This window comes from Vibrio sp. 10N.286.51.C3, from assembly GCF_003050065.1.
Classification (GTDB): domain Bacteria; phylum Pseudomonadota; class Gammaproteobacteria; order Enterobacterales; family Vibrionaceae; genus Vibrio; species Vibrio crassostreae.
Genome location: NZ_PIGC01000022.1, coordinates 1 through 54729 on the forward strand (window position 1 = coordinate 1; position 54729 = coordinate 54729).

Here is a 54729-nt window from a genome sequence, read left to right on the forward strand (position 1 = left end):
GTGGTACTAAGCGTGATGACGTTGAACGTGGTCAAGTACTTTCTGCGAAAGGTTCTATCAACCCACACACTAAGTTTGAGTCTGAAGTATACGTACTTTCTAAAGACGAAGGCGGCCGTCACACTCCTTTCTTCAAAGGTTACCGTCCACAGTTCTACTTCCGTACAACTGACGTAACAGGCGACATCACTCTACCAGAAGGCGTAGAAATGGTAATGCCAGGTGACAACGTTCAAATGACTGTTGAGCTAATCGCTCCAATCGCAATGGACGAAGGTCTACGTTTCGCAATCCGCGAAGGTGGCCGTACAGTTGGTGCTGGTGTTGTAGCTAAAATCTTCGCTTAATAGCATTTAGATTTTTGCACACTCTTCATTAGAAGAGCACGCATCTGAAAAAGGGGAGCTTCGGCTCCCTTTTGTTTTCTCTAAAGAAATATTACCTTCCATCTATCTTTTTCCCTCTTGATACAAAACCAACTTCCAATAAATTCCGATTATTTTTCCAACACTACTTGCATACTAAAGTGTGATCTGTATAATGCATCGCACTGGCTAACGCTGGTTGTGAACCAATGAGCACTGAGGAGTAGGTCTTACCTAGTAATGTATACTCAGCTTATGTTCGCGGTTAATAAAAATAGTAAACTTTTTGTTTGCTTCAAAAGTTAACTGACAATGCGTCCTAATTTTGGATGCTACGGTTTCACATAAATCAATCGGCATTCTCTCGTTTTATCGGGTTTGAGTGGCGATATTGTTTGTGTAATTTTTAATAATTGGAGCTCTGTCTCATGCAGAACCAACGTATTCGTATCCGCCTTAAAGCGTTTGATTACAAGCTAATCGATGCTTCAACTGCGGAAATCGTTGAAACAGCAAAACGTACTGGCGCACAGGTTCGTGGTCCTATTCCACTTCCTACTCGTAAAGAGCGTTTCACTGTTCTTACCTCTCCACACGTCAACAAAGATGCACGTGATCAGTACGAAATCCGTACTCACAAGCGTTTGATCGACATCGTTGAGCCAACAGATAAAACTGTTGATGCTCTAATGCGTCTTGATCTTGCAGCTGGCGTTGATGTTCAAATCAGCCTAGGTTAAGGGAGATAAGAATAATGATTGGTCTAGTCGGACGTAAAGTGGGTATGACCCGCGTATTTACTGAAGAAGGCGTTTCTATCCCAGTAACTGTTGTTGAGGTTGAAGCGAACCGTATTTCTCAAGTTAAAACTCTTGAGACAGACGGCTACGCAGCAATCCAAGTAACTACTGGTGCTAAGAAAGCTAACCGTGTAACTAAACCTGAAGCTGGTCACTTCGCGAAAGCGGGTGTAGAAGCAGGTCGCGGTCTTTGGGAATTCCGTTTAGAAAACGGCGAAGAGTTTGAAGTTGGCGCTGAGCTAAACGTAGAACTTTTCAACGAAATTAAAAAAGTAGACGTTACTGGTACATCTAAAGGTAAAGGCTTCCAAGGCGCTATCAAGCGTTGGAACTTCTCTACTCAAGATATGACTCACGGTAACTCTTTGTCTCACCGCGCACCGGGTTCAATTGGCCAATGTCAAACTCCAGGCCGCGTGTTTAAAGGCAAGAAAATGGCAGGTCACATGGGTGCTGAGCGTGTAACGACTCAAAACCTAGAGATCGTACGTGTTGACGCTGAGCGCAATCTACTCCTTATTAAAGGTGCAGTACCGGGCTCAACAGGCGGAAACGTGATCGTAAAACCTGCTGTTAAAGCATAACGTCTAGGAGTAAGTAATGGAATTGATGGTTAAAGGTGCTGATGCACTAACTGTTTCCGAGACTACTTTCGGACGTGACTTCAACGAAGCTCTTGTACACCAAGTAGTTGTTGCATATGCAGCAGGTGCTCGTCAAGGTACTCGTGCTCAAAAGACTCGTTCTGAAGTATCTGGCGGTGGCGCTAAGCCATGGCGTCAAAAAGGTACTGGCCGCGCACGTGCTGGTACAATTCGTAGCCCAATCTGGCGTACAGGTGGTGTTACTTTTGCTGCGAAACCACAAGATCACAGCCAAAAAGTAAACAAAAAAATGTACCGCGGTGCTATGAAGAGCATTCTTTCTGAGCTAGTTCGTCAAGAGCGTTTAATCGTTGTTGATAACTTCTCTGTAGAAGCACCAAAAACAAAAGAACTTGTAGCTAAGCTTAAAGAGCTTGAGCTAAGCGACGTTCTGATTGTGACTGGCGAAGTAGATGAAAATCTATTCTTAGCTGCTCGTAACCTATACAAAGTAGATGCACGTGATGTTGCTGGTGTTGATCCAGTATCACTAATCGCTTTCGACAAGGTTCTAATGACTGCTGACGCAGTTAAGCAAGTTGAGGAGATGCTAGCATGATCACTGAAGAGCGTATCTTAAAAGTTCTACGTGCTCCGCACATCTCTGAAAAAGCAACTATGGCAGCTGAGAAAGCGAACACTATCGTTTTCAAAGTAGCTAAAGATGCAACTAAGAAAGAGATCAAAGCAGCTGTAGAAAAGCTATTTGAAGTTGAAGTTAAGTCTGTAAATACTCTTGTATTAAAGGGTAAGACCAAACGTCAAGGTATGCGTGAAGGCCGTCGTTCAGACGTGAAAAAAGCCTACGTTACTTTGAAAGAAGGTCAAGATCTTGACTTCGTTGGCGGCGCGGAATAACAGGAGTAGTAAAAATGGCTATTGTTAAATGTAAGCCGACTTCCCCTGGTCGTCGTCACGTCGTTAAAGTTGTTAACGCTGACCTACACAAGGGTAAGCCATACGCACCACTTCTAGAGAAAAACTCTAAGAACGGTGGTCGTAACAACAACGGTCGTATTACAGTACGTCACATCGGTGGTGGTCATAAGCACCATTACCGTGTAATTGACTTCAAACGTACTAAAGATGGCATCCCAGCGAAAGTTGAGCGTCTAGAATACGATCCAAACCGTAGTGCTAACATCGCTCTAGTTCTGTACGCAGACGGTGAGCGTCGTTACATCATTGCACCTAAAGGTGTTAACGCAGGCGACCAGATTCAATCTGGCGTAGATGCTGCAATCAAAGCAGGTAACACTCTGCCGATGCGCAACATCCCAGTAGGTTCTACTGTACACTGTGTTGAACTTAAGCCTGGTAAAGGTGCTCAACTAGCTCGTTCGGCTGGTGCTTATGCTCAAATCATCGCTCGCGATGGTGCATACGTAACTATCCGTCTACGTTCTGGTGAGATGCGCAAAGTACTTTCTGAAGGTCGTGCAACGATCGGTGAAGTTGGTAACTCTGAGCATATGCTACGTGAACTTGGTAAAGCTGGTGCTTCACGCTGGCGCGGCGTACGTCCAACCGTACGTGGTGTAGTAATGAACCCGGTGGATCACCCACATGGTGGTGGTGAAGGCCGCACATCTGGTGGTCGTCACCCAGTTTCTCCTTGGGGCGTTCCTACTAAGGGCTTCAAGACTCGTAAGAACAAGCGCACTGACAAGTACATCGTACGTCGTCGCACTAAATAATTTATAAAGAGGAATCGCCATGCCACGTTCTCTCAAGAAAGGTCCTTTTATTGACCTACACTTGCTGAAGAAGGTAGAGAAAGCGGTGGAAAGCGGAGACAAAAAGCCTATTAAGACTTGGTCCCGTCGCTCAATGATCATCCCAACAATGATTGGTTTGACCATCGCTGTCCATAATGGTCGTCAGCACGTTCCAGTTTTCGTTACCGAAGAAATGATCGGTCACAAACTGGGCGAATTTGCACCAACTCGTACTTATCGCGGTCATGCTGCAGATAAGAAAGCTAAGAAGAAATAAGGAGTAGATGATGGAAGCTTTAGCTAAACATAACTTTGCTCGTATTTCTCCACAGAAAGCTCGCTTAGTTGCAGACCAAATTCGCGGTAAGTCGGTAGACCAAGCTCTAGAAATTCTAACTTTCAGCAACAAAAAAGCTGCTGTATTAGTTAAGAAGGTTCTTGAGTCAGCTATCGCTAACGCGGAACATAACGAAGGTGCAGATATCGACGATCTAAATGTCGCTAAAATCTTCGTAGATGAGGGCCCTATCATGAAGCGTATTATGCCTCGTGCTAAAGGTCGTGCGGATCGTATCTTGAAGCGTTCAAGCCACATCACTATTGTTGTAGCAGATCGCTAAAGACTAGGAGAGTAAGCAATGGGTCAGAAAGTACATCCTAATGGTATTCGTCTTGGCATCGTTAAGCCTTGGAATGCTACATGGTTTGCTAATACCAACGAATTCGCTGACAACCTAGACGGCGACTTCAAGGTACGTCAGTTCCTTACAAAGGAACTACAAAAAGCATCATTATCTCGTATCGTTATCGAGCGTCCAGCTAAGAGCATCCGTGTGACTATTCACACTGCTCGTCCTGGCGTTGTTATCGGTAAGAAAGGTGAAGACGTAGAGAAGCTACGCGCAGCTGTAGCTAAAATCGCAGGTGTACCAGCGCAAATTAACATCGCTGAAGTACGTAAGCCTGAGCTAGATGGTCAGCTTGTAGCTGATAGCATCGCGTCTCAACTAGAGCGTCGTGTTATGTTCCGTCGTGCAATGAAGCGTGCGGTACAAAATGCTATGCGTCTAGGCGCTAAAGGCATCAAAGTACAAGTAGGCGGCCGTCTTGGCGGTGCTGAAATCGCACGTTCTGAGTGGTACCGTGAAGGCCGTGTGCCTCTACACACTCTACGTGCAGACATTGATTACGCAACTTCTTCGGCTCACACTCAATACGGTGTGATCGGCATTAAAGTTTGGATCTTCAAAGGTGAGATTCTAGGCGGTATGCCAGCTGCTAACGCAGTAGAGCCAAAAGGCGATAAGCCTAAGAAGCAGCGTAAAGGCCGTAAGTAAGGAGTCGAACGATGCTACAACCAAAACGTACTAAGTTCCGCAAGGTTATGACTGGTCGTAACCGTGGTCTAGCTAAAGGTACTGAAGTAAGCTTCGGCGAATTCGGTCTTAAAGCTGTTGGCCGTGGTCGTCTGACTGCACGTCAAATCGAAGCGGCACGTCGTGCTATGACACGTCACATTAAGCGTCAAGGTCAAATCTGGATCCGTGTATTCCCAGACAAGCCGATTACTGAAAAGCCTCTTGAAGTTCGTCAAGGTAAAGGTAAAGGTTCAGTTGCGTACTGGGTTGCTCAAATCCAACCAGGCAAAGTTATGTACGAGATGAATGGCGTACCTGAAGAGTTGGCACGTGAAGCGTTCCGCCTAGCGGCACGTAAACTGCCTGTTAAAACTACTTTTGTAACTAAGCAGGTGATGTGATGAAAGCACAAGATCTACGCGAAAAGAACGTTGAAGAGCTTAACGCTGAGCTATTGAATTTGCTACGTGAACAGTTCAACTTGCGCATGCAAGCTGCAACTGGTCAACTACAGCAAACTCATACTCTAAAAGCTGTACGCCGTGACATCGCACGTGTGAAAACTGTTTTGACTGAAAAGGCAGGCGCATAATGAGCGAAACTAACCGCATCCAGCAAGGCCGTGTAGTAAGTGACAAGATGGACAAGTCTATCGTTGTTGCTATTGAACGCACTGTAAAACACCCAATTTACGGTAAGTTCATCAAACGCACGACTAAAGTACACGCACACGACGAAGACAACACTTGTGGCCTAGGCGACAAAGTTGAAATCGCTGAGTGTCGTCCTCTGTCTAAGACTAAGTCTTGGACATTGGTTAAAGTTCTAGAAAAAGCGAAGATTTAATCTTTGTAATTCTATAACTTATAAGCGGCTCCAAATAATTTTTTGGAGCCGCTTGTTTTTTGTCTACCCAATTTAAAAAAAGGGTGGTACAATTCGCGTCCCTTTTAAAGAGGCAGCCCGACCCGAGAGGGTCTAGTTTTAATATTTAGCGGAGCACTAACAATGATCCAGATGCAAAGTACACTTGACGCAGCAGATAACTCTGGCGCGCGCAAGGTAATGTGTATTAAGGTTCTGGGTGGCTCTCACCGCCGTTATGCACATATCGGTGACGTCATCAAGGTTACAGTGAAGGAAGCGATTCCTCGCGGTAAAGTAAAAAAAGGTGATGTTCTGAAGGCGGTAGTAGTGCGCACCCGTAAAGGCGTTCGTCGCCCAGACGGTTCTGTCATTCGCTTCGACAGTAATGCTTGTGTATTGTTAAATGACACTACTGAGCAACCAGTCGGCACACGTATCTTTGGTCCTGTGACTCGTGAACTTCGTAACGCGAAATTCATGAAGATTGTATCACTAGCACCTGAAGTTCTGTAAGGAGCGGCAATATGGCAGCTAAAATCCGTCGTAATGACGAAGTAATCATTCTTGCTGGTAAAGATAAAGGCAAGAAAGGTAAAGTAACTAAGGTTCTGACAACTGGTAAAGTTATCGTTGAAGGCATCAACCTTGTTAAGAAACACCAAAAGCCGGTTCCGGCTCTAGGTCAACAAGGTGGCATCGTTGAACAAGAAGCAGCTATTGATGCTTCTAACGTTGCTGTTTTTAACGCGGCTACTGGTAAAGCAGACCGTATCGGTTTCCGTATCGAAGATGGCAAGAAAGTTCGTTTCTTCAAATCTAACGGCGAAACTGTTTCTAACTAATTAGAAGTAATTTGGAGTTCTACTATGGCGAAACTGCATGATTACTACAAGTCGTCTGTAGTCGCTGAGCTTACCAAAGAGTTCAGCTACACAAGCGTCATGCAAGTCCCTAGGATTGAGAAAATCACCCTAAACATGGGCGTTGGTGAAGCAATCAACGATAAGAAACTGCTAGAAAACGCAGCAGCTGATATGGCAACGATCTCTGGTCAAAAGCCACTTATCACTAAAGCGCGTAAATCTGTAGCTGGTTTCAAAATTCGTGAAGGCTACCCAATTGGTTGTAAAGTAACCTTGCGTGGTGAGCGCATGTGGGAATTTTTAGAGCGTTTAATCTCTATCGCACTTCCACGTGTACGTGATTTCCGTGGTGTTAGCGCTAAGTCTTTTGACGGTCGCGGTAACTACAGCATGGGCGTTCGCGAGCAAATCATCTTTCCGGAAATCGACTACGATAAAGTCGATCGTGTCCGCGGTCTTGATATTACTATCACGACTTCTGCGGGTTCCGATGAGGAAGGCCGAGCTCTGCTGGCTGCCTTTAACTTCCCATTCCGTAAGTAAGGGTAGGGTTACTGTTATGGCTAAACAATCAATGAAAGCACGTGAAGCTAAACGTGCAAAACTAGTAGCTAAGTTCGCTGAAAAGCGTTCTGCGCTAAAAGTTATCATTAGCGATGTAAACGCATCTGAAGAAGATCGTTGGAATGCGGTTCTTAAACTGCAATCTCTTCCACGTGATTCAAGTGCATCACGTCAGCGCAACCGTTGCAACCAAACTGGTCGTCCACACGGTTACCTACGTAAATTCGGTCTAAGCCGCATTAAGGTTCGTGAAGCTTGCATGAAAGGCGAGATTCCGGGTCTTCGTAAGGCTAGCTGGTAATTGCCACTTAATCATTTGGAGTAAATCTTATGAGCATGCAAGATCCGATTTCGGATATGCTGACCCGAGTTCGTAACGGTCAGGCAGCAAACAAAGTTGCTGTAAAAATGCCTTCTTCAAAGCTTAAAGTTGCAATTGCTGCATTACTTAAAGCTGAAGGTTACATCGTAGACTTCGCTGTTAACAGCGAAGCAAAACCTGAGCTAGAAGTTACTCTTAAGTACTTCCAAGCTAAACCTGTAATCGAGCAAATCAAGCGTGTATCACGTCCTGGTCTAAGAGTTTATAAAAATAAAGACTCTTTACCTACAGTGATGGGTGGTCTTGGTATTGCAGTTGTTTCTACTTCCAAGGGTCTGATGTCTGACCGTGCTGCTCGTAAAGCAGGTCTTGGCGGTGAAATCATCTGTTACGTAGCTTAAGGAGTAGATTATGTCTCGTGTTGCTAAAGCACCTGTCGCTATTCCAGCTGGCGTAGAGGTGAAACTAAACGGCCAAGAAGTTACTGTAAAAGGTAGCAAAGGTGAGCTTACTCGCGTTCTTAACAGCGCCGTAGTTATTGCACAGGAAGAAACCAACCTAACTTTCGGTCCGAAAGAAGGTGTTACTAACGCATGGGCACAAGCTGGTACAGCTCGCGCTCTAGTTAATAACATGGTTATGGGTGTTACTGAGGGCTTCACTAAGAAGCTAACTCTTAAGGGTGTTGGTTACCGTGCTGCTATGAAAGGCAACTCTGTAGCTCTAACTCTTGGTTTTTCTCACCCAGTAGAGCACGCTCTACCTGAAGGTATTAAAGCTGAGTGCCCTAGCCAAACTGAGATCATCATTACTGGTTGCGATAAGCAAGTAGTAGGTCAAGTTGCGGCTGACATTCGTTCTTACCGTGCTCCTGAGCCTTACAAAGGCAAAGGTGTTCGTTACGCAGATGAAAATGTGCGTACTAAAGAAGCTAAGAAGAAGTAAGGTATCACTATGGATAAGAAAGCATCTCGCATCCGTCGTGCTACACGTGCACGTCGTAAGATTGCAGAACTTGGTGCAACTCGCCTGGTAGTACACCGTACTCCTCGCCATGTTTACGCACAAGTTATCGCGGCAAACGGCTCTGAGGTTATCGCAGCTGCTTCTACTGTAGAAAAAGCGATCCGTGAGCAAGTTAAGAACACTGGTAACGTTGATGCAGCTAAAGCAGTTGGTAAAGCTGTTGCTGAGCGCGCTCTTGAAAAAGGCGTAGCTTCAGTTGCATTTGATCGTTCTGGTTTCCAATACCACGGTCGAGTAGCGGCGCTAGCAGAATCTGCTCGCGAAGCTGGTCTGAAATTCTAAGGTAGGGTTGGAAGATGGCTAAAGAACAACAACAAGCTAATGATTTGCAAGAAAAGCTGATCGCAGTTAACCGTGTATCTAAGACGGTTAAAGGTGGTCGAATCATGAGCTTTACTGCACTAACAGTAGTTGGTGACGGTAACGGTCGCGTAGGTTTCGGTTACGGCAAAGCTCGTGAAGTACCTGCTGCGATTCAAAAAGCAATGGAAAAAGCGCGCCGTAATATGGTTACAGTATCGCTTAACGAAGGCACTCTTCACCACCCGGTGAAAGGTCGTCATTCGGGCTCTAAAGTTTACATGCAGCCAGCTGCAGAAGGTACAGGTGTTATTGCCGGTGGTGCAATGCGTGCTGTACTTGAAGTTGCGGGCGTACATAACGTACTTTCTAAAGCATACGGTTCAACGAACCCGATCAACATCGTTCGTGCAACGATTGGTGCTCTAGTAGACGTTAAGTCACCAGAAATGGTTGCTGCTAAACGTGGTCTAACTGTTGAATCTATTTCGGAGTAAGCACACGATGGCAACTATTAAAGTAACTCAAACTAAAAGCTCAATTGGTCGCCTACCTAAGCACAAAGCGTGTCTTAAAGGTCTAGGTCTTCGTCGCATCAACCATACAGTAGAACTTGAAGATACTCCGTGCGTACGCGGTATGATCAACAAGGTTTACTACATGGTTAAGATTGAGGAGTAATCAGAATGCGTTTGAATACTCTATCACCGGCTGCTGGCTCTAAACCTTCTAAGAAGCGTGTAGGTCGTGGTATCGGTTCTGGCCTTGGTAAAACAGGTGGCCGCGGTCACAAAGGTCAAAAGTCACGTTCTGGCGGCTCTGTTCGTCCAGGTTTTGAAGGCGGTCAAATGCCTCTAAAACAACGTCTACCTAAATTCGGTTTCACTTCTCGTAAGAGCCTAGTGTCTGCTGAAGTTCGTCTAGCTGAGCTAGCGAAAGTAACAGGTGACGTAGTTGATCTTAACAGCCTTAAAGCTGCTAACGTTATCACTAAGAACATCGAATTTGTTAAGATCGTTCTTTCTGGTGACCTAAGCAAAGCTGTGACTGTTAAAGGTCTACGCGTGACTAAAGGCGCTAAAGCTGCAATCGAAGCTGCAGGCGGTAAAATCGAGGAATAATCTCGAGGAACGAGGTACAGATGGCTAAGAAACCAGGACAAGATTTTCGTAGTGCTCAGAGCGGCTTAAGTGAACTAAAGTCGCGCTTATTATTCGTAATTGGTGCACTTTTAGTATTCCGAGCCGGCTCTTTTGTGCCGATCCCTGGTATTGACGCAGCTGTACTTGCCGATTTGTTCGATCAGCAAAAAGGTACCATCGTTGAAATGTTTAACATGTTCTCCGGTGGTGCTCTTGAGCGTGCATCTATATTAGCATTGGGTATCATGCCGTACATTTCGGCATCGATCGTAGTCCAATTGCTAACTGTAGTTCATCCAGCGTTAGCGGAACTCAAGAAAGAGGGTGAAGCAGGCCGTCGTAAGATAAGCCAATATACACGCTACGGCACGCTTGTACTTGCAACATTCCAAGCTATTGGTATCGCAACAGGCTTACCAAACATGGTCGACAATCTGGTTGTTATCAACCAAACCATGTTTACGCTTATTGCTACCGTGAGTTTAGTAACTGGTACCATGTTCTTAATGTGGTTAGGTGAACAAATCACTGAGCGAGGAATCGGTAATGGTATTTCCATTCTGATTTTTGCAGGTATTGTTGCTGGATTGCCTTCTGCAATCGGTCAAACAATCGAGCAAGCGCGTCAAGGTGAATTGCATGTGCTTCTTCTGCTGTTGATTGCTGTATTGTCTTTTGCTGTTATTTACTTCGTAGTTTTCATGGAGCGTGGTCAACGTCGTATCGTCGTTAACTATGCGAAACGTCAACAAGGTCGTAAAGTTTTTGCAGCACAAAGCTCTCACTTGCCTCTTAAGATTAATATGGCAGGTGTTATTCCAGCGATTTTTGCATCGAGTATTATTTTGTTCCCAGGAACATTAGCACAGTGGTTTGGTCAAAATGGTGAAAGCAGCGCGTTCGGTTGGTTAACTGACGTGTCATTAGCTCTTAGCCCAGGTCAACCTTTGTATGTAATGCTTTATGCAGCAGCTATAATCTTCTTCTGTTTCTTCTATACAGCGTTGGTGTTTAACCCACGTGAAACAGCTGATAACTTGAAGAAGTCTGGTGCATTCGTACCCGGTATCCGCCCAGGTGAGCAGACAGCGAAATATATCGATAAAGTGATGACTAGACTAACCCTTGCGGGCGCTCTATACATTACTTTTATATGTCTGATTCCTGAGTTCATGATGGTCGCGTGGAACGTTCGTTTCTACTTCGGCGGCACATCACTACTAATCGTAGTGGTAGTTATCATGGATTTCATGGCACAGGTACAGACTCATCTGATGTCACAACAGTATGATTCTGTGTTAAAGAAAGCGAATCTGAAAGGTTACGGCCGTTAATTCGGTGGTAATTATTTCGATTCCATTTACGGAGTTTAGCAATGAAAGTTCGTGCTTCCGTTAAAAAAATCTGCCGTAACTGTAAAGTTATCAAGCGTAACGGTGTCGTTCGCGTGATTTGCAGTGAGCCAAAGCATAAGCAACGCCAAGGCTAATTAGCAGAAATTTTTACTTGAAATACAAGGTAGAGTCGAGTATATTCCTCGGCCTACCTTTTGCGTGCAAAAGAAGTAGTATGCCGCAGCGTATCCATAACGGGCTTTGCTGCGGATAATTCTTTTATGAACCCCTTAGGAGTGAATAATGGCCCGTATAGCCGGCATTAACATTCCTGATCATAAGCATTCTGTAATTGCACTTACTGCAATCTACGGTATCGGTAAAACTCGCTCTCAAGCTATTCTAGCTGAAGTGGGTATTGCTGAAGATGCTAAGATCAGTGAACTAACTGAAGAGCAGATCGATCAACTGCGTGATGGTGTAGCTAAGTACACTGTAGAAGGTGATCTACGTCGTGAAGTATCGATGAACATCAAGCGTCTTATGGACCTTGGCTGTTACCGCGGTCTTCGTCATCGTCGCAGTCTACCACTACGTGGACAGCGTACTAAAACCAACGCTCGCACCCGTAAGGGTCCGCGCAAGCCGATCAAGAAATAGTCGGATAAGGTAGAGTACAATGGCAAAACAACCAACTCGCGCGCGTAAGCGCGTACGCAAGCAAGTAGCTGATGGCGTAGCGCACATTCATGCTTCTTTCAACAACACAATCGTAACTATCACTGACCGTCAAGGCAACGCTCTTGCATGGGCTACAGCAGGTGGTTCAGGTTTCCGTGGTTCTCGTAAATCTACTCCGTTCGCAGCACAAGTTGCAGCTGAGCGTTGTGGTGAAATGGCTAAAGAATATGGCCTAAAGAACTTGGAAGTTATGGTTAAGGGTCCAGGTCCAGGTCGCGAATCTACTGTTCGTGCACTGAACGCTGCTGGTTTCCGTATCACTAACATTGTTGATGCGACACCAATCCCTCATAACGGTTGTCGTCCACCTAAGAAACGTCGCGTTTAAGTTTCGTTTCTAGGAATATTGGAGAAAGATCATGGCAAGATATTTGGGTCCTAAGCTGAAGCTTAGCCGTCGCGAAGGTACTGACTTATTCCTTAAGTCTGGTGTCCGTGCGATCGATACCAAGTGTAAAATTGATAACGCACCAGGTGTACACGGCGCTCGTCGCGGTCGTCTATCTGAGTATGGCGTTCAGCTTCGTGAGAAGCAAAAAGTTCGTCGTATCTACGGCGTTCTAGAAAAACAATTCCGCAACTACTACAAAGAAGCTGCACGTCTTAAAGGCAACACAGGTGCAAACCTGCTTCAGCTTCTTGAAGGTCGTCTTGATAACGTAGTTTACCGTATGGGCTTTGGCGCTACTCGTGCTGAATCTCGTCAACTAGTTAGCCACAAGTCTATCCTAGTTAACGGTAAAGTTGTAAACGTTCCTTCTTTCAAAGTAGCGGCAAACGACGTTGTTTCTATCCGCGAGAAAGCTAAACAGCAATCTCGTATTAAAGCGGCTCTAGAAGTTGCTGAACAACGTGAAAAGCCAACTTGGATTGAAGTAGATGCTGGCAAAATGGAAGGTACATTCAAGCGTATGCCTGAGCGTTCTGACCTATCAGCTGACATCAATGAACACTTGATCGTCGAACTTTACTCTAAGTAAGGTTAAAAAAAGAGAGGACACAATGCAGGGTTCTGTAACAGAATTTCTTAAGCCGCGTCTTGTTGACATTGAACAGATCAATACGACACACGCGAAAGTAACTCTTGAGCCATTAGAGCGCGGTTTCGGCCACACTCTAGGTAATGCTCTTCGCCGCATTCTTCTATCTTCTATGCCGGGTTGTGCCGTAACAGAAGTTGAAATTGAAGGTGTGCTACACGAATACAGCACTAAAGAAGGCGTTCAGGAAGATATCCTGGAAATCCTTCTAAACCTTAAAGGTTTGGCTGTACGCGTTGCTGAAGGCAAAGATGAAGTGTTTATTACACTGAACAAATCAGGCTCAGGCCCTGTTGTTGCAGGTGACATCACCCACGATGGTGATGTAGAGATCGCTAACCCTGAGCACGTAATTTGTCACCTAACGGATGACAATGCTGAGATCGCTATGCGTATCAAAGTAGAACGTGGTCGTGGTTACGTTCCAGCTTCAGCTCGTATCCATACTGAAGAAGATGAGCGTCCTATCGGTCGTCTACTAGTTGACGCTACTTACAGCCCGGTTGATAAAATCGCTTACGCTGTAGAAGCGGCACGTGTAGAGCAACGTACTGATCTAGACAAGCTTGTTATCGATATGGAAACGAACGGTACTCTAGAACCTGAGGAAGCAATCCGTCGTGCAGCTACTATTTTAGCTGAACAACTGGATGCGTTCGTAGATCTTCGTGATGTACGTGTACCTGAGGAGAAGGAAGAGAAGCCAGAATTCGATCCTATCCTACTACGTCCTGTAGACGATCTTGAACTAACAGTTCGCTCTGCTAACTGTTTGAAAGCAGAAGCGATTCACTACATCGGTGATCTTGTACAGCGCACTGAGGTTGAGCTACTTAAAACGCCAAACCTTGGTAAGAAATCTCTTACAGAGATTAAAGATGTGCTTGCTTCACGTGGTCTTTCTCTAGGCATGCGTCTAGAAAACTGGCCACCAGCGTCAATCGCTGAAGATTAATCGAAAAGTTAGAAGGATTAGGTCATGCGCCATCGTAAAAGTGGTCGTCAACTCAACCGCAACAGCAGTCATCGCAAAGCGATGTTCAGCAACATGGCTAGCTCTCTTGTTCGTCACGAAGTTATTAAAACTACCGTGCCTAAAGCAAAAGAACTACGTCGCGTAATTGAGCCATTGATTACCCTAGCTAAGACAGACAGTGTTGCTAACCGTCGTCTTGCATTTGCTCGCACTCGTGATAACGAAGTTGTAGCAAAACTATTTAATGAACTAGGCCCGCGTTTCGCGGCTCGCCAAGGTGGTTACACTCGCATTCTTAAATGTGGTTTCCGTACTGGTGATAAAGCTCCAATGGCTTACATTGAGCTTGTAGACCGCCCAGCTGCTGAAGAAGCTGCTGAGTAATCTATACTAGATTCTTAATACAAAAGCCGAGCATTAGCTCGGCTTTTTTGTATCTGTCGAATAAGGAATAGATAATAGAAATTGCACCATGATGTTTGGCATTTTTGCTTGTCTTATCTGCTCCATTTTTCAACATATCTCATCTCATCTCATCTCATCTCATCTCATCTCATCTCATCTCATCTCAAATATCTTTTCTTCCACGCATAAAAAAGAGCACCGAAGTGCCCTTATCAAATTCTTAAGCTAGTTATTAATAACTAACGGTTATTGCCATATAGCTGCAAGTGAATCCATCAAGCCGCTTGTTGCGCCTTGAGATTGCAGTGTTTGCAGAATGATTGGCGCAAACGTTGATACCATCGATGGATCCATACCTAAACTAGAAAAGGCACTTTCAACTCCGCCTTGTGAGTTTAGTAGTGTTGATAGCCCCGTAGACTCAAGAGTCGACATGCCAGGAATCAGCGTTGTAAGTTCTTTGTTGTCAGCAGTGCCAAGAGAGTTTTGAGCAAGAGCCAACATTGAACCGATACCGCCAATAGCTTGATCGCTGGTAACAGAAGCTTGGTCGGCAACGGTATCTGCAAGCGGCGTTGTTTCGTTTTGTTGAGACCACATATTCACTGCTGCCATTAGTGCAGTTTGGGATAGTTGGGAATAGTTAGTATCTGATGATGAACTGGTTTGTTCAGAGTCACTAGTGCTAGCGCAAGAGACAACAGCAAGGCTGCTTAAAACTGTGATGAGTACTTTCTTCATTATTCGTCCTTAAGTAATAAAGTAATTTACTCTTTCACTATAAACGAAAAACGGCGATGTAGTCACATCGCCGTTGGATTATTTCAATTTTATTTGCCTATAGTATTTTGTTTTACTATAGGTTTTTATAAAAATTAAAGAATTGCTAGAAGTTCTACTTCAAATACTAGAGCAGCAAATGCTGGGATTGCAGCACCTGCGCCACGCTCACCGTATGCTAGATCTTGAGGGATGTATAGCTTCCACTTAGAACCAACAGGCATCATTTGTAGAGCTTGTACCCAACCTTGAATTACGCCAGTTACTGGGAACTCAGCAGGTTGACCGCGAGATACAGAGCTGTCGAAAACAGTACCGTCAGTTAGTTCGCCGTGGTAGTGAACACGTACTTGCTTGTCTGCAGTTGGGATTTCGCCAGTACCTTCAGTTAGTACTTCGTACTGAAGACCAGACTCAAGAACCGTTACTTCTGAACGAAGAGCGTTGTCAGCTAGGAAAGCTTCGCCGTCAGCAGCAGCAGCTTTAGCTAGTTCTTGACGTGCAGCTTCACCACGAGTGTGTAGCTCTTGTAGTGCGTTGTTGATTTCGTCAACTTCGATAGCTGGCATGTCGCCAACTAGAGCTGTTGCGATACCAGCAGCGATTGCGTCAACGTTTAGGCCTTCAAGACCAGAACCAGCAAGTTGTTGGCCCATTTGTAGACCGATACCGTAGCTAGCTTTTTGCTCTACAGTTTCAAATTTTACTTCAGACATGAAAAGTCACTCTTTTTGTCAGTACGAAAAGGGTAAGAATACCAGTATTAGCAGCGTGAAGAAACGGCTAGCCTCTGATCACTTGCGCTTTACCGTGCCCAAATCACAGCCATGTCAATTTTCTCGCTTTGAGCCTTGTTGTGACGGAAAGATCTATACTGTTGGTACTTTGGTTTTTATACTGTAGTTATTCAATGTATAGGACGCAGTGGTATGAATCGTCGTCAAAAGAAAAAACAGAAAGTTGACCACTTAGCAGAATTCAAGGATCGACTGAATCAGGTCAAAGAGAAATTGAGTTCGATCGATGTGAAGAAAATGAAAACCTCGACAGCGCAAACTTGGGGCTCATTGCCGAAGTTACACCAAAGACTGTTGATGGTTATTTCTCCGATCGTACTGATATTACTTTTTGTGCCGCTACCAGAACCTAAAGTAGACGTTGCACCAACAACATCGCGCGTTGAGCTAGAGATAAACACCGTTGGCTTAAGCGAACAGCAAAATGCCAAGAGCAGTTCATCAGAAACGAGCAACAACAACTGGCAGGAGTACCTCGTAAAGCAAGGGGATACGTTAGCACAGGTTTTTCGAAACAACGACTTACCGTTGTCAGACTTGAATGCGCTAGTGCGTATTGAAGGCTCAGACAAACCACTAAGTCAGATTCGTAAAGGCCAGTTAGTTCGATTCAAACTGGCCGAGACCGGGCAGCTAGACATTCTTCAGTTAGAAAAAGGCAACACTTCGGTGATGTTCTTCCGCTTGTCTGATGGCGGCTTTGGCCGTAGTAAATAAGTGCCTGCTTGAGTTATGAACTCAACAGCATGATAGAAAAGAGCTAAGCATTGGCTCTTTTTTTTGGTCGCTTGAAAGGGGCGAGTGGCAAGATGATCAGCATAATACCGATAAAGGTTAATGTATCTGGAATCTCATCGAACCAAATGGCGCCAATTAGCGCGACAAACACCAAGCCTGAATATTCTGCCAAGGCGATTTGGCTTGAGTGTGCTTTTTGGTAGGCAGAAACCGCAAGGCCGTTATAGCTTAAGATTAACGTTGCACTTAGTGCTATGTACCCCAAGTGCTCGACAGACACAGGTTGCCAGTATAAGAAGCACAGTATAAATGATGCAGGAATAGAGAATAAGGTTGTCCACCACAGTGTCGTGACTACAGATTGCTCACTAGGGAGTTTTCGTACCAATACATTGAATAGTGCGAGTGTCAGCGCTGTACCCAAAGCAAACAGTGCTGCCCAATGAAATTGTGATGGCCTTAAGACAATAAGGGCACCGATGAAACCTATGGTCGTGGCGATGACCTTGCCGAGTGCTGGTTGCTCTTTCAATAACAACATAGAGAGCGGCAACATCAATAAAGGCGCGACATAAAATACAGCGTTGGCGGTTGCCAAAGACAAGTGAGTGATCGCGACCAGCATACACCCACTACCAATTAGAATTAATTGACCTCGAATGAAGGTTACTTTGGCTTGCTGTAAGCGTCGTTGTTCTTTTTTCTGCTGTAACCACAGTGGGGTGATGATCAGAAGAGATATCAACTGTCGGAAAAAAATATATTGAAGAGGCGGTACCTCGCCATTCAATAGCTTTACTGCTACATCGGAAAGCGAGGCAAACAAATTACCTGCAACCAACAATAGAATACCGGCAGTGATATTCGTCATTATTTTTCTAATCTCATATCTACATGAGGAATGTCATCTTCGAGGTACATATGCGAGATGGTCTTGAAGCCGTGGCTCGCATAGAACTTCTCTAGGTGCTGCTGCGCCCCAATATCAATAGTCGTACTCGGCCAAAGAGACTCACAGTGTGCTAACGCCTCTTTGATCAATTGATGCCCTAAACCATCGCCTCTTGCTGATTGCTTAGTTGCCACTCGGCCGATGCTGGTGTTGTCATAACTCGTGCCTGGCGGCAACAATCGCGCACACGCCACTAACTCCTCATCTGCGTAACCAAGAAGGTGGTGAACACCAGCGAGTGTGTCTTTACCGTCAAGTTCTGGATAAGGGCAGGTTTGCTCAACCACAAATACATCTACTCGCAGTTTAAGTAGTTGATAAAGCTGATGTGTTGAAAGTTCAGAGAAAGGAATTGAGTGCCAAGTGATCATGTTTACGTCCAGAGATTATCGATGCTCTGAATGTACTATGCGCGATGCATGTTGGCATTAACTATTGTTAATTCGACCTTTAATTCTGCTCAAGCTTATCGCGGTTATTCCTAAATAAGCGGCAATTTGATTGTCGTTGAGGCGCTGTTCAAGGTCTGGATAGTGTTCGCAGAAAAGCTGGTAACGTTGCTCAGGGGTATAAAGCAGCATGAAGCGTTCTTTGTTTTCCTTATGCATCAGTTGTGTTTCTAACAGCTTTAAATACAAAGGGTTATTCGATGCACGCCACTCGATTACCGCATTCATTGGCAGTTCTAACATTGTGATGGGTGTTAGTGTTTCAAGCAGATACGGGGAAGCTTGGTTTTTTATCAGACTCTCAAAACCGATGATCCAATCTTGTTCCCAGTAGAACTCTTTGCTGTATTGCTTACCATCATCAGTGAGGTAGCAAGCATGGCACAAGCCTTCAAGTACGAAGTAGATTGAGCCAGCCATCTCACCTTGGTTAATAAGGATGTGTCTGGTCGGTAGCTCAAGTGGCTTGGCGACAGCGACTAGAGATTCAATCTGACTTTCTGAGAAGTCGAAGCTTTGCAGTTGTTCGATAAAAGAGGTGTGCATGAAAATAACCTAACCCAAATAAGTGCCGAAATCATCGCACTTATTTGAGTGTAGGTACAGTTCGGGCTAAATCAGCGTCGAGCGTGTTGCTCTAGGTAGTTTTGAGCGAGTTCTCTACCCATGTATTTACCTAAGGTCTTCAAAGGTACCTTCTTAAGGTTCACGACAATCAAACCATCTAAGGCATCATTAAATGATGGGTCGACGTTAAAGCAAACCAGTTTCCCGTTCATCCCTAGGTATTGGCGCAATAATACCGGTAAGCCTTTTCCTTGTTCCATCCGTGCTAATACTTTTGAAAGTAGGGGCACACTCGCCAGTGACGACAATAGATGATTTTGCCAGAACACATGACTACTGGTATTGAGTGGTGAAGAAGGGGAAACCAGATTCGCTTTTTCTTCATCGTAGTGGTGAATTGATAAAGTGGTCGCGATCAACAGGCGTGCATTGTGGCTGTAATCATTACTGATACTGACCGGGCCAAATAGGTGGGTGTATTGAGGATGACGAGACACAAAGGTTGCGATACCTTTCCATAGCAATAACAGTGAGTTAAGGCTCTTTTGGTAAGGCTTGCTCACGACAGAACGGCCAAGTTCAATGCTGTTGTCTAACGTATCGATAAACTCTTGGTTATAGTTAAACAGACTGCGGGAATAGAGTTGGTCCAACCCGTGCTCTGCGATTAACTTGTCGACCATACCCAGTCGATAAGCGCCGACCAATTCTGCCTTAGTTTTGTTCCACACAAACAGTTGGTGGTAGTAAAGGTCGTACTCATCTAAATCACAAGCAAGCCCACTGCCTTCTCCAACTTCACGGAAGCTCTCTTCTCTGACTCGACCAATCTCACGCATTAAGTTTGGAATAGATTGGCTTGGCGTGCAGTAGACCTCGAAGTCGCCTTGTTCGAGCAGCTTCATCTCTTCAGGGAGTGAGCCTACCTCTATTGCCAATACTTCTGGTGATATTGGCGCTATCACTTGAGTATCGAAAGAGGGCGCGTGGATTGGTGTATTCGTACTATCTTGTTGACTCATTAGGTAGGTATTAAGTCGTAGGTAGTTGACGATATCCATCTCTTTTTCAAATGATTTTATCTCTGAATACGGAATCGATGAGCCAATCGAGATAGAGATAGTTGTCGCTTGTTTATTAAGAAGTTCACGCCCGAGTAGAGCGGTTCTCAACAGTGGATGTACACGACCCGCTTGGTAGAAAAGCTCACTGTTTTTTCCATTGATAAAGATAGGAACCGTAGTGGCTTGATGACGTTTAACGAACTTCGCGACTGATTTGCTCCATTCGATATCAGTTAGTGTTTTAGCCCCTTTGCGGTAACTTGAGACTTCCCCTGCAGGGAACACGATCAATAGCCCGCCGTCGGCTAGGTGACGATTGGCATCACGAATGGCTTTGGCATTGGTGCGCTTCGATTCTTTACTATTAAAGACATCAACACCTATGAAAAGGTCATCCAGTTCAGGCAGTCGCTTGAGTAACTCATTCGCTAATACTTTCACATCCTTTCTTACCGATCCTACGAGATCAGCAAGGATCACACCTTCAATGGCGCCAAGTGGGTGGTTCGCCACAATCACGACTGGTCCTTCTTCCGGGATGTATTCCGTGCTTCCCGATGCAACCGAGTAGTCGATATTGAGCGCCGATAGGGTGTAATTCATGAATTCAAAGCTAGATAACTCGTTTTTTCGATCTTGGTAGAGTCGATCTAGCTTAGATAGCCCAGTTGCCCACTCGACAACAGACTCACCTAAACCAAAAGGCGTGTAACGTGGTAAACGAAAAGGACTATCAATCATAATGAAGCTACCTTATTGACTAAAGTTGTTTAGGAAACCGTCTTGATTCTTGAAATCTTTCACACTTAAAAACGCACCGCATAACCAAACTAGGCATGCCATGCCAAACAATAACCCGCCGTCGTAACCGACAATTTCACCCGCTGCATTGAACTCAGGCATTTGAATACCTAATGGCGTAAATAGGTGGAAGAATATTGCGCCACTCATGATCCCCACACTCATAATGGCGCCAAGGCCATGCCAACGAGTGAATAGTAGAATGGCCGCTATTAATTCAGCGAATCCAATCAAGTAGCCGCCAAACGAACCGAACCAGCTTAAGCCTGACCATGTTGCTAGCGTGCCAAAGATATGCTCTGTCTCGTACGAGCCGGTGAACTTAAAGAACAGCGACTGAATAAACACAAAAGCGATAAATGCTGCTGGGAGATGTTTAGCAGGAGTGAATGTCATGGTTATTCCCTTACTTAATCAGCTGCGGCCAAGCTTTATCGGCTTGTTGAATATGCTGTGCACGGTCTTGCTCCCAAGTGGCTTGAATCTCTTGGTCGTAGTTAAGATAAAGTTTGTCATCAACTATGGTCCAGTACTGTGGATCGCCTGGTGCGAAGTCGTTTTTGGCAGAAACGGCCCATGCGCAATAACCACCATATTGAGGGGCATATTTTTCAGGATTATTAACAAATAAAGTCAGATTCTTTTCAGAAGAGAAATACCAGTCCGCGCCTTTGTACTCTGTGCTGAACTTCTTGCTCCCTTCAACAGGCTTTCCAGAAGTGAAGTATGCGACGGTATCGTAGCCATCGAGTGCCTTACTGCTAAAGAAGCCGGTATAGATTTCATCGGCAGCAAATACGTACGGGCTAACAAGTAGCATGACCATGGTGATTAGTTTTCTCATGATGGACTCCATCTATAGATTGATTGCGGGTGACAAATCGAAGGTAAAGCGCTGTTGATTTATCTGGCATGGGTTTATTGGTTCGCAAGGTGAGCCGGGTGCATAAAATATAGAGGCTTGACCGTGCAGATTACGTAAATGGGTAAAGCTGACTGTGTGTGCATCTTCACGATGCATACAGGTTGCTAAATGGGGCTGTTCACTGTGATGGTGAGAATGAAACTTGAGTAAGCTCTGTTGATTCTTACCTGTTGCCATAAGCTGATCGTATTTTGCTTGTCGGTAAGCTTGCACTCGCTCTAAATCAACCCCGGATGAGAACAGTGGTGAGTCGGTTTCCACTATTTTCTGTTGAATGCCATCCCACATGTAGGCAATCACCAAACCATTGTGTTGAGTTAGGTTCGGTGCGAAAGCCAGCAAGGTAAACGGGGCAAAAGAGTGGAGGTCGAGCTTATGAAACGCTTCAGAGAGCTGACTGATATTACGACTTGAGGATAGGTTCTTAAGTAACAAACCACGGCTGACCAAAGGACCAACTGGAACAAGGCCTTGATAGTTATTGAGTAGGCATAGCGAAAGCCCGAACTCATTAATGCTTATCCAGCTACCACCGCCAGTTGGGTCGAGTGGCATGATGATATCGACACCGTTAACTCGGTACTGCTTAGGTGGCATTGCTAATGCTCGGGTCTTTTGCTCATCACGATTAAAAAAGACCTGATAGCCATTTTCTTCAAGCAACCAAGATACTGAACACATAGTTATTGCTCCCTCAGATAGCTACTGGTGGTTGGGGCATAACCAAAGGTGTTGCAGGTTTCAATGTCTAGGAAGGTGGTGATCACCTTGATCATCGCGTAATGATGATTGGCATGCAGCGCCGCAAAAGTCACTTCTCTTTCTAGCGTAGAAGGTAGGCTTGCAAATACTTGAACATCCATCGAAACCTCGGTTTGGATCATGATAGGCGCTTCGAGATCGTTGCGGTCTAATCGTTCAAGCCAGTTGATCACATAGTGGATCTCTTTTACTGCGATTGAACGATCGTATTCGACCGGATGACCACGGCGACGAGTGTTGTAATCAACGGTCGCGTTCTCTTTTAAAATCAGCGCATGAAAAAGATCGAGCGTGTGGCGAGTGTGCTCACCAATAGAGCTTGTGACGTGCGGCTTCGCTCGTGTCAGATAGTCGCTGTCAGAAATCGCTAATAGAAACTCTAAACCCTGATTCAATATTTCTACCGCTCCCTTGATACTAGGAGAGAAAGAAGTGAGGGCGCTCGGTTGGGCTGTGGGGTTCATTCATGATCCTCGTACAAAGTTAATCGGTGGTCGGATATTGTTGAACAAGACGTCGCTCTTCTTGCCACGCGTTAAACAGGCTCTTAAAAGAAGGAGGTTGATGGCCTCTTTGTTTCTGTTGAGCGCCAATATCAAAAAGAATGCGGTATTGAAGAAGTAGTGTGGAAAATATCTCTCGCAGCGGTGTGTTGCGATCCCAGATGTGCCCAGCTTCACTGCTTGCACCATTGACCTCAAGGATCGTGAAATCCTCACCTCTCATTAGGCTGTGCATGTCCTTAAACTTGACGTCGAGTCGACCAAAATGAAAACCGTCGAAGTCGTCGAATATCTCATCTAAACGTTCGGTTAAAGCTTGAGTAATGTATTGATTGCCGTCTCGGAAGATACAGCCACGGCTATGGCTACCCGCGAACGCAAGTTGGAACTCTTCGCCCTCTGCGAGCACTTGAGCCAACTTATCTTCATGCCTCGGCAGGTATAGGTGACTGAGCTGTCCTGCACGCGGACTGTTCTCGATTAACTGTTTGAGTGTCGAGGTTCCATCTCCAATCACCATTGGCGAATATTTGAGAGTGATCGAGATGATCTCGCCTTGTTTTCTGTTCGGGTAACGAATATAGAAAACACCAGCCTCGGCTTGATAAGGCGCCTTTTCTTGCAGAAGAAAGCGAGCATGATTTGGGAAAGATTCAATATATTGCTCAAGTTGATCTTGGTTGTTGATCAGCTTTACGCCAACACCTCGACAGCCAAGATCCGGCTTTGCCACGATAGGGAAATCAAGATCTGATTGTATGAGTGCGCTGCGTGCATCTTCAGCTTGTTTCTTACTACTAAGATCGGTTTTGGTTAAAGTGATAAATGGAGAGATCCAACGCTTGCTCGACGATCCGGCAAGGCTCAGTATCTCGTGTTTCGATTCGCCGACCATACCACTGAGTTTAATGCTCGGGTTGGCGATGAGTGGTAGCGCCCAATCACAGTGCCGTAACCCTTGCATCAGGCTTTGAATCACTACTGGAGTGTAGAAGAACCACGTCGGAAGAAATTCATAAGGAGAGACACTGCGCACGGTATCTTTTTCAAGCAGGGGCATGCCGGCATTAATTTGATGTGCTGGAATGATGTGAATATCTTGCGGTGAACTCATGATAATCCTCTAGAGTAGGTTTTATTCATTAATCGATTGCCGATTAGCAGCAAAGCGATGGCACACGGGATGACGATCCATTGATATTCAGAGGCTTGCAGCCACGCTGATGTCCCTAAATAGTAGATGGTAGAGAAGACAGCGCCAGTCCAGATCGCTGTTGCGCTAATAACGGCAAACAAGAAAGTAGGCAGTGGTATGGCGAAAAAACCACTTAAGGTAAAACCAACGGTACGAAGCCCCGGTATAAAGCGGATGACAAAAAGACTGCTGAATGCGTTTTGACGTAATTTGGTGCGAAGCGCTAGAAAGTATCGGTTGGTGAGGGCTTTGTAACGAACGCCTCGGAAATAACGGCCTGATTTCCCAAGGTAATAGAGGCCAAGATCACCTGTGGCAATGCCGATAAAAATCGCAAGTAACGCATATTGAGGTGGGATGAGCCCTTGAGTCGCTAAACCTGCCGCAGTAACGATGGCCAGATCTTCAAGTAGGTAAGAAAGCGCGACAATGCCAAGCATCAGCCATAGCAGCGACTCCTCCCCTGAATTTAACCATGCTTGAATGCTCTCGACGGTGCCCATCAAATGTCCTTATCTATCCTATAGATGAATGGCTTATTGGCCATTCATTGAGTGTAGTAAATTAAATAGACAGGAGGAGCTCAGAAAAACTTACAGTGAATTGCTTCTTTTTTACGTTGATTTGATTTAATAGATGATTTGAGGTGTGCGATTTAGATGAAGAATGAGCAGGTGTTTAAGGTTCGAAAGTTAAGGCTTTAGACTGTGAATTTAGATAAGAAAAGAAAAAGGCTGAGTTGTTAAACTCAGCCTTTTAAAAGGTTACCTATTGATTACTAGAGTAATCTATTTAGTTAGGTCAATTTGGTAAACGCCGAAACCAACATCGTCAGTCGCTACACGTTTCATTGGGTATTGACCCTTCTCTTTGATGAACTGTGCCGCTTTCTCACTTGGCGACGTTTCAAAGCGGATATCTAGCTTTTTATCTGTTTTGATTGGTGCGAATGACCAGTTGTTGTCAGCCGTTGGGCTTACTTGGCCTTGCTCTTTACTTACGCGAGAGATGTAGTTTGCAAGCACAGTACGGTTCTCATCTGGTGCATCAAATGCGATGAAATCTTCACCTGTACCTGGGAACTTAGCACTGTATGCACGGTAGTTGTTGGTCGCGATCAAGAAGTCTTGCTTCATGTCGATTGGCTTACCTTGGTAAGTTAGGCCAACAATACGCTGTGAGTCAGGGTTAACGACTTTACAGTTTGCATCGTATTTCGCAGGTTGAGTTACGTCGATTTGGTAATCAACACCGTCGATAACATCGAAGTTGTAAGTACGGAAGTTATCCCACTCGATCAGTTGTTGTGGTGCTGTTGAGTTCACGTCGATCTGGTTGAATTGACCAGCAGAACACTCAAGCCACTCTTTTACTTCGTGACCGGTTACCTTCATCGCAACTAGCGTGTTCGGGTAAAGGTACAAGTCAGCTGCGTTACGGAATGTCAGTTGACCAGATTCAACTTCAGTGAAGTTTGCTGGGTCATTCTTACGGCCGCCCGCTTTGAACGGTGCAGCTGCTGAAAGTACTGGCGTGCCATCTAGGTCTGGGTCACCTTGGATGAATTGCTCAACGTAATCTTTCTGTGCAAGGTTAACAATCTGTACTGTTGGATCGTCTTGTACTAGAGACAGGAAGCTGTACATCACATCGTCTGCTTTACCAATTGGCTGGTTAACAAACTCACGAGTACCTGCGTGGTCTTTTTCTAGTGCTGTTACGATGCCTTCATCTGCAGCAGCAAGCGACTTCTTCTCGATCTTGTCGTAGATAGGGCGTGCTTCTGATTGGCCTTTAACCACTTCCCACTTACCGTCTTTTTGTGCCAGTGTTAGGTCCATAACACCTACGTGGCTACCCCAACGGCCTGGCATGACTGCCGCAACACCGTTCATGGTGCCGTTTTCGTTATCAACACCTTGGATGTTGTCGAAGCCTTTACCAGGGAATACCGCGTGAGAGTGACCGAATGCGATAGCATCAATGCCTTCTACTTCAGAAAGGTAAAGCGTAGAGTTTTCTTCGCCTGCTTTGTATGGGTCTTGAGATACGCCAGAGTGAGGGATCGCAACGATAACGTCTGCACCTTCAGCCTTCATTTGAGGCACTAACTCGTTAGCAGTTTCAATGATGTCGCGAGCAGTAACTTTACCTTCAAGGTTCTTCTTATCCCACGTCATGATTTGTGGTGGAACGAAACCGATGTAACCCACTTTGATCTCATGCACTACGCCAGCTGTATCTTCAAACGTGTGTGTCTTGATGATGTAAGGCGTGAAGTAGTGCTCTTTCGTTTCTGCGTCGTAAACGTTAGCACTGATGTATGGGAAATCAGCGTCGTTGATAGACTCTTCTAGGAACTCAAGACCGTAGTTGAATTCGTGATTACCGATGTTTGCTGCATCGTAGCTTAGTTGGTTCATTGCTTTGTATGCAGGGTGAACTTCACCTGCAACGATGCCTTTGTCTGCCATGTAATCACCCATTGGGCTACCTTGCAGCAAGTCACCGTTATCAACTAATACGCTGTTGGTTACTTCGTTTTGAGCTTCTTTTACTAAAGTTGCAGTACGTGCTAAGCCGATTTTTTTCGATGGCTTGTCTTTGTAGTAATCGTAATCCATTAGGTTGGTATGGATGTCCGTTGTCTCTACGACACGTAGTTTAATCACTTCATCGGTATCTGGTGTTGTTGTACAGCCTGCTAGAGTCAAACCAAGACCCGCAAGTACAGCCAATGACAAAGGTTTCATTGCAACTTTCATTTTGTAGCTCCAAAGTGGATAGTAGAAAATTCGTTGCGTAATGTAACAAAATGGAATGAAACAATGATTACAACGAATGTTAATTCGTGACTTAGATCGATTACTTTATGGTGTTCTGCAAGACGCCTCCCAAAGCTGTTCAATCGATGCGCAATTGGTATCAATTATATTAGTCCATTCATTTCACTTGCTTATCGATAAATTCAATCCCTTATCAGCTTTTCGAATAAAAAATGAAATTTTAGAATTTCCAGTAATATGAGAGGCTCGTCATAATGCCTATATCAAGGACGTATCAGGCAGATGAATAGCAAGGATAGCTCAACACGAAGCTTCTGTTTTCTTCTAGTGCCAATACTCCCATTCACTTAAGTGGATGAGTTAAATCCCTTGCTTGGCAAGACCAAGTAATGAATTGCTCGTAACGCGAGCCTTAAAGGAAGCACTGAAATGGACCAAGAACGTTTAACCCACCTAAAACAGCTAGAAGCGGAAAGTATTCATATTATCCGTGAAGTAGCGGCTGAGTTTGATAACCCAGTAATGATGTACTCCATCGGTAAAGATTCTTCTGTGATGCTTCATTTAGCTCGCAAAGCGTTTTACCCAGGCAAGATTCCATTCCCACTGCTACACGTTGATACGGATTGGAAATTCCGCGAGATGATTGAGTTTCGTGATCGTACGGCTAAAAAGTACGGCTTCGACCTTTTAGTACATAAGAACCCAGAAGGTATTGAGATGGGATGTAGCCCGTTCGTGCATGGTTCTTCTAAGCACACTGACATCATGAAAACTCAAGGCCTTAAGCAGGCGTTAAACAAGTACGGGTTCGATGCCGCTTTTGGTGGTGCGCGTCGTGACGAAGAAAAATCTCGAGCGAAAGAGCGTGTTTATTCTTTCCGCGACAAGAACCATACATGGGATCCAAAAAACCAGCGTCCTGAGCTTTGGCACACCTATAACGGTCAGGTGAATAAGGGCGAAAGCATTCGTGTATTCCCATTATCAAACTGGACTGAACTGGATATTTGGCAATACATCTATCTAGAGAGCATCGATATTGTTCCACTTTACCTTTCAGACAAGCGCCCGGTTGTTGAGCGTGATGGCATGCTTATCATGGTTGATGATGACCGCATGGAGCTGCAAGAAGGTGAAGTGATTGAAGAGAAAAGCGTTCGTTTTCGTACTTTAGGCTGTTACCCACTAACCGGAGCGGTTGAATCTGAGGCGAATACGCTAACAGGCATTATTGAAGAGATGCTGGTGGCTACGTCTAGTGAGCGTCAAGGTCGAGCGATTGACCATGATCAGTCAGGCTCTATGGAGCTGAAAAAGCGCCAAGGTTATTTCTAAGAATCTAAGGAAAGAAAAATGAATAGTGCAGTAGAAGCCGAATTGGCTGAACTAGGGATTGAAGGTTATCTAAGTCAGCATCAGCATAAATCTATGCTTAGATTTTTAACTTGTGGCTCAGTAGATGACGGTAAAAGTACGCTAATTGGTCGCTTGCTCCATGATACAAAACAGATTTATGAAGATCAGCTAGCCGCAGTTCACTCGGATAGCCAACGAGTGGGTACTACAGGTGAGAAGCCTGACTTGGCACTGCTTGTTGATGGCTTGCAGGCTGAACGTGAGCAAGGCATCACGATCGATGTCGCTTACCGCTACTTCTCGACGCAAAAACGTAAATTCATTATTGCTGATACCCCTGGGCATGAGCAGTACACGCGCAACATGGCTACAGGCGCTTCAACGTGTGATCTGGCGGTGATCTTGATTGATGCTCGTAAGGGCGTACTGGATCAAACGCGTCGTCACTCGTTTATTTCTAACTTGCTTGGTTTGAAGCATTTCATCGTTGCAGTCAACAAGATGGATCTCGTGGAATATTCACAAGATCGTTTTGAAGAGATTCGCGATGAATACCTAGAGTTTGCTGAAAACCTAGAAGGCGAAACTAACATTCAGATCCTGCCAGTTTCGGCGCTTGAAGGCATCAACGTTGCTGCACCAAGTAAAGAGCTAGCATGGTTCGAAGGTCCATCTCTACTGGAAGTGTTAGAGAACGTCGATATTGATCAAAAGCGTTCTGCGGGAGAATTCCGTTTCCCTGTGCAGTATGTGAATCGTCCGAACTTAGATTTCCGTGGCTTTGCAGGCACAGTGGCCTCTGGCCGTGTAAGTGTTGGTGACGAAATCAAAGCACTGCCGTCAGGCAAAACGTCTAAGGTTGCACGTATCGTGACCTTTGATGGTGATTTGGAATCTGCACAAGCGGGTTTGGCGGTAACACTGACTCTTGAAGATGAAATTGATATCAGTCGTGGTGATTTGATTGTGCTGGAAAACGCTCAGATTGAATCTACTAACCACGTATTGGCTGACATCGTGTGGATGACAGAGCAACCACTACAACCGGGCAAAGCTTATGACATCAAGATCGCAGGCAAGAAAACCGTCGGTCAGGTTGAAACCGTTCGTCACCAATACGACATCAACAACCTGTCGACTCACGCCGTTGATGAGTTGCCACTGAATGGCATTGGCTTGTGTGAATGGTCATTGAACGAGACAGTTGCGCTGGATAAATACCGTGAAAGTGCCGATACCGGTGGCTTCATCGTTATCGACCGTCTAACTAACGTGACGGTTGGCGCAGGTTTGATTCGAGACCGTTTGGACTCTGTTGAACAGCAAGTGGGTAACTTCTCTGCATTTGAACTTGAGTTCAACGCATTGGTTCGCAAGCATTTCCCTCATTGGGATGCCAAAGATTTAAGCCAACTACTGAAGTCATAAACGACTAAGTAACAGCTTATTGAATCAGGCGGAAACCGATCGTTTCCGCCATAAAGGACGGGTATATGTGGCAACAAGGATTTGTATTAGCGATTTTGCTCGGCATTATTACTTGCCTGCTCGTTACCCGTATTAAGCCAAGCTTTATTTTTGCTGGTGCGGCGTTTATTGCTTTTATGGCTGGTATGATCGACTTGTCGAGCTTAGCCAATAATTTCACTAACTCCTCATTACTGACTTTAATTCTTCTGATCCTCGCATCAAGTGCGTTGGAGAAAACTCGCTTAATCAGCTGGGTTAGCCGCAATATCTCTGAAGGTAGGCTAGGTACTGTGGTTGCGAAGTTAGGTATTTCCACAGCGTTACTTTCTTCTTTTACTAATAATACGGCAGTAGTTGTCTCTTTGATCGGAGCGATCAAACGTAATCAACAGCATGCGCCATCTAAGTTACTTATTCCTTTGTCATACGCTGCTATTCTTGGTGGAACACTGACATTGATCGGTACCTCAACCAACTTGATCATCAATAGCTTTGTTGAAGATGCCGGACTGCCAAGCTTAAACTTTTTTACACCCACTTTGATCGGTTTAGCGGTTTTAGTCGGCGGTGTGTTGATCCTTATCCCTCTGAGTTACTTCTTACCAAGCTACGATGATGGTTCCCAAGATGATCTGCCTTACTTTCTAGAAGCGAGAGTTGAGCCCGGCTCACCGTTAGTCGGCCGCAGCGTAAGTGAAAATAACCTCCGAGCATTGAGAAAACTGTTCTTAGCGGAAGTGATTCGCGACGGTAAAACCACGGCTTCGATTGACCCTGATTTTATTCTTCAAGCTCGTGACCGATTGCTGTTTTGTGGTGATGTCGAGAGCGTGGCGACACTGCAAGAAATCCAAGGACTGACTCTGTTTGGTCAGCACCATTTGAACGGTCAGAGCTTCGTTGAAGTTGTGGTGAGTTCATCGGCAAGCTTTTGTAACAAAACACTGAAAACCAGCCAGTTTAGAGACCGTTTCGATGCAGTTGTGGTTGCTATTCGTCGTGGTCATGAACGCCTTGAAGGTGGGTTAGGGAATATCACATTGACCGCTGGTGATACCTTGATTTTGGTTCCCGGTAAACGCTTTGAAGAACAGCGCCAACAACACAACAAAGAGTTTGTGTTGATGAATGACTTAGATTCGAGTGCCAAGCTTGATGCCGATAAATCGACGTTTGTGTTGCTCGGCTTTGCTAGCGTAATTGGCCTTGCTCTTGTTGATGTAGTACCTATTATCAAAGGCTTAGCTGGTTTCTTACTATTGCTGGTGGCATTTGGCGTGGTACAACTTGGTGAACTTCGTCGCCGTTTTCCGGTTGATATTGTGGTGATCGTGGGCTCTGCGCTGTCTATTGCTCAACTGATGATTTCATCAGGACTATCTGAGCGCATGGGGTTGATGTTCATGGAGGCCTTTAATGGTTGGGGAGTGTTCGGCGCGTTAGTTGCGACTTACTTTATGACTTTGGTTCTGACTGAGCTTGTTACCAATAATGCGGCTGCAGCACTCTCATTTCCTATTGGTTACAGCATGGCGGTAGGCTATGGCGTCGATCCCATGCCGTTTATCATGGCGGTACTATTTGGTGCCAGTGCTAGTTTCATTTCTCCATACGGCTACCAAACCAACTTACTAGTTTATAGCGTAGGTAATTACCATCTTACGGATTACCTACGTATTGGTATTCCAATCTCGATTGTTTACTCGGGCTTGGTACTGACCCTAATTCCTTACTTTTTCCCATTTTAATGCTGTTTATTTAAAGGACTATTTATGACCGCAGTACTCAAACACAAAGATGAGAATGTTGTGTGGCATCAACACTCGATTGATAAAGGATTCCGCGCGGATCTGAAATCACAAAAGCCAGCTGTGCTCTGGTTCACGGGGTTGTCTGGTTCTGGTAAATCGACAGTCGCTGGCGCATTAGAAAATCGCTTGGCACAGCTTGGTTACCATACTTACTTATTGGATGGCGACAATGTGCGTCATGGATTATGTAGTGACCTTGGCTTCTCTGAGCAGGATCGTAGAGAGAACATCCGTCGTATTGGTGAGCTCGCTAAATTGATGGCGGATGCAGGCTTGATCGTGTTGTCAGCCTTTATTTCTCCGCACCAAGCAGAAAGACAATTGGTACGTGACTTACTGCCGGAAGGTGAGTTTCTGGAGGTGTTCGTCAATACGCCATTAGAGGTTTGCGAACAGCGTGATCCTAAAGGTCTGTATAAGAAAGCACGTGCCGGAGAGATCCCGAACTTTACAGGTATTAGTTCAGTGTACGAAGCGCCTCAGAACCCTGAGATTGATCTACCTGCAGGTGAGAAGACGCTCGATGAATTGGTTAAACTGTGTATTGATGCGTTGGAGAAGCGAAATATTTTAGCCAATTGAGATCGTTGGTATGATTAAGGCTGTCCACTTGCTTATCGGTTTGTTCATAACTGACAAGTAATACAGTCTTGGTTTACCGAGACAAGAAACCTATCCTCTATATTCTCTTTATTCTTCTCAATCCACTTCACTTTTTACACCGTCTATTTCTTAAACTCTATTATCTAGACGGTGTAATTCACGCTGCTTTTCACTTCTGTCTGAACCGTGAATTTCTGGCTCAATAGTGCAATCAGCTGGTCGTAATACTGTGTGTTTGGCTTGTTGCCAAGCAAGGTACAAAGCTCATTACCTGTTGGGCTGAATCGGTAGTAAACCAGCTTCACCCCTTTTGATAACGGTGCCAGTGACATACTTTTACCTTGATAGGTTAGGTGCAGAGCTGGATCGAAATCAATTTCTCCAGACTCTAACTCAGTGCCGAGAATAATCCCGAGTTCAATCAAATGGAGCAGGCTAGAGTAGGGAAGGTTATGCCCACCAAGGTTGATGGTGTTGGTGGTGTCTCTTTTACCAAAGCTGAACAGCCCTGCATGAGATTTGAAGCCGAGTAAGAGCTTTCTGCTGTTATCGCTACCAAAGCTACAACCCAGTGATGCCGCTCTTTGTAGGGTCAGTGCTTCCTTTGGCGTCATGTCTTTTAAGATCTGAAGCGCCTTCATCGACGTCGAGCCTGGGTTAGTGACTTCTCGTTTCAGTACTTGAGCCCATAGCCTTTGCATCGATGTATTGTGGATCTCTTGTGCCATATCGAAAAAGCGGTACAGCCAGTCCTGATCCGGGTCGCCCGCCGCTTCATCCTTACATGAAGAGTGCGCCAACTTTAGAATCTGTTCTAGGTTCTTTTGGCGAAGCTCTCTACGTTTTTTCTCTCGCAATAGTGCCCGTTCGATAAGGGTACTCTCACCTTTATCGTTTGGCTTTGCATTGTGACTAATTAAGGAATCGAGGCCGAAGCTTTGTGCGATGTGCAGCATTCTGCTGGCACTGTCGGCAATATGAGGCTTTTTCTCATGCTTGTGCTGTGTATCGCTAGCATGCTCGATGATCACTGGCTGTTTGGTTTCTGACATAAGAGTATCCTAAGGAAACGACTTAACTGTCTAAAATGTAACTCTTTATCTGATTGGTGGCTAGATTTTGCGTGCAGAGTTGAAGGTTTCAACAAAATTTTACTTTTGCTAATGATAATAAAATGTTAAATTTGTTGTAATTCTCAAGGAGGAGTTATGAATCAAGTCAATGATAACAAGCTGAAGAAACAGCTCAGTATAGGGTTATTGCTCGCGACTTATGTTGCTGTTCTAGCTTACTTATCTAATTACATCGCGTAATTCAGAAGAAAATTATCGTTATTAAACTGTTATTGAATGATCTCACTCGTTCAGTGACGGCAGCTCATCCTTGAACCACCCTTCTAATGACTACATGTCGTCATATTCTTCAATCGCAGTACCTTCAATAAGATAACCTGTTTGCGCTAAGTCATGGCTGATCGACTCAGTTTTTAGCGTACCGACTAAATAAATCACATCCCATAACTGCTGTATTGGCGCACCTTTCGGGAACTTCACGTAGATGATTTGGTTCGGTGGCGGCGGTGGCACGTGGATACATGCGCCAAAGTACGGTACCAGCAGAAACTCAGTGATCATATTCTCATCACCTTCCAATGGAATCACAAAGCCTGGAATCTTCACTGTGCTGCCATTCAGCTCTGGGCGAACAGCACCAAGTGTCGATTGTTGAGGTTTGTCCATACTATTGTGGTCAACCATTGGCATACCAAATGAATCTAGTTGAGCGCGCTCTGATTCTGGAATCAAATCAATCCATTCAAGTGTTAATACCGATTCGTCATTCTGAGTGGTTTCAGCGTGAGCTGTACTGATAAATGGGAACAGAAGTAGCCCAAGTATCAGTAGGAATTTGCGTTGCATCGTAGGTTCCTATTTTAGATTCGAATCGTCATGCCATCAGACAATGACTGGCGGTAAGCCCTGAAAGCGGGAATAAAGCCGATAATGATTCCGGCAACTTGGACCAGCATAAGCAGTTTCCACTCATGAGGTGTGATTGCGGATATCGATATGTTGATACCATAACTTTGTTGCACAATAGGAGCAACCACTGCGATCAGCGCAAATAACACCGCAACACCTAATGTAATGCCAAGGAAGGTCAGCGCACTGGCTTCACTGATCAGTAAACCAAACACATGGCGAGGTCTTGCGCCCATTGCACGCAGGATGGCCATCTCGCGACGCCTTTCTTGCAAACTAGTGAGTAGGCTACTGAGCATGCCCAATAAACCGGCGACAACAACAAATCCTGAAACAATTAACAATGCTTGTTCTGCTACAGCCATCATTCCCCACAATTCGTGAAGGGCAATGCCCGGCATAATGGCGCTCAAAGGTTCTTGACGGTAGTTATTGATTTCTCTTTGCAGTGCGAAGGTTTGGATCTTCGAATTCAGCCCGAGCATCATTGCGGTAATCTGCTTCGGTTGGAAATCAAAAGTCTTTAAGGTTTCGGCATCCGGTGTGTGTCCTAGGTTAGCACCTGACTCCCAGCCAACATGAATCGCTTCAATAGCCTCTAACGAAACATGCACGGTCTTGTCTACCGGCGTTCCTGTTGGTGCAAGTATTCCTACAATCTTGAAGGGCAGATTATCGTGACGGCTGAACGCCACATCGCTGATACCGTGTGCAAGAATGATCTGGTCACCGATTTTGTAATCCAGTTTCTTAGCGACATCGGCACCAATCACTACATCGAATAGCTGTTCAAATTCTTTACCTTGTTGGAAAGTAAGTAACTGCTTACTTCCATAGCGATAGTTTTCAAAGTAACTATGATTTGTACCCATCACGCGGAAGCCTTTGTGTGAATCGCCCAATGAGATTGGGATCGCCCACTTTACTGCGTTGTGCTGGCTAAATTCTTGGTAGCTTTTCCAGTCGATGTTGTTGGTCGCATTACCGATTCTGAATACTGAGTAAAGCAGTAGGTTTACCTGACCAGAACGGCCACCGACGATAAGGTCTGTACCTGAAATGGTATTCGCAAAGCTGCTCTTGGCTTCGGTTCTTACGCGCTCTACACCGAGCAAGAGAATGACAGACACCGCCACGGTAAGAATAGTCAGAATAGCCGTGGCTTTACGATTGAGTACGCTTTTTAAGGCTAAGTGAGTAATTACTTTCATACGACAACCTTAGCTTGGTTAACGGTTTTTAAATCTATGGTTCGAGTGAACAACTTTTCGAGTGTTGGATCGTGACTCACAAAGATAAGCGTCGAGCCCGCTTGATTGGCCTGTTCTAGCAACAGTTCGATAAAAGCTTCTCGGTTGTCATGATCTAAAGCCGAGGTTGGTTCGTCGGCAATAATGATTTTGGGTTGGCCGATCAAAGCACGAGCGGCAGCAACACGTTGTTGTTGGCCAATACTCAGCTCAGTAACAGGTTTATCCATTAAGGCTTGAGGTAGCTTTAGTCGTAATAATAAATCTTGAGCGGTTGCTTGCAGGCTGTTCTTACTTTCCGTTACTTGTTGCTTGCGAATAGCTGAGAACTGGCAAGGAAGCGTCACGTTGTCGATTACTGATAAGTAAGGGAGCAGGTTAAATTGTTGGAAGATATAACCTATATGGTCGGCTCTGAATTTGTCTCTTTGACGAGGTGTAAGCTGAGTCAGGTCTTGGCCTAAGATAGAGACTTCACCTTGTTCGGCTTGGTTGATTCCAGTCAGCAGGCCTAACAATGTTGATTTCCCACAACCACTTGGCCCTTTTATGAAAAGGTGCTCTTGAGCTTGGATGTGCAGAGAAGGGATCTCCAGCGTTGGCGGTAATTCAGGCTTCCAACGAAAGCTAATATTTTCGAGTTTGACCACAAGTGATGAACTGTCAGAGGGCATGCGAGCTCCAATAATTAAAGCGGTGTATCTACTGGACAGCAATTAGAAGCATAAATTCCCTAGAGCACACCGATTTGAACAGCCAAGTAAGTAGGTACTTACTTGGCTGCTTATTTACGTTTAATCCGATCTGGGAGTGATTAGAATCGGAAACTAATACGCTCTGCGTTAAGTACTTCTTGTACTTGAGCTGTGTCTGTTAGTAGGTTCACCGTCATTTTTTCAGTGTTGCTGAACTTAGAGAACCACTGAGTGCTAACTGTGTCTAGCTTAGCAACATCTGAACATTCATAGTGGTACTCAACAGTGAACTCACCGTGGCCACCTTGTGAGTGATCATGGCCTTCATGGTCTTTGTGGTCATCATGATCATGTTCAGCATGGTCATGGTCTTTGTGGTCATCATGATCGTGTTCAGCATGGTCATGGTCTTTGTGGTCGTCATGATCGTGCTCAGCGTGGTCTTTGTGGTCGTCATGATCGTGCTCAGCGTGGTCTTTGTGGTCCTCATGACCGTGTTCAGCGTGATCATGGCCTTCATGCTCATCATGATCGCCTTCTAGCGTGTTAGTCACTGATTTAAACTTCAGAGTACAGCTCGCATTGTTAAAGCTAAACAGTTCGTCTGGCTTGTTCAGTTGTGCGATAGCTTGTTCAAACACTTTCTTTTGCTCAGCGCTTTCTGGTGCATGTTCAAAGCCAACCACATCGGCGCCTGGTGCTGTTACTTCAACAAGCAGTTCTTGCCCATCTTGCGCGATGTTTACTTCAACTTGACCATGTACGTGTGCATCATGAGAGCGGAATTCTTCGTTAGCTAGAACATTTGTAGAGACAGTCATGCCGATAACAACGGCTAAAATAGAAGGTTTCATGTTTTGTTTCCTGAATAAAGGTTAATTAAAAAGTAGTGGTAATTAAGCGATATTTACAGGAGGTGAGCGTGCCAAGTAAGCGAAGTATAGCCGCTGTAGTGAAGTTACTGATTCTGTGATAACGGCAGTAAACTCTGAATGAAACTCTGGAACTTGTGGCAGCGAGTGTGCCGTAGTGAACTGATTTATTGAAAACAGCTCACAGTGATGCGAAGTGTGGTGCTCTGGGTCAATGTCCACCATGTGTGTTGCTGCTAACACGCTTAGCATGAGCATCAGCCCAAGCAACAAGCCTGTTTTGCGTTTCACATTGTTGGGTGTGTCTTGCCACATCAGGATGATTAACCACAGAATAAAAAAAGGATACTGTTATAATATAACAATATCCTTTGATAAGATCTCGAAAAAGAGGTGAATATCTGATTAAAGACTCGCTTTAATCAATTCAATGACTTGCGTGACCTCTGATTCGTTAAGTGCGCCTTCTTTCACAAACAAGATTTTCCCTTGTTTATCTTGAACGATAATCGCTGAGCTCTCTTCTTTCAGAGCCCAAGATGAAGCGACGGTGCCATCTTCGTCTAACACCATAGAAGACCATGGAAACTCTTCTTTGCTGCTTTCTGCTGACGATTTAACAAAAGAACCCGTACCCCAGATAGCATCATCTTGGTTGATGATGGTGGTGGTTTGGTAGCTGTCTTCTGAGAACTTCGAGGCGGTAATGGCTGCCATCAATGGTGCGTTTAGCTCTTTAGAGCTGCTACGGCCAGCGATAGCTTGAACGACGCGAACTTTACCTAGGAGGTTGCTGGTTGCCCAAGTTTGATATCCGGTATTACCGTCGTTTAGAACGATTTCACCATAGTTGCTAACATCAACAGCAGGCAGAGTTGAACCTACAGATAGATTGTGAGCATTGGCGAAGAGTGGAGAGGCTGCGGCTAAAAAAGCCAGTAGAGTTTTGTTTTTCATTATATTTTTGTTCCGCTTATTGGTTTGCACTGGAAGTATAATATGAAATTTGAAAAATGCCTCTTTAACTTTTTTATCGTACGATGTAGAAATAAGTTGCAGGCTTGTTACCAAAAGGTATAATGCATCAATATCAAGATGAACAATAGATTATCTTGCTGTTTGCTAAAGGAATTAGCGATTAAATGTGCTTCGAATACGGTGGTGTTCAGGTGTGTGACTGTAGTACTCAAATGGAATTGAGGTTGTATTATGTTAAGAAAATTTTCTACTTACCGTCCACATCAGGTGGCGCGTTTCGTTAAAGTCCTGTTCAAGGGCCAATTTGCTATCGAAGGTGTCGGAGAGTTTCGCTTCGACCAAGGCAAGGTGCTTCTTCCTGAAGTTTCAGACAAACAAAAGCTCACTATTTTTAAAGAAGTTAACGGCACGATTGCTGCGTTGCCGGTGTAACTGCGCTTTATCGATTTGTTTGCACCGAATAGATTAACAATGAAGAGGGCTTCCTAATGGAAGCCCTTTTTTAATGCGTGTCGTTCTCGCTGGTATGTCGAACGGCACTTTATTGTGGAGGGAAGCAGACACCGGTTCCACCCAACCCGCAATAACCATTCGGGTTTTTAGCTAGGTATTGCTGGTGGTAGGTTTCTGCGAAAAAATATTTTCCAGCAGGCAGAACTTCCGTCGTGATCTCGTTGCCTAATGATTCAGTCATTGCTCGTTGATATTCACGTTTAGAGTGCTCAGCGATAGATTGTTGTTCTTCACTGAAGGTGTAAATCGCGGAACGGTATTGAGTCCCTAAATCGTTGCCTTGGCGCATCCCTTGAGTTGGGTCATGACGCTCCCAAAAGGTTTCAAGTATTCGAGCTAGAGAGGTTTGTTCGCTATCGAAAATGACACGAACGACTTCGGTATGGCCAGTTTGTCCAGTACATACTTGTTCATAAGTGGGGTTAACAGTGTATCCGCCAGCGTAACCAACGGATGTTGAAATAACGCCATCCAATTGCCAAAACAAGCGCTCAGCTCCCCAGAAGCATCCCATACCAAGTAGGACTTCTTGTTGAGAACTCGTAGGCGCATCGAGCAGGTCAGTTTGATTGACGAAATGGCGCTCAGTAATTCGAATTGGGTCAGCATTTCCCGGTAATGCGGTTGCTGCAGAAACCAGTTGTTGTTTGTTTAGCATGTTATATTCCTTTTCGCATACGTTTACCGCGCTGGCTTTTATTTAACATGGGTTCATATTAACTGTTGGTCAATATTGAATAAGTCTTTAAATTAGACCGTGTTATTCCAGGATTTATTACAGACTCAATGCCTATTTAGCGGTATTATTTCTTTTCACTTATTAACGTATTGATAACTTCTTCACCAATTAAACATGATAAGAAAAACTTTACCAGTTCTGATTGGCACTCTACTGTCATCGACGCTCGCTTTCGCTGACGTTTCCCTTGAAATCAAAGGGCTGGATGGAGCGCTTGAGGATAATGTTGATGCTTATCTGAGTGCGATCCCTGAAGAAGAGTATTCGATCTCACTAAGATTCCAATCTCGCTTGGAATCTATGATTAAAGAAGCCCTGAATGCGTTAGGCTACTACCAACCTGTTATCACATTTACTCACTCCGAAGATTATACCGAGTTGACCGTTACGGTTGAGTCGGGAGAGCCTGTTATTATTTATGCTTCCGATATCGTTCTGACGGGTGAAGCCAAAGATGACCCAGACTTTCTAGCGTTGATCGCTAAGAGTAAGCTGTCTAAAGGTTCAATCTTGAACCATGGTAATTATGACTCTTTGAAATCGTCGATACGTAATCTTGGATTAGCGAAAGGCTATTTTGATGGGGCATATGACCTCAGTAAGCTAGAAGTCGCCCCTGAATTAAACCGCGCTTATGTTCGTCTTCATTATAACAGTGGTATTCGCTATCACTTTGGTACCACTCAGGTTACTGGTAGCCAAATAGAAGAGGATAAGGTGCAGTCACTCAAACCATTTAAAGATGGCGAACCTTACTCCATTACCAAAGTTGGTGAGTACAACCAAAATCTATCTAATACTGATTGGTTCTCGTCGGTATTTGTTGAGCCTGATTTAAGCCAGTTGGGTGAGGGCAGAGAGATTCCGATGAAGGTTAGCCTTGCTCCACAAGCTCGTAACCAAATCGAAACGGGTATCGGTGTCTCAACAGACCTTGGTGTGAAAGGCACTCTTAAATGGAAAAAACCTTGGGTTAACGAAAAAGGCCATAGCTTCAATAGTAGCTTGTCGATTTCTAAGCCTGAACAGACGATTACGGCGGCGTATAAAATCCCATTGGATGACGTACTTAATGACTACTATCAAGTTAAGTACGGTATGAAGAACTTAGATAACCGAGATACCAAAAGTTTGGAATCAAATTTAGCCTTAGAAAGGTATTGGCGTCTGGATAATGGTTGGCAGCGCACGGTATTCATTCGGTACTTGGTCGAAAACTATGAGCAAGGTTTACAAGACGATTTAGCACAATTTGTATTGCCGGGGATCTCGTTCTCACGAACTCGAACACGAGGCGGTTCGATGCCGATGTGGGGCGATAAACAAACCATTATGTTTGAGGCGGCTGATGACACATTGTTATCTGAAACCAAGGTGGTACGTTTTCAAGGGCGAACGGCATGGATACGAAGTATTGGCAATAACCATCGTGGTTTAACTCGCCTTCAATTCGGCGGTAACTTTGCAGACGAGTTTGAGAAGCTGTCTCCCTCGCTAAGGTTCTTTGCCGGTGGTGACAACAGTATCCGTGGTTATGGTTATGAGTCTATCTCTCCTCGCGATGAAAGTGGCGCACTAACGGGTGCAAAATTCATGGCAACCAGTTCGTTTGAATACCAATACCGTTTGGTTGGAAACTGGTGGGGGGCGGCATTCTACGACATTGGTGATGCATTCAATGACAAACCTGATTGGAAGCACGGTACCGGAGTCGGGGTGCGGTGGGCCTCTCCTGTTGGTCCAGTGAGTTTAGATTTTGCTTGGGGTCTAGATGCAGCAAAAGGTGATGAGTTCCAACTGCACTTTAGTTTAGGGCCAGAATTATGATCAAAGTGATGGGAAAATTCATTAAGTGGACGTCGATTTCATTGACGTCTATTTTGCTGTTGTTGATAGCCCTACTAGGTTTTGTTTTGTTCACCAATCCAGGGTTGAACACTGTGCTATGGGGTGCTGAGAAAGCGTTGCCACAACTTAAAGTGGAAAGTACCAAAGGGGCGCTTTTCCCAAGCTTTACGCTTAATAACGTTCAGTTTAAAGATGACAGCCTGCATATCGATACCAAGGTTCAAAAGCTGAACTTGGCTATTAATCCTCGCTGTCTGCTCGATCCTAAGCTGTGTGTCGACCGCTTAGCTATTCAAGGGTTGGACTTCGCATTTACTGAATTGCCGCCAGCTTCTACAGAAGAAGCAGAGCCTACTCCGCCCGTAACATCGGTAAAAACACCGCTGCCAATCGTAATCAATCGAATCGCTTTATCTGATATCAAGCTGAATATCCTAGGCCATGAAATTGAATGGAGTCTGTTCTCTACGGCTTTGAGTATGCAGGGCGAAAAGCTGACGGTATCGCCAACCTTATTCAATGATCTGAAAGTTAAACTCGCGGAATCGACAGAAGAACCGCAAGCAGAAGCTGTCGAGCCAGGGACTGCTACTAAAACTGCTATCGAATTGCCGGAAGTCTGGATTCCTTTACAGATTATGTTGGAGCGTTTTGATCTCAACCGTTTTACCTTAGAGCAAGAAACGCCAATTGTGGTGAACCATCTTGGACTCGAGGCGCAAGCTGGTGGGCACTCTGTGAACGTTTCATCTCTCGAGCTCGACATGCCACAAGCAAGCGCGAATCTAACGACTAAGGTTGAGCTCAAAGGTGGCTACCCGCTAGACCTTTCTTTAGATGCTTTGGTGAAAGAAACCGACCTTGCTGGGCAGAAGTTGTCTCTGAAAGCGCAAGGTAGCGTGGCTAAACTAAACCTAGATTCCCAATTTTCTGATCTGATTGAGGCAAAGTTGTCTGGGGAGATTCAACCGCTAGAGCCAACTCTACCGTTTGACCTTCTTTTAGAGGGCGGCCAAGCGCAATGGCCTCTTACAGGCAAAAGCGATTACCAAGCGACAATTGATCAATTCAAAGCTGATGGCTCACTAGATCGTTTCAATGTTCTACTTAAAGGTGAAGCGGATGGTAAGGAGATTCCTGCCCTAGCCATCGACCTAAAGGGTAAAGGTACCACTGAACAAATAGAGCTTGAGCGACTGAAACTGAAGACCTTGGGCGGTGAACTCAATGGTGTCGTTAAAGCGAACTGGAAAAAGCTTGTGAATTGGCAAGCGGATGTGACCCTAAAAGACATTCAGCCTGGTCTGCAATGGCCAGAAGCGGAAGGTAACATCAGCGGTAGTTTAGTGACTTCGGGGGAGTTGACCGAAGCTGGTGGCTGGGCGATTGAGCTACCTAAGCTTGATATCGAGGGTATCTTGCGTGATTACCCGTTGGACATCGAAGGTCAGTTGTCAGCGTCGGATCGTAGTGCAAGTGGTGAGCCTAAACTGCAAACCAGCGGCTTGAGCTTGGCTCATGGTGTTAACTCGATTAAGGCACAGGGACAGCTTGATAAGCAATGGGACATGGGCGTTGATATTTACTTCCCTGAGCTGGTGAAAAGTGTTCCAGACTTGAAAGGACAAGTGATTGGTAACATCCAACTTAGCGGCCCTACGAAAGAGCCTGAAGTCGATCTTGCACTTAATGTTGATAAGGTCGATTGGAATAACGAAGCAACACTAGAATCCCTATCGCTTAATGGTTCGGTGGTTCCCCTACCATTGCCTGAAGCTCAAGCCGATCTTGTATTAAAAGCTAAGAACCTAACCTATCAAGATCAAAGTGTGGAAAGCATTGATCTTACGGTGAGTGGTGGCGAAAAGAAACACACAGTGACACTTGATGTGATATCCGACATCGTGTCGACCAGCTTGGCTATCTCTGGAAAATTGATTCAGAAGCCTTCTCTTATTTGGGATGGTTCGTTAGACAGAGTCAAAATCACCACTCAGCAGGGGCCTTGGGTATTAGACCAGCCTGTCGCGATAAAGGCGGACGTCGATAAGCAGTTTGCCGACGTTCAAGCGCACTGCTGGAAGCAATCTAGTTCGAGTGTCTGTCTGGATGAGGATATCCGCGCCGGAAAATCAGGTGAGGCTAAGATTGCAATCAATCAGTTCGACTTCGATCAGATCAAAGCCTTTGTTCCTAAAGAGACGGAACTGCAAGGTTTAGTGAATGTTAAAGCTCATGCCAAGTGGTCTGAACAAGGTGAGCCTGAGGTTACGGTAAGCGTTGATATGCCGAAAGGTCAGGTTGTTCAACAAGTTGGCGAGCCCATCACACTGGGGTGGGAAAGCGTTGCATTGAATGCCCAGCTAAAAGACAACAAACTGGATGCCGACTTTAAGTTGGATGTTTCCGACAATGGTGATCTGTCTGGCACGGTGTCGCTACCGGATATTCTTGTCGAAGACAAAATGGTCGATGCTGCAATTAAGCTGACCACGTTCCACCTTGATTTCTTACAGCCACTCCTAGGTGAATATAGTTTATTAAAAGCCGACCTTGAGAGTGAGCTTCAAGTTAAAGGCTCTTTGATGCACCCTCAAGTATTTGGTCAATTCTTTGTTGATGGCATTCAAGTCAAAGGTGATGTTACGCCTGTTGATGTGAAAGATGGCCGTATCGCTCTCGACTTTGATGGTTATAGTGCAAAGTTGGATGCGAATATTGAAACGCCCGATGGTCACCTTGATATCGAGGGAGGCGGGGTTTGGCAAGATCTTAAAGCATGGCACTCTAACGTCAGAGTGTTTGCTGATGAGTTGATGGTTGATATTCCGCCGATGGTCAAGGTGAAGGTCGTGCCTGATATGACCATTGATGTCACACCAGAATTGGCGAAAATCACCGGTGATATTGCATTACCATGGGGACGAATTGTTGTAGAAGACTTACCACCGTCAGCGGTAGGTGTCTCTTCTGATCAAGTTATCTTGAATAAAGATCTAGAGCCAGAAAACGAAGATGCGATTCCATTCAATGTGATGACTAATATTAATATTTCTATTGGTGATGACTTTAAATTGTCTGCCTTTGGTCTTGAAGGTGATTTGGTCGGTAAGCTTAACGTGGCTCAAAAAGATCAAGGTCCTTTTATTACAGGCGAAGTAAACATCGTCGATGGTACTTACCAATCATTCGGGCAAGACCTGTTGATCGAAGAAGGTAAGATTCTAATGAACGGACCTCCGGACCAGCCATACGTCGCGATAAATGCGGTACGTAACCCTGATAATACTCAGGACGATGTGACAGCAGGTATTCGAGTGACTGGCCCAGCGACAGAGCCGACGATAGAGATTTATTCTGACCCTGCAATGCCGCAAGCCAATGCGCTGTCTTATATTTTGCGTGGCCAAGATATCGACGGTGAGTCGAGCGGTTCGATGACAACCACCTTAATTGGTTTGAGTTTAGCGAAGAGCGGTAAGGTTGTTGGCGAAATCGGTGAGGCATTTGGTGTACAGGATTTACAACTGGATACCGCAGGTTCTGGTGATGACTCACAAGTAACGGTAAGTGGTTACATTTTGCCAGGCTTACAGGTGAAGTATGGTGTGGGTATCTTCAACTCGTTGGGTGAGTTTACCGTTCGTTATCGATTGATGCAGGATCTCTATGTCGAAGCTGTATCTGGCCTAGACAGTGCAGTAGACCTTCTTTATCAATTTGAGTTCGAGTAACACTTTGAGCGGGATTGACTAGCGGATGACGAATACTAGGGAGTGGGTATGCAGCACCTCGTTTTTGTTTATGGGACATTGAGAAAAGATCAATCGAACCACTACTATTTAAAACAGTGTGAGTGTTTAGGAAGGTTTGACACACCAGAGGAATACGCACTTTTTGATTTAGGTGCCTATCCGGCGATGATTCTTGGAAAGAAAAGTGTCGCTGGTGAGGTCTATATCATTAACGACGAAATTTTAGAGTCGCTCGATCGGCTAGAAGATGTTCCTGTTGAGTATCGTCGCGAGCAAATAGAGACTATATTTGGATTAGCATGGGTATATTTGTATCAGCTTGATCTAACAGCTAATAAAGAAATACTTTCGGGTAACTGGTGTAAGCGGAACAACCCGCTATAGTGAATGAACTACTGGAAGCATTCTGACGCAATAGCTAAAAGTCTCAATGTACAGGCTAGTCTTTTCCACTAGGAGGAAATTATGAAATATCTATTATTGGTGCTATCAGTAATGTTATTTGGTTGTGCGCAAACTCCGCCACCAACGTCAATGAACACAGCCGATTGGCAGAGCTTTGGCGAAGAAATGGCGCTAAAAGGAAAAACCAAGCAGACTGAAGCAAGCTTGGCTGAAGCCGCGTCTTCACCATCCATTGATGCAGACTTATATGCCGCTTATGGTCAAGGTTATGAAATGGGTAAAACTCAGTATTGTTCTCAAAACCCGAGAGCGCTAGGTCGCCGTGGTGAGACTTACCTTGGGATTTGTGACGACGTCGATAAATGGTTCCGTTTTAACTACGAACGTGGTGCTGAATCAAAGTATAGCGTTCAATAATTCGGTGATTGTTTAACGCAGCGAACAACAAAAAGCCAGCATGTGAATGCTGGCTTTTTTAATGACGTTAATTTAATAAATAAACGAATGGCTTAGTCTGGGTTAAGCTCAAGAAATTCTTCTACTTTTTTCACCATGTTCTTCGAACCGACAAAGAAAGGTACGCGTTGGTGTAGCTCTGTTGGTTTGATATCCATGATGCGTTGGGCACCATCGGATGCGATGCCACCCGCCTGCTCCATGATGAAGGCTATTGGGTTACATTCATACAATAAACGTAGCTTACCTTGAGGGTGGCTTTCTGTACTTGGGTACAGGTAGATGCCGCCTTTAAGCAGGTTACGGTGAAAATCAGATACAAGAGAACCAATGTAGCGAGAAGTGTAAGGGCGATTATCACTTGGTTCGCTTTCCTGACAGTATTTTATGTACTTCTTAACACCTGTAGGGAAACGAATGTAGTTACCTTCGTTGATTGAGTAAATTTTACCTTCGTCAGGGATCATCATATTTTCATGAGACAGACAGAAGGTACCCAATGATGGGTCGTAGGTGAAGCCATTTACGCCTGCACCAGTTGTGTATACAAGCATGGTTGAAGAACCGTAAATTACGTAACCTGCGGCCACCTGCTTATGTCCAGGTTGTAGGAAGTCTTCTTGCGTTGGTGGAGTTCCAATCGGTGATACTCGACGGTAGATAGAGAAAATGGTACCAACCGATACATTCACATCGATGTTTGAAGAACCATCAAGTGGATCCATCAGTACAACGTATTTTGCGTTTTTGTTGAGCTCTTTATTGAAGGCAACGGCTTCGTCTTCTTCTTCACTCGCGACGCCACAAACTTGATCTCGAGCTTCAAGTGCGGCTTTAAATTTGTCGTTAGCATACAGGTCTAGCTTTTGTTGCTCTTCACCTTGCACGTTGTCTGTACCAACAGCGCCAGTAATGTCGACAAGACCTGCTTTGTTAATTTCGCGGTTAACAATTTTTGCAGCAAGGCGAATTGATGACAAAAGGGATGATAGATCACCGCTTGCATGGGGGAAGTCATTTTGTTTTGCAACAATGAACTCACCAAGGGTGCGCATCTCAGACATGTTATTTCCTTAAACTTCTCTGAATATTAGGGGGGATTTGAGCACTATTGAATTTGCCTCTTGTACGGGCTTTATTCATCTAGACGCTTACCTAAATTCTAAAGGCTAGATCTTTTTAATGGTAATGAACTAAGCGACGCAGATCTCACTTACTATGTCGACTAAATTTGTTTTGCATTGTCACTCGCTTTTAATCGTCATTTAATGATAATGAGTGCTAGCCGTTTTAATTAGGCATCGTTTATTTAGCCAAGCGTTTGGAAGCAATTTATGCATATTCATATCTTAGGAATTTGTGGCACCTTCATGGGAGGTGCTGCGGTATTGGCTCGTCAATTAGGTCACAAGGTTACCGGTAGTGACGCGAATGTGTACCCACCAATGAGCACTTTGTTGGAATCTCAAGGGATTGAAATTATTGAAGGGTTCGACCCAAGCCAATTAGAACCAAGGCCGGATCTCGTGGTGATTGGCAATGCGATGAGTCGTGGCAACCCGTGTGTTGAGTATGTATTGGATAACAACCTTAGATACACCTCAGGCCCGCAATGGTTGCAAGAGTTCTTACTGCATGACCGTTGGGTATTGGCGGTATCGGGTACGCATGGCAAGACAACAACATCGAGCATGCTGGCTTGGGTCTTAGAGGACTGTGGCTATGCACCAGGCTTTTTAGTTGGTGGTGTGTTGGGTAACTTTGGTATTTCTGCTCGTCTTGGTGAAAGCATGTTCTTCGTGGTAGAAGCCGACGAATACGACAGTGCTTTTTTTGATAAACGATCTAAGTTCGTCCATTACCACCCAAGAACCTTGGTGATGAATAACCTAGAGTTCGATCATGCGGACATCTTCGATGATCTTGAGGCAATTAAACGTCAGTTTCATCACTTAGTGCGCACTGTGCCAAGCAATGGCCGTATTTTCTCACCTAAGCAAGATACGGCTATTCAAGACGTTCTATCTCGTGGCTGTTGGAGTGAGACTGAATCGAGTGGTGAACTCGGTGATTGGGATGCGAAGAAGCTGGTTAAAGACGGCTCTAAATTTGAGGTTTACTTCCAAGGCGAATGCGTTGGAACTGTCGACTGGGATTTGGTTGGCGACCATAACGTCAATAATGCTTTGATGGCGATTGCAGCTGCGCGACATGTAGGGGTGACACCTGATTTAGCGTGTGAATCGTTGGCGAAGTTCATCAACACCAAACGTCGTCTAGAGTTTAAAGGCGAAGTGGCAGGCGTTTCTGTCTATGACGATTTTGCACATCACCCAACGGCAATTGAACTTACGCTGGGCGGCTTACGTAATAAGGTCGACACGAAGAAAATCATTGCCGTGCTAGAGCCTCGTTCTGCCACCATGAAACGTGGTGTGCATAAAGAAACCCTGGCTGATTCGTTGAAGCAAGCGGATTCTACCTACTTATTCCAACCGGAAAACATTGATTGGTCGGTACAAGATGTTGCGGACGCTTGTCACCAACCGGCACACGTGAGTGGTGACATGGATGCATTCGTTGCTAAAATTGTCTCAGAGGCACAAGCGGGTGACCAAATCTTGGTAATGAGTAATGGCGGTTTTGGTGGTATTCACCAAAAACTGTTGGATGGGTTGGCACTCAAAGGCTAATGGCGTTCACGACCTTATAATTTGAAGTAATTGAGAACATGACAAAACACGATAAAGCGATAACTCTTGCTTTTACTGGCGCATCCGGTGCGCCTTATGGCTTGCGTTTACTTGAATGCCTTTTGGCGGCCGATTATCAGGTCTACTTGCTGATTTCATCGGCAGCAAGAGTGGTATTGGCGACCGAGCATGAACTCAAGCTACCTGCTGGGCCGGATGCGGCGAAACAAGCTTTGGTTAAACATCTTGGGTGTGACCCCGAAAAGCTGGTGGTGTGTGGCAAAGATGACTGGTTCTCGCCGGTTGCCTCTGGATCAGCAGCGCCGAAGCAGATGGTGGTGTGTCCATGTTCTGCAGGAAGCTTGGCTTCAATTGCACATGGCTTGTCGGATAACTTGATTGAGCGAGCGGCAGATGTGGTCATGAAAGAGCGAGGCCAATTGTTGTTGGTGGTTCGTGAGACGCCATTTTCGACGCTTCATTTAGAGAACATGCACAAACTCTCAACCATGGGCGTGACGATCATGCCTGCGGCTCCGGGTTTTTATCACCAACCTAAGTCGATCGAAGATCTGGTCGATTTTATGGTGGCGCGTATTTTGGATCATCTTGGTATTGAGCAAGGTTTAGTGCCACGTTGGGGTTACGATCAACGTAATTGATCCAAACTTGATAGCTTATTGTTAAAATTCGAATTACAATTCTGAACACTCATCGGGGAGCGAACCATTCAAATAATGAATGCGAGCTGAGATCAAGCATACGCTTGGGACCCGTAAACCTGAACCAGATAATGCTGGCGTAGGAATTGAGTTAGGAACAACCTCTACCGTTCTCCTCCCTCAAACCTGTGCCGCTCAGACCATGGAGAGCGTCCAGTGAAAATCACATTAACTACCCTTGCTGTAACTACAGCGATCTCTTTTTCTGCCTTCGCTGCAGACAACACTTTGACTGTATATACCTATGACTCTTTTGCTGCGGATTGGGGCCCTCGTCCTGCCGTTGAAAAAGCATTTGAAGAGAAGTGTGGTTGTGATGTGAACTTTGTCGCGCTCGAAGATGGCGTGTCTATTCTTAACCGTTTGCGTCTTGAAGGCGGTAACAGCAAAGCTGACATCGTGTTAGGTCTAGACAACAACCTAATGGCTGAAGCGAAAGCAACGGGTTTATTGGCTGAGCACAACGTTGATACTTCATCAGTAACACTGCCTAATGGTTGGGATGACAGCACCTTTGTACCTTATGACTTTGGTTACTTTGCCTTTGTATATAACACAGAGAAACTCGCAAACCCGCCTAAAAGCCTAAAAGAGTTGGTTGAGCAGCGTGATGATCTGAAGGTTATCTACCAAGATCCACGTACTTCAACACCTGGACAAGGCATGATGTTATGGATGAAATCTGTTTACGGTGATGAAGCAACGGCAGCTTGGAAGAAGCTAGCTCAGAAAACCGTTACGGTAACCAAAGGTTGGTCTGAAGCTTACTCTATGTTCCTAGAAGGTGAGTCTGACTTGGTTCTGTCTTACACAACGTCTCCGGCTTACCATATCATTGCAGAGAGCGATTCTAAGTACGCAGCAGCGAGCTTCGAAGAAGGGCATTACACTCAAGTTGAAGTGGCCGCTAAGGTTAAAGGCAGTAACAACGAAAAGCTTGCTGATGAGTTTATGGCCTTTATCCTAAGTGATGAATTCCAATCGGCGATGCCTACAGGTAACTGGATGTATCCAGTAACGGGTGTCGAGCTACCAAAAGGTTTTGAGCAGTTAACTGTACCGCAGAAGGCGCTGAGCTTTAGCTCTGAAGAGATCGCCGAGAAGCGCAAGCCTTGGATTCGTGAATGGCAGAGTGCACTTACTTTCTAACGTACTTTTAAAAATTAGCTTTCTGTATTTAAAGGTTCATTCGACATCAATTGAGTGAGCCATTTACGGTAAAAATCAATCTATGATAAAGAAAACACCTAAGGTCGGGATCTGGGTTGCGATACTCATTACCGCCTTCGTGGTTTCAGCAGTTGGGGCATTGCTTAGCAATGCCCCTTCTCTTGATATCAGCCAAGTATGGTCAGATCCTTACTATTGGCATGTAACGAAATTCAGCTTTTATCAAGCGACATTCTCAACAGTGCTGAGTGTTGGTTTTGCTATACCTATTGCGCATGTTTTGTGTCGTAGACAATTTTTTGGACGAGCCTTGTTATTAAGGTTGTTCGCGTCGACCTTGGTTCTGCCTGTGTTGGTCGGAGTATTTGGCTTGCTGGCGATTTACGGCAACAGTGGTTGGTTAGCTAAGTTCTTGGCGAACTTCGACATTGAGCTACCATTCTCGATTTATGGCTTGAATGGTATTTTGTTGGCGCACGTTTTCTTCAACCTGCCTTATGCCAGCCGTTTACTTCTGCAAGCGTTAGATACCGTGCCTGCCGAGCAGCATAAACTCTGTGCTCACTTAGGCATGAGCCATTGGAATAAATTTAAATGGGTTGAATGGCCGAGGCTAAGACAGCAATTGCCTCATGTGTGTGGCTTAGTCTTCATGTTGTGTTTCACCAGCTTTGCTACCGTGATGGCGTTGGGTGGTGGTCCGAAATCAACCACCATTGAGCTAGCCATCTATCAAGCAATCAAATTCGACTTTGACCTGCAAGCTGGCGCGTTGCTCGCGATATGGCAAATGCTGTTGTGTGGCGTATTAGCTGTGAGTATTCAGCGTTTGTCTAAGCCTATATCTGTGACGGCTAGTCAGCTGTCGGAAGAGAAGTATTTGGTCAAGGACAGCTGGTGGTCAAAAGCTTGGGATAGCTTTTGGATCATCATAGTCTCAATGCTGGTATTGCCGCCCTTAGCGATGGTTATTTTAAGTGGTATTAACTCTCAGGCGCTCACTGTACTGAGCAGCGAGCCATTTTGGGCTGCGTTAATGACCTCGGTTCGTGTTGCTGCCCTCGCAAGTATCATCGCTGTTGGTATTGGTATCACGATCCTTCTAACCAGTCGCGCATGGCGTTTGCAGAACAAGAACTTTAGAGCGGATAAGATTGAGCTGATTGGCACTATTATTTTGGTGACACCGGGCTTGGTGATTAGTACTGGCCTCTTCTTATTGCTACGTTCATTTACCGATGTGTTCAGCTTAGCTTTCTTTATTGTGATTGCCGTAAACAGTTTGATGGCGCTGCCTTACGTAATTAAAACCTTAGCTCAACCTATGCTGCATTTGTCTCAGCAGTACCAGTATGTGTGTGCAAGCTTAGGAATGACAGGGTTCACTCGCTTTAGGTTGGTGGAGTGGCGCGCATTACGTAAACCTATGGCACAAGCATTCTCAATCAGCTTTATGCTGGCGATGGGCGACTTAAGTGCGATTGCCTTGTTTGGTAGCCAAGATTTTAGAACTCTGCCTTTGTATCTATTCCAATTGTTAGGCAGCTATCAAATGGAAGCGGCGGCTGTGGTGTCAGTGAGTTTACTGTTGTTGAGTGTGGGCAGTTTTAGCCTGATTGAATTTTTGTTTACTCGAAGCTCAAAGCTAAAGAGTTAAGGAACCGATGATGTTAGTGATGAAAGATGTGGATTACCACTATCACCAAGAGTTGTTTAGTTTTGATTTCCAAGCCGAGCAGGGTGATATTGTTGCTCTGATGGGGCCAAGTGGTGCGGGTAAATCAACGCTACTCGCATTGGTTGCTGGGTTTATCGAGCCTACATCGGGTGAGATCTCAGTGGCTGGCCAGTCGCTTATTGGCAAAGAAGCACATCAGCGCCCATTGGCGATGTTGTTCCAAGAACACAACCTATTTTCTCACCTCACGGTGCGTGAAAATATTGGATTAGGCTTACATCCAGGGTTAAAGCTTACCGTAACCCAAAAGCAATCTGTGGAACAAGCCGCAGCACAAGTGGGTGTTGCTGAGTATTTGGATAGATTGCCTGAGCACTTATCAGGCGGTCAACGCCAGCGTGTCGCACTAGCGCGTTGTTTTGTTCAACCACACGACATTTGGCTGCTTGATGAACCTTTTTCTGCGCTTGACCCTGTGCTGCGGGAAGAGATGCTGAGCTTGGTAAAGCGATTAGCGGCAGAGCGCAATATTACCGTCTTGATGGTGACACACCATTTAGGAGATGCACGCAGCATTGCAAATAAGTTTGTTTTTGTGGCGCTAGGTAAGGTTTTGGTTGAAGACTCGATAGAGGTACTGACGGCGGAGCATCCACAGCCAGAATTAAGCTCATTTGTTAAAGCGGGTGAGTGACGATTCATCACTTTTGTTGGATATCTTTAATATTGAGTACGTAGAAAACAAAAAGACCTAGCATGCGCTAGGTCTTTTATTCACTCTATAAGTAAAGCGAGATAACGATTAGTCTTCTAGCTTTAGCTCTTTTAAGATTTGGAAAATTTCACGAGAAGACTTTGCAGGCTTGTTCGCAGATTTCTCTTTGTTAGCCTGGCGAGCTAGCTGACGAAGACGCTGACGGTCTGCTTCAGGGTACATTTCCATGACTTCTGAAATAGCCGCATCACCTTCAGCAACAACACGATCACGCAGTTGCTCAAGCTTATGTAGCTCAGCTGTTGCTTGTGAGTGTTTGTTGCGTACTTTATCCAAAGCCGCTTGAATTGGCTCAGGATCGACATTGCGCATTACTTTACCAATGTATTGAAGTTGACGACGCTTCGCTTCATTTTTAAAGCGTTGTGCATCTTTAATCGCTTGTGCCAAATCTTCAGACAGCGGAAATTTGTCTAATACAGAAGGCTTTAGACCAACAAGCTCTTCTCCCAGCTTTTGCAGGGCATCCATGTCCGTTTTCATTTCTGTCTTACTTACCCAGATGATTTCTTCTTCTGGTTCCCATGGGGCTTTTTGGTTTTTGCGAGCCATCTTTTCTGCCTATGTCACTATCTCAAACGAATATATTGCCTATTTTAGCAAGAATCTTGGGGAGAAAGCGAAATTCTTGTTATCCTACGTAATATTGACCTAAAAAATTAGAATAGATATGGATGTAAAACAGCAAGTCGCCCAGCAAAGAGTTGAGCTAGAAGCCGCAGTAGCTAAAGCGTTGGATATGGCATCAGTGAGTGCAGACGCAGCTGAGGTCGCTATTACTAAGTCAACGGGTTTAAGTGTTTCAACACGTATGTGTGAAGTGGAAAACGTTGAATTTAATAGTGATGGTGCGCTAGGTATTACTGTTTATCGCGGCCAGAAAAAAGGCAGCGCATCTACATCTGATCTGAGTGAAAAGGCCATTGCTCAAACAGTAGCGGCTGCGCTTGATATCGCTCAGTACACTTCTGAAGACCCATTTGCAGGTCCTGCAGCAAAAGAATACATGGTAAGAGAAATTCCAGATTTGGATCTTTTCCACCCTGATGAACCAAACCCTGATTATGCTGCTGAGATTGCGATTGCTGCTGAGAAGCAAGCGTTAGCTTATAGCGATAAGATTAAGCAGAGTGATGGCGCAAGCTACGACAGCCATTATGGCGTTAAGGTTTATGGTAACAGCCATGGCTTACTAGCAAGCTACGCTTCAAGTCGCCATAGCACGAGCTGCTGTGTGATTGGAGAAGGCGCTAACGGTGAAATGGAACGAGACTACAGCTACACCGTTGCACGTCACCGTGATGAGCTATGGACGCCTGAGCGCGTAGGTCAAGAAGCAGCAGAAAAGACCATTAGCCGTTTGGATGCGAAAAAGCTACCAACAGGCCAATACCCAATTATGTTTGCTAACGATGTAGCTACTGGCCTGATCGGTCACCTTGTGATGGCGATCAGTGGCGGTAACCTTTACCGCAAGTCGTCATTCCTATTGGATCATCTAGGTCAGAAAATCCTACCGGACTGGTTTAATATTTCTGAGCGACCACATATCCTGCGAGGTTTGGCTTCAAGCCCGTTTGATAGCGAAGGTGTGTTCACTCAAGATCGTGAAATCATCACTGACGGTGTGCTAGCTACTTACTTACTAACGAGCTATGCCGCACGTAAAATGGACATGACACCAACAGGCCATGCGGGTGGTATTCATAACTGGTTTGTTAAATCGACCGGCCAAAACTTTGAGCAGATGCTAAAAGAGTTAGGGACTGGCTTCCTAGTCACTGAAGTGATGGGCCAAGGCGTAAACACCGTAACGGGTGATTATTCACGTGGCGCTGCAGGTTTCTGGGTTGAGAACGGAGAGATCCAATACCCAGTATCGGAAGTGACGATTGCGGGTAACCTAAAAGACATGTTTACTCAGATTGTTGCAGTCGGCAACGACGTAGAAACACGTTCTCAGATTCAAACGGGTTCTATCTTGCTTGAGTCAATGAAAGTCGCAGGTGAGTAATTCAATTAACACTAATTGATGAATTAAAAAAGGGAGCCAATGGCTCCCTTTTTGTTTTCTGTATGTCGCCAAAAATTGGCTAGCTGCTTCTGCTAACTAGATCAGTATGGTGGCTAAGCCTAAGAACACAGATAGGCCAATAACATCGGTTACGGTG

The 54729-nt window shown here is 45.1% G+C and carries 68 protein-coding genes, 1 pseudogene and 1 riboswitch (1 of these 70 only partly in view); of the genes and pseudogenes, 45 read left to right on the forward strand and 24 right to left on the reverse strand.

Annotated features, from left to right (window positions below; all coding sequences use genetic code 11):
* From tuf to rplQ, 29 genes and pseudogenes are all read left to right on the forward strand, one after another.
* Positions 1–347, forward strand: a pseudogene (gene tuf, locus CWO27_RS19760) (elongation factor Tu); the annotation flags it as partial.
* A gap of 446 nt (positions 348–793) precedes the next feature.
* Complete coding sequence (gene rpsJ, locus CWO27_RS19765; protein WP_004736761.1) at positions 794–1105, forward strand: 30S ribosomal protein S10; 312 nt, start codon at positions 794–796, stop codon at positions 1103–1105.
* Positions 1106–1119: 14 nt separating this feature from the next.
* Positions 1120–1749, forward strand: coding sequence for a 50S ribosomal protein L3 (gene rplC, locus CWO27_RS19770; RefSeq protein WP_004736763.1), 630 nt, complete (start codon positions 1120–1122; stop codon positions 1747–1749).
* Positions 1750–1765: 16 nt separating this feature from the next.
* On the forward strand, positions 1766–2368 hold the full coding sequence (gene rplD / locus CWO27_RS19775; protein ID WP_004738803.1) for a 50S ribosomal protein L4: 603 nt from the start codon (positions 1766–1768) through the stop codon (positions 2366–2368).
* Positions 2365–2667, forward strand: a complete 303-nt coding sequence (rplW, locus tag CWO27_RS19780) for a 50S ribosomal protein L23 (protein WP_004736765.1) — start codon at positions 2365–2367, stop codon at positions 2665–2667. Before rplD ends, rplW begins: the two co-directional genes overlap by 4 nt.
* 14 nt (positions 2668–2681) lie before the next feature.
* Entirely contained in the window at positions 2682–3506 is an 825-nt protein-coding gene (rplB, locus tag CWO27_RS19785; RefSeq protein WP_010435149.1) for a 50S ribosomal protein L2, read from the forward strand.
* A 19-nt stretch (positions 3507–3525) separates the two neighbouring features.
* Positions 3526–3804, forward strand: coding sequence for a 30S ribosomal protein S19 (gene rpsS / locus CWO27_RS19790; protein WP_004736729.1), 279 nt, complete (start codon positions 3526–3528; stop codon positions 3802–3804).
* Positions 3805–3814: 10 nt separating this feature from the next.
* The gene (rplV, locus tag CWO27_RS19795) at positions 3815–4147 is read left to right on the forward strand and encodes a 50S ribosomal protein L22 (RefSeq protein WP_004736732.1); all 333 of its coding nucleotides are present in this window, start codon (positions 3815–3817) and stop codon (positions 4145–4147) included.
* 18 nt (positions 4148–4165) lie between these two features.
* Positions 4166–4864 carry a 30S ribosomal protein S3 gene (rpsC, locus tag CWO27_RS19800; RefSeq protein WP_004736734.1) on the forward strand — a complete coding sequence of 233 codons (699 nt, stop codon included), beginning with the start codon at positions 4166–4168 and terminating at the stop codon, positions 4862–4864.
* 11 nt (positions 4865–4875) lie between these two features.
* Entirely contained in the window at positions 4876–5286 is a 411-nt protein-coding gene (rplP, locus tag CWO27_RS19805) for a 50S ribosomal protein L16 (RefSeq protein WP_004736736.1), read from the forward strand.
* On the forward strand, positions 5286–5477 hold the full coding sequence (gene rpmC, locus CWO27_RS19810) for a 50S ribosomal protein L29 (protein ID WP_004736737.1): 192 nt from the start codon (positions 5286–5288) through the stop codon (positions 5475–5477). Before rplP ends, rpmC begins: the two co-directional genes overlap by 1 nt.
* A complete protein-coding gene (gene rpsQ / locus CWO27_RS19815) occupies positions 5477–5731 on the forward strand; it encodes a 30S ribosomal protein S17 (RefSeq protein ID WP_004736739.1) in 255 nt (84 codons plus the stop codon). The genes rpmC and rpsQ overlap by 1 nt, the downstream gene beginning before the upstream one ends.
* Before the next feature lie 162 nt (positions 5732–5893).
* The gene (rplN, locus tag CWO27_RS19820; RefSeq protein WP_004736740.1) at positions 5894–6265 is read left to right on the forward strand and encodes a 50S ribosomal protein L14; all 372 of its coding nucleotides are present in this window, start codon (positions 5894–5896) and stop codon (positions 6263–6265) included.
* An 11-nt stretch (positions 6266–6276) separates the two neighbouring features.
* Positions 6277–6594, forward strand: coding sequence for a 50S ribosomal protein L24 (rplX, locus tag CWO27_RS19825; protein WP_004738792.1), 318 nt, complete (start codon positions 6277–6279; stop codon positions 6592–6594).
* Positions 6595–6618: 24 nt separating this feature from the next.
* Positions 6619–7158: a 50S ribosomal protein L5 gene (gene rplE / locus CWO27_RS19830; protein WP_004738790.1), complete on the forward strand. Its 540-nt coding sequence runs from the start codon at positions 6619–6621 to the stop codon at positions 7156–7158.
* 16 nt (positions 7159–7174) lie between these two features.
* Positions 7175–7480, forward strand: a complete 306-nt coding sequence (rpsN, locus tag CWO27_RS19835) for a 30S ribosomal protein S14 (protein WP_004738789.1) — start codon at positions 7175–7177, stop codon at positions 7478–7480.
* Between the two features lie 29 nt (positions 7481–7509).
* Positions 7510–7902, forward strand: coding sequence for a 30S ribosomal protein S8 (gene rpsH / locus CWO27_RS19840; protein WP_017061309.1), 393 nt, complete (start codon positions 7510–7512; stop codon positions 7900–7902).
* Between the two features lie 10 nt (positions 7903–7912).
* Entirely contained in the window at positions 7913–8446 is a 534-nt protein-coding gene (gene rplF, locus CWO27_RS19845; RefSeq protein ID WP_017061308.1) for a 50S ribosomal protein L6, read from the forward strand.
* A 9-nt stretch (positions 8447–8455) separates the two neighbouring features.
* Positions 8456–8809, forward strand: coding sequence for a 50S ribosomal protein L18 (gene rplR / locus CWO27_RS19850; protein ID WP_004738784.1), 354 nt, complete (start codon positions 8456–8458; stop codon positions 8807–8809).
* Between the two features lie 14 nt (positions 8810–8823).
* A complete protein-coding gene (gene rpsE / locus CWO27_RS19855) occupies positions 8824–9324 on the forward strand; it encodes a 30S ribosomal protein S5 (RefSeq protein ID WP_017061307.1) in 501 nt (166 codons plus the stop codon).
* A 7-nt stretch (positions 9325–9331) separates the two neighbouring features.
* Complete coding sequence (rpmD, locus tag CWO27_RS19860) at positions 9332–9508, forward strand: 50S ribosomal protein L30 (protein ID WP_004736756.1); 177 nt, start codon at positions 9332–9334, stop codon at positions 9506–9508.
* Between the two features lie 5 nt (positions 9509–9513).
* Entirely contained in the window at positions 9514–9948 is a 435-nt protein-coding gene (gene rplO / locus CWO27_RS19865) for a 50S ribosomal protein L15 (protein WP_004736758.1), read from the forward strand.
* Positions 9949–9968: 20 nt separating this feature from the next.
* Positions 9969–11303 carry a preprotein translocase subunit SecY gene (gene secY, locus CWO27_RS19870; protein WP_004738781.1) on the forward strand — a complete coding sequence of 445 codons (1335 nt, stop codon included), beginning with the start codon at positions 9969–9971 and terminating at the stop codon, positions 11301–11303.
* Between the two features lie 41 nt (positions 11304–11344).
* Entirely contained in the window at positions 11345–11458 is a 114-nt protein-coding gene (gene rpmJ, locus CWO27_RS19875; protein ID WP_000868186.1) for a 50S ribosomal protein L36, read from the forward strand.
* Between the two features lie 148 nt (positions 11459–11606).
* On the forward strand, positions 11607–11963 hold the full coding sequence (rpsM, locus tag CWO27_RS19880; RefSeq protein WP_004738779.1) for a 30S ribosomal protein S13: 357 nt from the start codon (positions 11607–11609) through the stop codon (positions 11961–11963).
* 19 nt (positions 11964–11982) lie between these two features.
* Entirely contained in the window at positions 11983–12372 is a 390-nt protein-coding gene (gene rpsK, locus CWO27_RS19885) for a 30S ribosomal protein S11 (RefSeq protein ID WP_004738778.1), read from the forward strand.
* Between the two features lie 31 nt (positions 12373–12403).
* On the forward strand, positions 12404–13024 hold the full coding sequence (gene rpsD, locus CWO27_RS19890) for a 30S ribosomal protein S4 (RefSeq protein WP_004738777.1): 621 nt from the start codon (positions 12404–12406) through the stop codon (positions 13022–13024).
* A gap of 22 nt (positions 13025–13046) precedes the next feature.
* A complete protein-coding gene (locus CWO27_RS19895; RefSeq protein WP_004729813.1) occupies positions 13047–14039 on the forward strand; it encodes a DNA-directed RNA polymerase subunit alpha in 993 nt (330 codons plus the stop codon).
* A 24-nt stretch (positions 14040–14063) separates the two neighbouring features.
* Entirely contained in the window at positions 14064–14444 is a 381-nt protein-coding gene (gene rplQ / locus CWO27_RS19900; RefSeq protein ID WP_004729812.1) for a 50S ribosomal protein L17, read from the forward strand.
* 267 nt (positions 14445–14711) lie between these two features.
* Here rplQ and CWO27_RS19905 read toward each other — a convergent pair whose 3' ends face one another.
* Together CWO27_RS19905 and CWO27_RS19910 are read right to left on the reverse strand one after the other, a co-directional pair.
* Entirely contained in the window at positions 14712–15206 is a 495-nt protein-coding gene (locus tag CWO27_RS19905; protein WP_102433634.1) for a DUF2780 domain-containing protein, read from the reverse strand.
* A gap of 134 nt (positions 15207–15340) precedes the next feature.
* Positions 15341–15961 (reverse strand): FKBP-type peptidyl-prolyl cis-trans isomerase, encoded by a 621-nt coding sequence (locus CWO27_RS19910; RefSeq protein WP_107899426.1) that lies wholly within the window; start codon positions 15959–15961, stop codon positions 15341–15343.
* Between the two features lie 213 nt (positions 15962–16174).
* On the opposite strand from CWO27_RS19910, the gene CWO27_RS19915 reads away from it, so the two are divergent.
* Positions 16175–16759 (forward strand): LysM-like peptidoglycan-binding domain-containing protein, encoded by a 585-nt coding sequence (locus CWO27_RS19915; RefSeq protein ID WP_102433635.1) that lies wholly within the window; start codon positions 16175–16177, stop codon positions 16757–16759.
* A 43-nt stretch (positions 16760–16802) separates the two neighbouring features.
* Here CWO27_RS19915 and CWO27_RS19920 read toward each other — a convergent pair whose 3' ends face one another.
* The 11 genes from CWO27_RS19920 to CWO27_RS19970 all read right to left on the reverse strand — a co-directional run bounded on the left by CWO27_RS19920 (position 16803) and on the right by CWO27_RS19970 (position 26763).
* On the reverse strand, positions 16803–17651 hold the full coding sequence (locus CWO27_RS19920) for a DMT family transporter (RefSeq protein WP_102433636.1): 849 nt from the start codon (positions 17649–17651) through the stop codon (positions 16803–16805).
* A complete protein-coding gene (locus tag CWO27_RS19925; RefSeq protein WP_048659301.1) occupies positions 17651–18103 on the reverse strand; it encodes a GNAT family N-acetyltransferase in 453 nt (150 codons plus the stop codon). Before CWO27_RS19925 ends, CWO27_RS19920 begins: the two co-directional genes overlap by 1 nt.
* A 57-nt stretch (positions 18104–18160) precedes the next feature.
* Positions 18161–18727, reverse strand: a complete 567-nt coding sequence (locus CWO27_RS19930; protein ID WP_048659300.1) for a Crp/Fnr family transcriptional regulator — start codon at positions 18725–18727, stop codon at positions 18161–18163.
* Positions 18728–18798: 71 nt separating this feature from the next.
* Positions 18799–20553, reverse strand: coding sequence for a lysophospholipid acyltransferase family protein (locus CWO27_RS19935; RefSeq protein WP_102433637.1), 1755 nt, complete (start codon positions 20551–20553; stop codon positions 18799–18801).
* Positions 20554–20565: 12 nt separating this feature from the next.
* A complete protein-coding gene (locus CWO27_RS19940; RefSeq protein ID WP_055319933.1) occupies positions 20566–21009 on the reverse strand; it encodes a hypothetical protein in 444 nt (147 codons plus the stop codon).
* Positions 21010–21019: 10 nt separating this feature from the next.
* Positions 21020–21457 carry a YHS domain-containing (seleno)protein gene (locus tag CWO27_RS19945; protein ID WP_102433638.1) on the reverse strand — a complete coding sequence of 146 codons (438 nt, stop codon included), beginning with the start codon at positions 21455–21457 and terminating at the stop codon, positions 21020–21022.
* Between the two features lie 12 nt (positions 21458–21469).
* Positions 21470–22219, reverse strand: coding sequence for an NRDE family protein (locus CWO27_RS19950; protein ID WP_102433639.1), 750 nt, complete (start codon positions 22217–22219; stop codon positions 21470–21472).
* 2 nt (positions 22220–22221) lie between these two features.
* Positions 22222–22764 (reverse strand): hypothetical protein, encoded by a 543-nt coding sequence (locus tag CWO27_RS19955; protein WP_102433640.1) that lies wholly within the window; start codon positions 22762–22764, stop codon positions 22222–22224.
* 19 nt (positions 22765–22783) lie between these two features.
* Positions 22784–23917 carry an ATP-grasp domain-containing protein gene (locus CWO27_RS19960; RefSeq protein WP_102433641.1) on the reverse strand — a complete coding sequence of 378 codons (1134 nt, stop codon included), beginning with the start codon at positions 23915–23917 and terminating at the stop codon, positions 22784–22786.
* On the reverse strand, positions 23914–24501 hold the full coding sequence (locus CWO27_RS19965; protein ID WP_102433642.1) for a DedA family protein: 588 nt from the start codon (positions 24499–24501) through the stop codon (positions 23914–23916). Before CWO27_RS19965 ends, CWO27_RS19960 begins: the two co-directional genes overlap by 4 nt.
* 285 nt (positions 24502–24786) lie before the next feature.
* On the reverse strand, positions 24787–26763 hold the full coding sequence (locus tag CWO27_RS19970; RefSeq protein ID WP_107899427.1) for a bifunctional 2',3'-cyclic-nucleotide 2'-phosphodiesterase/3'-nucleotidase: 1977 nt from the start codon (positions 26761–26763) through the stop codon (positions 24787–24789).
* A gap of 414 nt (positions 26764–27177) precedes the next feature.
* Here CWO27_RS19970 and cysD point away from each other — a divergent pair, with 414 nt between their 5' ends.
* The 4 genes from cysD to cysC all read left to right on the forward strand — a co-directional run bounded on the left by cysD (position 27178) and on the right by cysC (position 32006).
* Positions 27178–28122 (forward strand): sulfate adenylyltransferase subunit CysD, encoded by a 945-nt coding sequence (cysD, locus tag CWO27_RS19975; protein WP_226088532.1) that lies wholly within the window; start codon positions 27178–27180, stop codon positions 28120–28122.
* An 18-nt stretch (positions 28123–28140) separates the two neighbouring features.
* Positions 28141–29571 (forward strand): sulfate adenylyltransferase subunit CysN, encoded by a 1431-nt coding sequence (gene cysN, locus CWO27_RS19980; protein ID WP_048662155.1) that lies wholly within the window; start codon positions 28141–28143, stop codon positions 29569–29571.
* 65 nt (positions 29572–29636) lie between these two features.
* A complete protein-coding gene (locus CWO27_RS19985) occupies positions 29637–31361 on the forward strand; it encodes an SLC13 family permease (RefSeq protein ID WP_048659290.1) in 1725 nt (574 codons plus the stop codon).
* A 24-nt stretch (positions 31362–31385) separates the two neighbouring features.
* The gene (gene cysC, locus CWO27_RS19990; RefSeq protein WP_107899428.1) at positions 31386–32006 is read left to right on the forward strand and encodes an adenylyl-sulfate kinase; all 621 of its coding nucleotides are present in this window, start codon (positions 31386–31388) and stop codon (positions 32004–32006) included.
* Between the two features lie 164 nt (positions 32007–32170).
* On the opposite strand, the gene CWO27_RS19995 is transcribed toward cysC, so the two are convergent.
* The 7 genes from CWO27_RS19995 to CWO27_RS20025 all read right to left on the reverse strand — a co-directional run bounded on the left by CWO27_RS19995 (position 32171) and on the right by CWO27_RS20025 (position 37783).
* Positions 32171–33079 (reverse strand): TIGR03899 family protein, encoded by a 909-nt coding sequence (locus CWO27_RS19995; protein WP_048659288.1) that lies wholly within the window; start codon positions 33077–33079, stop codon positions 32171–32173.
* 351 nt (positions 33080–33430) lie between these two features.
* Positions 33431–33946, reverse strand: coding sequence for a DUF3299 domain-containing protein (locus CWO27_RS20000; RefSeq protein WP_017058892.1), 516 nt, complete (start codon positions 33944–33946; stop codon positions 33431–33433).
* Positions 33947–33960: 14 nt separating this feature from the next.
* Positions 33961–35220, reverse strand: a complete 1260-nt coding sequence (locus tag CWO27_RS20005; protein ID WP_048659286.1) for an ABC transporter permease — start codon at positions 35218–35220, stop codon at positions 33961–33963.
* Positions 35217–35933: an ABC transporter ATP-binding protein gene (locus CWO27_RS20010; protein ID WP_048659285.1), complete on the reverse strand. Its 717-nt coding sequence runs from the start codon at positions 35931–35933 to the stop codon at positions 35217–35219. Before CWO27_RS20010 ends, CWO27_RS20005 begins: the two co-directional genes overlap by 4 nt.
* A gap of 140 nt (positions 35934–36073) precedes the next feature.
* Complete coding sequence (zrgA, locus tag CWO27_RS20015) at positions 36074–36808, reverse strand: zinc uptake protein ZrgA (protein WP_107899429.1); 735 nt, start codon at positions 36806–36808, stop codon at positions 36074–36076.
* Between the two features lie 42 nt (positions 36809–36850).
* Positions 36851–37141: a DUF2607 family protein gene (locus tag CWO27_RS20020; RefSeq protein ID WP_102432487.1), complete on the reverse strand. Its 291-nt coding sequence runs from the start codon at positions 37139–37141 to the stop codon at positions 36851–36853.
* A gap of 90 nt (positions 37142–37231) precedes the next feature.
* The gene (locus CWO27_RS20025) at positions 37232–37783 is read right to left on the reverse strand and encodes a YtfJ family protein (protein WP_048659282.1); all 552 of its coding nucleotides are present in this window, start codon (positions 37781–37783) and stop codon (positions 37232–37234) included.
* Positions 37784–38035: 252 nt separating this feature from the next.
* Between CWO27_RS20025 and CWO27_RS20030 the strand changes: the two genes are divergently transcribed.
* On the forward strand, positions 38036–38236 hold the full coding sequence (locus CWO27_RS20030; protein ID WP_019821424.1) for a DUF1107 family protein: 201 nt from the start codon (positions 38036–38038) through the stop codon (positions 38234–38236).
* Positions 38237–38345: 109 nt separating this feature from the next.
* On the opposite strand, the gene msrA is transcribed toward CWO27_RS20030, so the two are convergent.
* Positions 38346–38975 carry a peptide-methionine (S)-S-oxide reductase MsrA gene (gene msrA, locus CWO27_RS20035; protein WP_048662151.1) on the reverse strand — a complete coding sequence of 210 codons (630 nt, stop codon included), beginning with the start codon at positions 38973–38975 and terminating at the stop codon, positions 38346–38348.
* A 195-nt stretch (positions 38976–39170) separates the two neighbouring features.
* Between msrA and tamA the strand changes: the two genes are divergently transcribed.
* From tamA to CWO27_RS20055, 4 genes are all read left to right on the forward strand, one after another.
* Positions 39171–40883, forward strand: coding sequence for an autotransporter assembly complex protein TamA (gene tamA, locus CWO27_RS20040; protein ID WP_107899430.1), 1713 nt, complete (start codon positions 39171–39173; stop codon positions 40881–40883).
* Complete coding sequence (tamB, locus tag CWO27_RS20045) at positions 40880–44638, forward strand: autotransporter assembly complex protein TamB (protein ID WP_102432489.1); 3759 nt, start codon at positions 40880–40882, stop codon at positions 44636–44638. The genes tamA and tamB overlap by 4 nt, the downstream gene beginning before the upstream one ends.
* 48 nt (positions 44639–44686) lie before the next feature.
* Positions 44687–45043 carry a gamma-glutamylcyclotransferase family protein gene (locus CWO27_RS20050; RefSeq protein ID WP_048659278.1) on the forward strand — a complete coding sequence of 119 codons (357 nt, stop codon included), beginning with the start codon at positions 44687–44689 and terminating at the stop codon, positions 45041–45043.
* A gap of 81 nt (positions 45044–45124) precedes the next feature.
* Positions 45125–45481: a DUF2799 domain-containing protein gene (locus CWO27_RS20055; RefSeq protein WP_048659277.1), complete on the forward strand. Its 357-nt coding sequence runs from the start codon at positions 45125–45127 to the stop codon at positions 45479–45481.
* Between the two features lie 92 nt (positions 45482–45573).
* Here CWO27_RS20055 and fbp read toward each other — a convergent pair whose 3' ends face one another.
* Positions 45574–46584, reverse strand: coding sequence for a class 1 fructose-bisphosphatase (gene fbp, locus CWO27_RS20060; protein WP_048659276.1), 1011 nt, complete (start codon positions 46582–46584; stop codon positions 45574–45576).
* A gap of 270 nt (positions 46585–46854) precedes the next feature.
* Between fbp and mpl the strand changes: the two genes are divergently transcribed.
* The 5 genes from mpl (at position 46855) to thiQ (ending at position 52477) form a co-directional block, all read left to right on the forward strand.
* A complete protein-coding gene (gene mpl / locus CWO27_RS20065) occupies positions 46855–48213 on the forward strand; it encodes a UDP-N-acetylmuramate:L-alanyl-gamma-D-glutamyl-meso-diaminopimelate ligase (protein WP_102478652.1) in 1359 nt (452 codons plus the stop codon).
* A gap of 38 nt (positions 48214–48251) precedes the next feature.
* Positions 48252–48875, forward strand: a complete 624-nt coding sequence (locus tag CWO27_RS20070; RefSeq protein WP_016787846.1) for a flavin prenyltransferase UbiX — start codon at positions 48252–48254, stop codon at positions 48873–48875.
* 43 nt (positions 48876–48918) lie between these two features.
* A riboswitch (TPP riboswitch) is annotated at positions 48919–49038 on the forward strand.
* A gap of 53 nt (positions 49039–49091) precedes the next feature.
* Complete coding sequence (thiB, locus tag CWO27_RS20075) at positions 49092–50084, forward strand: thiamine ABC transporter substrate binding subunit (RefSeq protein WP_102432492.1); 993 nt, start codon at positions 49092–49094, stop codon at positions 50082–50084.
* 82 nt (positions 50085–50166) lie between these two features.
* Entirely contained in the window at positions 50167–51762 is a 1596-nt protein-coding gene (thiP, locus tag CWO27_RS20080) for a thiamine/thiamine pyrophosphate ABC transporter permease ThiP (protein ID WP_170960832.1), read from the forward strand.
* 10 nt (positions 51763–51772) lie between these two features.
* Positions 51773–52477, forward strand: coding sequence for a thiamine ABC transporter ATP-binding protein (thiQ, locus tag CWO27_RS20085; protein WP_102432493.1), 705 nt, complete (start codon positions 51773–51775; stop codon positions 52475–52477).
* Positions 52478–52585: 108 nt separating this feature from the next.
* Here the strand turns inward: thiQ and yjgA are convergent, their stop codons facing one another.
* On the reverse strand, positions 52586–53110 hold the full coding sequence (yjgA, locus tag CWO27_RS20090) for a ribosome biogenesis factor YjgA (RefSeq protein ID WP_017058909.1): 525 nt from the start codon (positions 53108–53110) through the stop codon (positions 52586–52588).
* Between the two features lie 118 nt (positions 53111–53228).
* On the opposite strand from yjgA, the gene pmbA reads away from it, so the two are divergent.
* Positions 53229–54572 (forward strand): metalloprotease PmbA, encoded by a 1344-nt coding sequence (pmbA, locus tag CWO27_RS20095; RefSeq protein ID WP_102432494.1) that lies wholly within the window; start codon positions 53229–53231, stop codon positions 54570–54572.
* Positions 54573–54668: 96 nt separating this feature from the next.
* Here pmbA and mgtE read toward each other — a convergent pair whose 3' ends face one another.
* Positions 54669–54729, reverse strand: the final stretch of a protein-coding gene (mgtE, locus tag CWO27_RS20100; protein ID WP_107899431.1) for a magnesium transporter. It continues 1295 nt past the right edge of the window; 61 of the gene's 1356 nt are visible here — the last part of the coding sequence; its start codon lies beyond the right edge, outside the window; its stop codon occupies positions 54669–54671.

Coding starts and splice junctions, on each gene's coding strand:
- rpsJ (WP_004736761.1), top strand. CDS start 794: ATGCAGAACCAACGTATTCGTATCCGCCTTAAAGCGTTTGATTACAAG.
- rplC (WP_004736763.1), top strand. CDS start 1,120: ATGATTGGTCTAGTCGGACGTAAAGTGGGTATGACCCGCGTATTTACT.
- rplD (WP_004738803.1), top strand. CDS start 1,766: ATGGAATTGATGGTTAAAGGTGCTGATGCACTAACTGTTTCCGAGACT.
- rplW (WP_004736765.1), top strand. CDS start 2,365: ATGATCACTGAAGAGCGTATCTTAAAAGTTCTACGTGCTCCGCACATC.
- rplB (WP_010435149.1), top strand. CDS start 2,682: ATGGCTATTGTTAAATGTAAGCCGACTTCCCCTGGTCGTCGTCACGTC.
- rpsS (WP_004736729.1), top strand. CDS start 3,526: ATGCCACGTTCTCTCAAGAAAGGTCCTTTTATTGACCTACACTTGCTG.
- rplV (WP_004736732.1), top strand. CDS start 3,815: ATGGAAGCTTTAGCTAAACATAACTTTGCTCGTATTTCTCCACAGAAA.
- rpsC (WP_004736734.1), top strand. CDS start 4,166: ATGGGTCAGAAAGTACATCCTAATGGTATTCGTCTTGGCATCGTTAAG.
- rplP (WP_004736736.1), top strand. CDS start 4,876: ATGCTACAACCAAAACGTACTAAGTTCCGCAAGGTTATGACTGGTCGT.
- rpmC (WP_004736737.1), top strand. CDS start 5,286: ATGAAAGCACAAGATCTACGCGAAAAGAACGTTGAAGAGCTTAACGCT.
- rpsQ (WP_004736739.1), top strand. CDS start 5,477: ATGAGCGAAACTAACCGCATCCAGCAAGGCCGTGTAGTAAGTGACAAG.
- rplN (WP_004736740.1), top strand. CDS start 5,894: ATGATCCAGATGCAAAGTACACTTGACGCAGCAGATAACTCTGGCGCG.
- rplX (WP_004738792.1), top strand. CDS start 6,277: ATGGCAGCTAAAATCCGTCGTAATGACGAAGTAATCATTCTTGCTGGT.
- rplE (WP_004738790.1), top strand. CDS start 6,619: ATGGCGAAACTGCATGATTACTACAAGTCGTCTGTAGTCGCTGAGCTT.
- rpsN (WP_004738789.1), top strand. CDS start 7,175: ATGGCTAAACAATCAATGAAAGCACGTGAAGCTAAACGTGCAAAACTA.
- rpsH (WP_017061309.1), top strand. CDS start 7,510: ATGAGCATGCAAGATCCGATTTCGGATATGCTGACCCGAGTTCGTAAC.
- rplF (WP_017061308.1), top strand. CDS start 7,913: ATGTCTCGTGTTGCTAAAGCACCTGTCGCTATTCCAGCTGGCGTAGAG.
- rplR (WP_004738784.1), top strand. CDS start 8,456: ATGGATAAGAAAGCATCTCGCATCCGTCGTGCTACACGTGCACGTCGT.
- rpsE (WP_017061307.1), top strand. CDS start 8,824: ATGGCTAAAGAACAACAACAAGCTAATGATTTGCAAGAAAAGCTGATC.
- rpmD (WP_004736756.1), top strand. CDS start 9,332: ATGGCAACTATTAAAGTAACTCAAACTAAAAGCTCAATTGGTCGCCTA.
- rplO (WP_004736758.1), top strand. CDS start 9,514: ATGCGTTTGAATACTCTATCACCGGCTGCTGGCTCTAAACCTTCTAAG.
- secY (WP_004738781.1), top strand. CDS start 9,969: ATGGCTAAGAAACCAGGACAAGATTTTCGTAGTGCTCAGAGCGGCTTA.
- rpmJ (WP_000868186.1), top strand. CDS start 11,345: ATGAAAGTTCGTGCTTCCGTTAAAAAAATCTGCCGTAACTGTAAAGTT.
- rpsM (WP_004738779.1), top strand. CDS start 11,607: ATGGCCCGTATAGCCGGCATTAACATTCCTGATCATAAGCATTCTGTA.
- rpsK (WP_004738778.1), top strand. CDS start 11,983: ATGGCAAAACAACCAACTCGCGCGCGTAAGCGCGTACGCAAGCAAGTA.
- rpsD (WP_004738777.1), top strand. CDS start 12,404: ATGGCAAGATATTTGGGTCCTAAGCTGAAGCTTAGCCGTCGCGAAGGT.
- CWO27_RS19895 (WP_004729813.1), top strand. CDS start 13,047: ATGCAGGGTTCTGTAACAGAATTTCTTAAGCCGCGTCTTGTTGACATT.
- rplQ (WP_004729812.1), top strand. CDS start 14,064: ATGCGCCATCGTAAAAGTGGTCGTCAACTCAACCGCAACAGCAGTCAT.
- CWO27_RS19905 (WP_102433634.1), bottom strand. CDS start 15,206: ATGAAGAAAGTACTCATCACAGTTTTAAGCAGCCTTGCTGTTGTCTCT.
- CWO27_RS19910 (WP_107899426.1), bottom strand. CDS start 15,961: ATGTCTGAAGTAAAATTTGAAACTGTAGAGCAAAAAGCTAGCTACGGT.
- CWO27_RS19915 (WP_102433635.1), top strand. CDS start 16,175: ATGAATCGTCGTCAAAAGAAAAAACAGAAAGTTGACCACTTAGCAGAA.
- CWO27_RS19920 (WP_102433636.1), bottom strand. CDS start 17,651: ATGACGAATATCACTGCCGGTATTCTATTGTTGGTTGCAGGTAATTTG.
- CWO27_RS19925 (WP_048659301.1), bottom strand. CDS start 18,103: ATGATCACTTGGCACTCAATTCCTTTCTCTGAACTTTCAACACATCAG.
- CWO27_RS19930 (WP_048659300.1), bottom strand. CDS start 18,727: ATGCACACCTCTTTTATCGAACAACTGCAAAGCTTCGACTTCTCAGAA.
- CWO27_RS19935 (WP_102433637.1), bottom strand. CDS start 20,553: ATGATTGATAGTCCTTTTCGTTTACCACGTTACACGCCTTTTGGTTTA.
- CWO27_RS19940 (WP_055319933.1), bottom strand. CDS start 21,009: ATGACATTCACTCCTGCTAAACATCTCCCAGCAGCATTTATCGCTTTT.
- CWO27_RS19945 (WP_102433638.1), bottom strand. CDS start 21,457: ATGAGAAAACTAATCACCATGGTCATGCTACTTGTTAGCCCGTACGTA.
- CWO27_RS19950 (WP_102433639.1), bottom strand. CDS start 22,219: ATGTGTTCAGTATCTTGGTTGCTTGAAGAAAATGGCTATCAGGTCTTT.
- CWO27_RS19955 (WP_102433640.1), bottom strand. CDS start 22,764: ATGAACCCCACAGCCCAACCGAGCGCCCTCACTTCTTTCTCTCCTAGT.
- CWO27_RS19960 (WP_102433641.1), bottom strand. CDS start 23,917: ATGAGTTCACCGCAAGATATTCACATCATTCCAGCACATCAAATTAAT.
- CWO27_RS19965 (WP_102433642.1), bottom strand. CDS start 24,501: ATGGGCACCGTCGAGAGCATTCAAGCATGGTTAAATTCAGGGGAGGAG.
- CWO27_RS19970 (WP_107899427.1), bottom strand. CDS start 26,763: ATGAAAGTTGCAATGAAACCTTTGTCATTGGCTGTACTTGCGGGTCTT.
- cysN (WP_048662155.1), top strand. CDS start 28,141: ATGAATAGTGCAGTAGAAGCCGAATTGGCTGAACTAGGGATTGAAGGT.
- CWO27_RS19985 (WP_048659290.1), top strand. CDS start 29,637: ATGTGGCAACAAGGATTTGTATTAGCGATTTTGCTCGGCATTATTACT.
- cysC (WP_107899428.1), top strand. CDS start 31,386: ATGACCGCAGTACTCAAACACAAAGATGAGAATGTTGTGTGGCATCAA.
- CWO27_RS19995 (WP_048659288.1), bottom strand. CDS start 33,079: ATGTCAGAAACCAAACAGCCAGTGATCATCGAGCATGCTAGCGATACA.
- CWO27_RS20000 (WP_017058892.1), bottom strand. CDS start 33,946: ATGCAACGCAAATTCCTACTGATACTTGGGCTACTTCTGTTCCCATTT.
- CWO27_RS20005 (WP_048659286.1), bottom strand. CDS start 35,220: ATGAAAGTAATTACTCACTTAGCCTTAAAAAGCGTACTCAATCGTAAA.
- CWO27_RS20010 (WP_048659285.1), bottom strand. CDS start 35,933: ATGCCCTCTGACAGTTCATCACTTGTGGTCAAACTCGAAAATATTAGC.
- zrgA (WP_107899429.1), bottom strand. CDS start 36,808: ATGAAACCTTCTATTTTAGCCGTTGTTATCGGCATGACTGTCTCTACA.
- CWO27_RS20020 (WP_102432487.1), bottom strand. CDS start 37,141: ATGTGGCAAGACACACCCAACAATGTGAAACGCAAAACAGGCTTGTTG.
- CWO27_RS20025 (WP_048659282.1), bottom strand. CDS start 37,783: ATGAAAAACAAAACTCTACTGGCTTTTTTAGCCGCAGCCTCTCCACTC.
- CWO27_RS20030 (WP_019821424.1), top strand. CDS start 38,036: ATGTTAAGAAAATTTTCTACTTACCGTCCACATCAGGTGGCGCGTTTC.
- msrA (WP_048662151.1), bottom strand. CDS start 38,975: ATGCTAAACAAACAACAACTGGTTTCTGCAGCAACCGCATTACCGGGA.
- tamA (WP_107899430.1), top strand. CDS start 39,171: ATGATAAGAAAAACTTTACCAGTTCTGATTGGCACTCTACTGTCATCG.
- tamB (WP_102432489.1), top strand. CDS start 40,880: ATGATCAAAGTGATGGGAAAATTCATTAAGTGGACGTCGATTTCATTG.
- CWO27_RS20050 (WP_048659278.1), top strand. CDS start 44,687: ATGCAGCACCTCGTTTTTGTTTATGGGACATTGAGAAAAGATCAATCG.
- CWO27_RS20055 (WP_048659277.1), top strand. CDS start 45,125: ATGAAATATCTATTATTGGTGCTATCAGTAATGTTATTTGGTTGTGCG.
- fbp (WP_048659276.1), bottom strand. CDS start 46,584: ATGTCTGAGATGCGCACCCTTGGTGAGTTCATTGTTGCAAAACAAAAT.
- mpl (WP_102478652.1), top strand. CDS start 46,855: ATGCATATTCATATCTTAGGAATTTGTGGCACCTTCATGGGAGGTGCT.
- CWO27_RS20070 (WP_016787846.1), top strand. CDS start 48,252: ATGACAAAACACGATAAAGCGATAACTCTTGCTTTTACTGGCGCATCC.
- thiP (WP_170960832.1), top strand. CDS start 50,167: ATGATAAAGAAAACACCTAAGGTCGGGATCTGGGTTGCGATACTCATT.
- thiQ (WP_102432493.1), top strand. CDS start 51,773: ATGTTAGTGATGAAAGATGTGGATTACCACTATCACCAAGAGTTGTTT.
- yjgA (WP_017058909.1), bottom strand. CDS start 53,110: ATGGCTCGCAAAAACCAAAAAGCCCCATGGGAACCAGAAGAAGAAATC.
- pmbA (WP_102432494.1), top strand. CDS start 53,229: ATGGATGTAAAACAGCAAGTCGCCCAGCAAAGAGTTGAGCTAGAAGCC.